50 protein-coding genes and 1 pseudogene (1 of these 51 cut by a window edge) are annotated in these 56533 nt (G+C 73.2%); 27 read left to right on the forward strand and 24 right to left on the reverse strand.

The features are described from left to right. The first annotated feature begins 173 nt into the window (after positions 1–173). Together Q0994_RS23985 and Q0994_RS23990 are read left to right on the forward strand one after the other, a co-directional pair. Positions 174–983, forward strand: a complete 810-nt coding sequence (locus Q0994_RS23985; RefSeq protein ID WP_299538195.1) for a TetR family transcriptional regulator — start codon at positions 174–176, stop codon at positions 981–983. A 113-nt stretch (positions 984–1096) separates the two neighbouring features. Then, positions 1097–1489 carry a Zn-ribbon domain-containing OB-fold protein gene (locus Q0994_RS23990; RefSeq protein WP_299538196.1) on the forward strand — a complete coding sequence of 131 codons (393 nt, stop codon included), beginning with the start codon at positions 1097–1099 and terminating at the stop codon, positions 1487–1489. Positions 1490–1538: 49 nt separating this feature from the next. Here Q0994_RS23990 and Q0994_RS23995 read toward each other — a convergent pair whose 3' ends face one another. Next, entirely contained in the window at positions 1539–2234 is a 696-nt protein-coding gene (locus tag Q0994_RS23995) for a type 1 glutamine amidotransferase domain-containing protein (protein WP_299538197.1), read from the reverse strand. A gap of 541 nt (positions 2235–2775) precedes the next feature. Here Q0994_RS23995 and Q0994_RS24000 point away from each other — a divergent pair. Together Q0994_RS24000 and Q0994_RS24005 are read left to right on the forward strand one after the other, a co-directional pair. Continuing rightward, on the forward strand, positions 2776–3549 hold the full coding sequence (locus tag Q0994_RS24000) for a GNAT family N-acetyltransferase (protein ID WP_299538198.1): 774 nt from the start codon (positions 2776–2778) through the stop codon (positions 3547–3549). 137 nt (positions 3550–3686) lie between these two features. Beyond that, entirely contained in the window at positions 3687–4583 is an 897-nt protein-coding gene (locus Q0994_RS24005) for an inositol monophosphatase family protein (protein ID WP_299538199.1), read from the forward strand. Between the two features lie 170 nt (positions 4584–4753). Here the strand turns inward: Q0994_RS24005 and Q0994_RS24010 are convergent, their stop codons facing one another. Next, positions 4754–5566, reverse strand: a complete 813-nt coding sequence (locus Q0994_RS24010; protein ID WP_299538201.1) for a nucleotidyltransferase domain-containing protein — start codon at positions 5564–5566, stop codon at positions 4754–4756. A gap of 85 nt (positions 5567–5651) precedes the next feature. On the opposite strand from Q0994_RS24010, the gene Q0994_RS24015 reads away from it, so the two are divergent. The 3 genes from Q0994_RS24015 to Q0994_RS24025 all read left to right on the forward strand — a co-directional run bounded on the left by Q0994_RS24015 (position 5652) and on the right by Q0994_RS24025 (position 9445). Then, on the forward strand, positions 5652–7070 hold the full coding sequence (locus Q0994_RS24015) for an NAD(P)/FAD-dependent oxidoreductase (RefSeq protein ID WP_299538203.1): 1419 nt from the start codon (positions 5652–5654) through the stop codon (positions 7068–7070). Positions 7071–7362: 292 nt separating this feature from the next. Further along, entirely contained in the window at positions 7363–8835 is a 1473-nt protein-coding gene (locus tag Q0994_RS24020; RefSeq protein ID WP_299538204.1) for an AlkA N-terminal domain-containing protein, read from the forward strand. 28 nt (positions 8836–8863) lie between these two features. Continuing rightward, positions 8864–9445 (forward strand): methylated-DNA--[protein]-cysteine S-methyltransferase, encoded by a 582-nt coding sequence (locus Q0994_RS24025; protein WP_299538206.1) that lies wholly within the window; start codon positions 8864–8866, stop codon positions 9443–9445. A gap of 384 nt (positions 9446–9829) precedes the next feature. Here the strand turns inward: Q0994_RS24025 and Q0994_RS24030 are convergent, their stop codons facing one another. After that, a complete protein-coding gene (locus Q0994_RS24030) occupies positions 9830–10414 on the reverse strand; it encodes a TMEM165/GDT1 family protein (RefSeq protein WP_299538208.1) in 585 nt (194 codons plus the stop codon). Positions 10415–10756: 342 nt separating this feature from the next. Here Q0994_RS24030 and Q0994_RS24035 point away from each other — a divergent pair, with 342 nt between their 5' ends. Next, positions 10757–11161: a (2Fe-2S) ferredoxin domain-containing protein gene (locus Q0994_RS24035; protein WP_299538210.1), complete on the forward strand. Its 405-nt coding sequence runs from the start codon at positions 10757–10759 to the stop codon at positions 11159–11161. A 24-nt stretch (positions 11162–11185) separates the two neighbouring features. Here the strand turns inward: Q0994_RS24035 and Q0994_RS24040 are convergent, their stop codons facing one another. From Q0994_RS24040 to Q0994_RS24055, 4 genes and pseudogenes are all read right to left on the reverse strand, one after another. After that, positions 11186–11914 (reverse strand): Sir2 family NAD-dependent protein deacetylase, encoded by a 729-nt coding sequence (locus Q0994_RS24040; RefSeq protein ID WP_299538211.1) that lies wholly within the window; start codon positions 11912–11914, stop codon positions 11186–11188. A gap of 85 nt (positions 11915–11999) precedes the next feature. Beyond that, positions 12000–12497: an NUDIX hydrolase gene (locus tag Q0994_RS24045; protein WP_299538213.1), complete on the reverse strand. Its 498-nt coding sequence runs from the start codon at positions 12495–12497 to the stop codon at positions 12000–12002. A 118-nt stretch (positions 12498–12615) separates the two neighbouring features. Continuing rightward, positions 12616–12745, reverse strand: a pseudogene (locus Q0994_RS24050) (IS481 family transposase); the annotation flags it as partial. Further along, positions 12726–13613 (reverse strand): NAD(P)H-binding protein, encoded by an 888-nt coding sequence (locus Q0994_RS24055; RefSeq protein ID WP_299538214.1) that lies wholly within the window; start codon positions 13611–13613, stop codon positions 12726–12728. The gene Q0994_RS24055 and the pseudogene Q0994_RS24050, both read right to left, overlap by 20 nt. A gap of 124 nt (positions 13614–13737) precedes the next feature. On the opposite strand from Q0994_RS24055, the gene Q0994_RS24060 reads away from it, so the two are divergent. Both Q0994_RS24060 and Q0994_RS24065 read left to right on the forward strand, forming a co-directional pair. Further along, positions 13738–14640 (forward strand): LysR family transcriptional regulator, encoded by a 903-nt coding sequence (locus tag Q0994_RS24060; RefSeq protein ID WP_299538215.1) that lies wholly within the window; start codon positions 13738–13740, stop codon positions 14638–14640. Positions 14641–14892: 252 nt separating this feature from the next. After that, positions 14893–16029, forward strand: coding sequence for a glycerate kinase (locus tag Q0994_RS24065; RefSeq protein ID WP_299538216.1), 1137 nt, complete (start codon positions 14893–14895; stop codon positions 16027–16029). 186 nt (positions 16030–16215) lie between these two features. Here the strand turns inward: Q0994_RS24065 and Q0994_RS24070 are convergent, their stop codons facing one another. Next, entirely contained in the window at positions 16216–16644 is a 429-nt protein-coding gene (locus Q0994_RS24070) for a contact-dependent growth inhibition system immunity protein (RefSeq protein WP_299538217.1), read from the reverse strand. Positions 16645–16749: 105 nt separating this feature from the next. Then, the gene (locus tag Q0994_RS24075) at positions 16750–17613 is read right to left on the reverse strand and encodes a helix-turn-helix domain-containing protein (RefSeq protein WP_299538218.1); all 864 of its coding nucleotides are present in this window, start codon (positions 17611–17613) and stop codon (positions 16750–16752) included. Between the two features lie 432 nt (positions 17614–18045). On the opposite strand from Q0994_RS24075, the gene Q0994_RS24080 reads away from it, so the two are divergent. From Q0994_RS24080 to Q0994_RS24110, 7 genes are all read left to right on the forward strand, one after another. Beyond that, a complete protein-coding gene (locus tag Q0994_RS24080; RefSeq protein WP_299538220.1) occupies positions 18046–18843 on the forward strand; it encodes an ABC transporter ATP-binding protein in 798 nt (265 codons plus the stop codon). Then, positions 18831–19646 (forward strand): ABC transporter ATP-binding protein, encoded by an 816-nt coding sequence (locus Q0994_RS24085; protein ID WP_299538222.1) that lies wholly within the window; start codon positions 18831–18833, stop codon positions 19644–19646. Before Q0994_RS24080 ends, Q0994_RS24085 begins: the two co-directional genes overlap by 13 nt. Then, on the forward strand, positions 19643–20533 hold the full coding sequence (locus Q0994_RS24090; protein ID WP_299538223.1) for a branched-chain amino acid ABC transporter permease: 891 nt from the start codon (positions 19643–19645) through the stop codon (positions 20531–20533). Before Q0994_RS24085 ends, Q0994_RS24090 begins: the two co-directional genes overlap by 4 nt. Beyond that, a complete protein-coding gene (locus tag Q0994_RS24095; RefSeq protein WP_299538224.1) occupies positions 20526–21653 on the forward strand; it encodes a branched-chain amino acid ABC transporter permease in 1128 nt (375 codons plus the stop codon). Before Q0994_RS24090 ends, Q0994_RS24095 begins: the two co-directional genes overlap by 8 nt. Continuing rightward, on the forward strand, positions 21650–22900 hold the full coding sequence (locus tag Q0994_RS24100) for an ABC transporter substrate-binding protein (RefSeq protein ID WP_299538225.1): 1251 nt from the start codon (positions 21650–21652) through the stop codon (positions 22898–22900). The genes Q0994_RS24095 and Q0994_RS24100 overlap by 4 nt, the downstream gene beginning before the upstream one ends. A gap of 110 nt (positions 22901–23010) precedes the next feature. Beyond that, entirely contained in the window at positions 23011–23880 is an 870-nt protein-coding gene (locus Q0994_RS24105) for an LLM class flavin-dependent oxidoreductase (RefSeq protein WP_299538226.1), read from the forward strand. 87 nt (positions 23881–23967) lie between these two features. Next, positions 23968–24234 (forward strand): UBP-type zinc finger domain-containing protein, encoded by a 267-nt coding sequence (locus Q0994_RS24110; RefSeq protein WP_299538227.1) that lies wholly within the window; start codon positions 23968–23970, stop codon positions 24232–24234. A 159-nt stretch (positions 24235–24393) separates the two neighbouring features. Here Q0994_RS24110 and pssA read toward each other — a convergent pair whose 3' ends face one another. The 8 genes from pssA to Q0994_RS24150 form a co-directional block, all read right to left on the reverse strand. Further along, positions 24394–25254: a CDP-diacylglycerol--serine O-phosphatidyltransferase gene (pssA, locus tag Q0994_RS24115; RefSeq protein WP_299538228.1), complete on the reverse strand. Its 861-nt coding sequence runs from the start codon at positions 25252–25254 to the stop codon at positions 24394–24396. Next, positions 25241–25888 carry a phosphatidylserine decarboxylase gene (locus Q0994_RS24120; RefSeq protein ID WP_299538230.1) on the reverse strand — a complete coding sequence of 216 codons (648 nt, stop codon included), beginning with the start codon at positions 25886–25888 and terminating at the stop codon, positions 25241–25243. The genes pssA and Q0994_RS24120 overlap by 14 nt, the downstream gene beginning before the upstream one ends. A 180-nt stretch (positions 25889–26068) precedes the next feature. Next, positions 26069–27274, reverse strand: coding sequence for an acyl-CoA dehydrogenase family protein (locus tag Q0994_RS24125; RefSeq protein ID WP_299538232.1), 1206 nt, complete (start codon positions 27272–27274; stop codon positions 26069–26071). Between the two features lie 25 nt (positions 27275–27299). Next, on the reverse strand, positions 27300–27803 hold the full coding sequence (locus tag Q0994_RS24130) for a MaoC family dehydratase (protein WP_299538233.1): 504 nt from the start codon (positions 27801–27803) through the stop codon (positions 27300–27302). A gap of 2 nt (positions 27804–27805) precedes the next feature. Then, positions 27806–28777, reverse strand: a complete 972-nt coding sequence (locus Q0994_RS24135; RefSeq protein WP_299538234.1) for a CoA ester lyase — start codon at positions 28775–28777, stop codon at positions 27806–27808. Continuing rightward, positions 28774–30786 carry a protein meaA gene (locus Q0994_RS24140; RefSeq protein WP_299538235.1) on the reverse strand — a complete coding sequence of 671 codons (2013 nt, stop codon included), beginning with the start codon at positions 30784–30786 and terminating at the stop codon, positions 28774–28776. The genes Q0994_RS24135 and Q0994_RS24140 overlap by 4 nt, the downstream gene beginning before the upstream one ends. A gap of 9 nt (positions 30787–30795) precedes the next feature. After that, complete coding sequence (ccrA, locus tag Q0994_RS24145; RefSeq protein WP_299538236.1) at positions 30796–32169, reverse strand: crotonyl-CoA carboxylase/reductase; 1374 nt, start codon at positions 32167–32169, stop codon at positions 30796–30798. Between the two features lie 391 nt (positions 32170–32560). Further along, on the reverse strand, positions 32561–33355 hold the full coding sequence (locus Q0994_RS24150; RefSeq protein WP_299538238.1) for a GNAT family N-acetyltransferase: 795 nt from the start codon (positions 33353–33355) through the stop codon (positions 32561–32563). 133 nt (positions 33356–33488) lie between these two features. Between Q0994_RS24150 and Q0994_RS24155 the strand changes: the two genes are divergently transcribed. Continuing rightward, entirely contained in the window at positions 33489–34283 is a 795-nt protein-coding gene (locus Q0994_RS24155) for a restriction endonuclease (protein WP_299538240.1), read from the forward strand. A gap of 25 nt (positions 34284–34308) precedes the next feature. On the opposite strand, the gene Q0994_RS24160 is transcribed toward Q0994_RS24155, so the two are convergent. Together Q0994_RS24160 and Q0994_RS24165 are read right to left on the reverse strand one after the other, a co-directional pair. Beyond that, complete coding sequence (locus Q0994_RS24160; RefSeq protein WP_299538242.1) at positions 34309–35127, reverse strand: TetR family transcriptional regulator; 819 nt, start codon at positions 35125–35127, stop codon at positions 34309–34311. Positions 35128–35218: 91 nt separating this feature from the next. After that, positions 35219–37006 (reverse strand): 3-hydroxyacyl-CoA dehydrogenase family protein, encoded by a 1788-nt coding sequence (locus tag Q0994_RS24165; protein WP_299538244.1) that lies wholly within the window; start codon positions 37004–37006, stop codon positions 35219–35221. Positions 37007–37522: 516 nt separating this feature from the next. Here Q0994_RS24165 and Q0994_RS24170 point away from each other — a divergent pair. Beyond that, positions 37523–38164, forward strand: a complete 642-nt coding sequence (locus Q0994_RS24170; RefSeq protein ID WP_299538245.1) for a HEAT repeat domain-containing protein — start codon at positions 37523–37525, stop codon at positions 38162–38164. A 181-nt stretch (positions 38165–38345) separates the two neighbouring features. Here the strand turns inward: Q0994_RS24170 and Q0994_RS24175 are convergent, their stop codons facing one another. Continuing rightward, complete coding sequence (locus Q0994_RS24175; RefSeq protein ID WP_299538247.1) at positions 38346–40028, reverse strand: alpha/beta hydrolase; 1683 nt, start codon at positions 40026–40028, stop codon at positions 38346–38348. Between the two features lie 514 nt (positions 40029–40542). Here Q0994_RS24175 and Q0994_RS24180 point away from each other — a divergent pair. Together Q0994_RS24180 and Q0994_RS24185 are read left to right on the forward strand one after the other, a co-directional pair. Then, positions 40543–41649 carry an endonuclease NucS domain-containing protein gene (locus Q0994_RS24180; protein ID WP_299538249.1) on the forward strand — a complete coding sequence of 369 codons (1107 nt, stop codon included), beginning with the start codon at positions 40543–40545 and terminating at the stop codon, positions 41647–41649. 137 nt (positions 41650–41786) lie between these two features. Next, positions 41787–42449 carry an adenylate kinase gene (locus Q0994_RS24185; protein ID WP_299538251.1) on the forward strand — a complete coding sequence of 221 codons (663 nt, stop codon included), beginning with the start codon at positions 41787–41789 and terminating at the stop codon, positions 42447–42449. A gap of 60 nt (positions 42450–42509) precedes the next feature. Here Q0994_RS24185 and Q0994_RS24190 read toward each other — a convergent pair whose 3' ends face one another. Beyond that, positions 42510–43550, reverse strand: coding sequence for an Rv2578c family radical SAM protein (locus tag Q0994_RS24190; protein WP_299538253.1), 1041 nt, complete (start codon positions 43548–43550; stop codon positions 42510–42512). Between the two features lie 411 nt (positions 43551–43961). Between Q0994_RS24190 and Q0994_RS24195 the strand changes: the two genes are divergently transcribed. Together Q0994_RS24195 and Q0994_RS24200 are read left to right on the forward strand one after the other, a co-directional pair. After that, positions 43962–44405, forward strand: a complete 444-nt coding sequence (locus Q0994_RS24195; RefSeq protein ID WP_299538255.1) for an SRPBCC family protein — start codon at positions 43962–43964, stop codon at positions 44403–44405. A gap of 549 nt (positions 44406–44954) precedes the next feature. Further along, on the forward strand, positions 44955–47447 hold the full coding sequence (locus Q0994_RS24200) for an MFS transporter (protein ID WP_299538257.1): 2493 nt from the start codon (positions 44955–44957) through the stop codon (positions 47445–47447). A gap of 94 nt (positions 47448–47541) precedes the next feature. Here Q0994_RS24200 and Q0994_RS24205 read toward each other — a convergent pair whose 3' ends face one another. Together Q0994_RS24205 and Q0994_RS24210 are read right to left on the reverse strand one after the other, a co-directional pair. Next, a complete protein-coding gene (locus Q0994_RS24205) occupies positions 47542–49113 on the reverse strand; it encodes an ABC transporter substrate-binding protein (protein ID WP_299538423.1) in 1572 nt (523 codons plus the stop codon). Between the two features lie 679 nt (positions 49114–49792). Next, positions 49793–50689 (reverse strand): LysR family transcriptional regulator, encoded by an 897-nt coding sequence (locus Q0994_RS24210; protein ID WP_299538259.1) that lies wholly within the window; start codon positions 50687–50689, stop codon positions 49793–49795. 135 nt (positions 50690–50824) lie between these two features. On the opposite strand from Q0994_RS24210, the gene Q0994_RS24215 reads away from it, so the two are divergent. Continuing rightward, positions 50825–51823, forward strand: a complete 999-nt coding sequence (locus Q0994_RS24215) for an aldo/keto reductase (protein WP_299538261.1) — start codon at positions 50825–50827, stop codon at positions 51821–51823. Positions 51824–51879: 56 nt separating this feature from the next. Here the strand turns inward: Q0994_RS24215 and Q0994_RS24220 are convergent, their stop codons facing one another. Further along, the gene (locus Q0994_RS24220) at positions 51880–52962 is read right to left on the reverse strand and encodes a magnesium and cobalt transport protein CorA (RefSeq protein ID WP_299538263.1); all 1083 of its coding nucleotides are present in this window, start codon (positions 52960–52962) and stop codon (positions 51880–51882) included. A gap of 203 nt (positions 52963–53165) precedes the next feature. Between Q0994_RS24220 and Q0994_RS24225 the strand changes: the two genes are divergently transcribed. The 3 genes from Q0994_RS24225 to Q0994_RS24235 form a co-directional block, all read left to right on the forward strand. Then, positions 53166–54434 (forward strand): NAD(P)/FAD-dependent oxidoreductase, encoded by a 1269-nt coding sequence (locus tag Q0994_RS24225; RefSeq protein ID WP_299538265.1) that lies wholly within the window; start codon positions 53166–53168, stop codon positions 54432–54434. A 213-nt stretch (positions 54435–54647) separates the two neighbouring features. After that, positions 54648–55481: a M55 family metallopeptidase gene (locus tag Q0994_RS24230; RefSeq protein ID WP_299538267.1), complete on the forward strand. Its 834-nt coding sequence runs from the start codon at positions 54648–54650 to the stop codon at positions 55479–55481. Continuing rightward, positions 55474–56533, forward strand: partial view of a M20/M25/M40 family metallo-hydrolase gene (locus Q0994_RS24235; protein WP_299538269.1) — the 5' portion only. 353 nt of this gene lie beyond the right edge of the window; 1060 of the gene's 1413 nt are visible here — the first part of the coding sequence; it begins with the start codon at positions 55474–55476; the stop codon falls past the right edge of the window. Before Q0994_RS24230 ends, Q0994_RS24235 begins: the two co-directional genes overlap by 8 nt.

Consider the following 56533-nt stretch of genomic DNA (forward strand, 5'->3'; position numbering starts at 1 on the left):
GAAACGCCGCTCACCGGTCGCGTCGGGCACAAACTTCACAGGGACAACGATCCTCAAGCTCACGCCGGCTCTCCTACCTGGGGGTCTTTGGTAACGCCGAGATTATGGCACTCAGTACCCTCTGTAAAGGTACGTGGTGTCATATGAGGGCTCGCGGTGCTACCTTGCGCGGCATGACGGATGAGCGCAGGCCGGCGAAGAAGGTCCCCATGAGAGAGGTGCTCGCCTCCGCGGCGTTCGAACTCTTCGTGGAGAAGGGCTTCGAGCGGACCACGGTGGACGACATCGTGGCCCGTGCGGGGGTCGGGCGGCGTTCGTTCTTCCGCTACTTCCCCTCGAAGGAGGACGTGGTCTTCCCCGACCACGAGAGCTGCCTGGCCGAGACCACCGCCTTCCTGGAGGCCGCGGACGGCCGTGATCCGGTCGCTGACGTCTGCGCGGCCGCCCGGATCGTGCTCGGGATGTACGCGGCCAAGCCCGAGTTCTCCGTGCGGCGCTACCTGCTGACCCGGGAGGTGCCCGGCCTGCGGACCTACGAACTCTCCTTCGTCCGGCGGTACGAGAAGACCTACGGCGATCATCTCAGGCGCTCCTACCGGGAGTTGCCGGACGGCGCGTTGCGGGCCGAGGTGATCGCCGCCTCCGTGGTGGCCGCGCACAACAACGGGCTGCGGCTGTGGCTGCGCTCGGGCGGCAAGGGCGACGCCGAGTCCGCCGTCGAGCAAGGGCTGGCCCTCGTGCGGGAGATGTGGAGCGCACCGCCCCCGGGCTCTGCGTCCCCGGGTGCCGCGTCCCCGGCTGCCCCGTCCTCGGGCGCTACGGCCCCGGGTGCCGCGGTCCCGTCCTCGCCGGGCGCACCCTGCGCGTACTGCGGGGAGGGCGGAGAGGGTGTCGACCGGGACGTGATCGTCATGGTCGCGCAGCGCGGGACGCCGATGTGGCGCGTCGTGCAGCAGATAGAAGCCGCCGTCGGCGAAAGCTGAGCAAATAACCGGCACTCAGTGTCTTTACCGTTCGACACTCAGTGCCATACGGTAGTTCTGCGCCGATGAGCGAGGTGTGGCGCAACTGAGCCGAGCGCCAAGGGGGTCGCGACATGTTCCAGACGGCAAGTAACACCGCAACCGCACAGCACGGGACCGACGACGAGCGCGGTCTGCTCTACCAGCGCTGCCGCTGGTGCGGCACCGCGTCCTTCCGGCGCCTGCTCTGTCCGGTGTGCGCGTCGAGCGACTTCACCCCCGAGCGCAGCACGGGCGACGGAGTGGTCGTGCGCACCTCGGTCGTGCACCGCTACACCCAGGACGCCCGCAACGAGTCGCTGGTGCGGTTCCCCGAGGGCTTCGTCTTCCGCTGCCGCGTCGTGGGCGCCGCCCCGCACCTGGTGGAGGCCGGGGCGCGGGTCCGTCCCGTGCCGGCGGACGAGGCGGACACCGGGGACGTGGTCCTCGAACTCTGCGAGCCGCCCGCCCGCCGCGACTGGTACTGAGCCGGGCGGGCGGGAGCGATCACGGGGCCGGCCTCGGGCGACGGGCCGGTCAGGAGAGCCGCTTGAGCATCTCCTGCGCCAACGGGGCCGAGGACGCCGGATTCTGACCGGTGATCAGGTTGCGGTCGGTGACCACGTACGGGGCCCACGGGTCGGTCTCCCGGAAGTCCGTGCCGATCTCCACCAGGCGGTCCTGGAGCAGCCACTTGGCCTTGTCCGCGAGCCCGGCCTGTGTCTCCTCCGCGTTGGTGAAGCCGGTCAGCCGGTAGCCGGCGAAGGCGGGAGTGCCGTCCGGCCGCACGGCGGCCAGCAGGGCCGCCGGCGCGTGGCAGACGACGCCGAGGGGCTTGCCCGAGTCCAGCGCCTCCACCAGCAGGGCGCCCGAGACCGGATCGACCGCCAGGTCCTCCATGGGGCCGTGTCCGCCGGGGTAGAACACCGCGTCGAAGTCCTCCAGCTCCACGTCCTCCAGCCGCACCGGCTCCCGCAGCTCCGTCATCGCCTCCAGCGTCGCGGCCACCCGGTCCGCCCCCTCCTGGCCGCCGTTCGCCCCGGGCGCCAGGCTGCCCCGGTCCACCGTCGGCTCGACGCCGCCGGGGGTCGCCACCACGACCTGGTGACCCGCTCCCTTGAACGCCTCGTACGGGGCGGCGGCCTCCTCCGCCCAGAAACCGGTCGGGTGCTTGGTGCCGTCTGCCAGCGTCCAGAAGTCGGCGCCGGTCATCACGAACAGAATCTTTGCCATGTCGCACATCTCCTGAGCAGGCGGTCACTGACCCATCGACCGTAGGACGGATCACCCGTCCAGCGCCAATGCGCGCCCCGTCGTACGGGGACGCCGGGCGCGTGCCGGTACGGCAGTACGCCCCACCGGACGCGGCACCCCGCCCCACAGACCCCGCTCCCGCACACGCACACGCCGCCGGGGAAAACGCCTTGCCCGTCGCGCTTCCGCCGTGCCACAGTGGCCCGCGCCTCCGCCCCCGGAGCGCGCACACCGTCCCAGGCAGAGGAACGAAGTCCATGGTTGCGGCGCCCCTCAGCGGCCGCCGTCGGTCCTGAGCCTCCCGCTTCCCCGAAGCGGCAGGCCCGGTGCGTCCCGCCCGTCGTCGCGCGGCGGGACCGGCAGTGAACCGTCCGTCACCGTACGGCGGCCCCACGACGCGGTGCTCACCCGCACCGCCGCCCTCCCCCCGCGCGGGGGGAGCGGTCCGACATGCCCGCGTGCCCACCCGCCGGTCCGGCGGGGGTACGTCCATCCGTCTTCCCGTGAGGTCACCACCACCGTGGACACCATCGTCCAGCGTTTCGCCGTCACCCATCTCCGCCGCCGGCCCGAAGCCGTCGAGACCGGAGGCTTCGTCGCCGGGTTCGACCCCGCCACCACCAGCCCCCACCTGAACTACGCCACCCCGCTGCCCGGCGCCGAGCCGACCCCGGCCGACGTGCGGGCCCTGATCGACGCGTTCCGGTCCCGGGGCCTGCTGCCCCGGCTCGAATTCGCCCCCGCGGCGGCGCCCGGCGCCGAACGGGCCCTGCGGGACGCCGGTTTCACCACCGAGGCCGAGCACACCTACCTCCTGTGCACCCCGGCCGCCCTGGTCGTGCCGCCCGGCCCGGAGGCCGGTGGCCCGGCGGTCGAAGCACCGTACGGCGACGAGGACTTCCGCGCGATCGACGCCGCGCTCGGTGAGGCGTTCGGCGGGGTGTTCGCCCCGTCGCCCGAAGGGGCCGCGCGGCTGCGGCGGACCGAGGACGGCGGCGGTGCGGTGCGCTTCGTCCGTGCCCCGGACGGCTCCTGCGCCGGGGGCGCGTCCTGCTCCGCCCCCGCCGTCGGCACCTGCGAGCTCGCCGGGGTCGGCACCCGCCCCGCCTTCCGCGGCCGGGGTATCGCGGCAGCCGTCACCGCCGCACTGACCGGAGCCATGTTCGATCGGGGAGCGGAATCCGTCTGGCTGGAGTACGGCGGCGACGGCTCCCGCCGCGTCTACGAGCGGGTGGGCTTCCGTACCGGGGGAACCCGGCTGTACCTCTCCCTGGCACCCGCACCCACCGGCTGACGGAACCGGGCGGGCGGCGGGGGCGGGCGGCGCGGGGGCGGGCCGCGCCCCTCCGTTCGCCCAGAGTTCCGCCGCCCGCACCCGCCGGTTCTCCGGGCCCCCGCCACCGGCCCGGGGCGCCGTGCAAAAGTGGACGCATGATCGATGACTTCCTCGCCGCCCTCGTGCGGGACGCCGGCCCCGCCCACCGCACCGCCTCCCCGCAGGCGTCCGCACCGGAGACGGACGGCCCGCTCGCGCGGGTCGGGGCGGCGGTCCGCGCCGCGGCGGCCGCCGAGATCATGCCCCGGTTCCGTCAGCTCGCCGACAGCGACATCGTGCAGAAGAACGGCCCGCACGACCTGGTCACCACCGCCGACCGGCTCGCCGAGGAGCATCTCACCGCCGCCCTGACGAAGCTGCTGCCCGGTTCCGTCGTCGTCGGCGAGGAGGCGGTGCACGCCGATCCGTCGGTGTACGAGGCGCTGACCGGCGACGCGCCCGTGTGGATCGTGGACCCCGTCGACGGGACCCGCCAGTTCGTGCGCGGCGAGACCGGTTTCTGCACCCTGGTGGCGCTGGCCCACCGGGGCGAGTTGCTCGCCTCGTGGACGTACGCCGCCGCCCTCGACGTCATGGCGGTCGCCGTACGCGGCTGCGGCGCCACCGTCGACGGAGCGCCGATACGGTCCGGCTCGCCCGCCCCCGGCGCGGTGCTGCGCGTCGCCATGTCCCACCCCGACTACACCGACGAGGCCCAGAAGCGGGCGCTGCTCGGTCTGCGAACCGAGGGGATCGACGCCCGCCCGTGCGGATCGGCCGGACTCGAATACCTCGCCGTGGCCCGGGGCCACCTCGACGCCCTCGCCTTCAACTGGGAGTACGCCTGGGACCACGCGGCGGGGCTGCTGCTGGTCGCCGAGGCGGGCGGCACCCACGCCACGCTGTCCGGCGCCCCGTTCCGCCTGGCCGGCGGCAACGACCTGCCGTTCGTGATCGGCCGGGACACGGCGACCGTCGAGACCGTCCTCACCGCCCTGCGCACCGGAGCCTGAGACCACGCGGCGCGTCGGCGCCCGAGGCCGTGCCGCGCACAGGTGCCTGAGGCCCCGCCGCGCACCGTCGCCCGAGACCCCGCCGCGCGCCCGTGCCCGAGGCCGTGCCGCGCGCCCGCGCCCGAAACGCCCCGCGCGCCCACGCCCTGGATCACGGAACGTCCGGGGGCTCAGCGGCCCAACGCCGCCCGCACCTCGCGCACCAGGTCGCCCGCCGCGCGTACCGACGCCGTGTCCAGACCGCGCAGGCACGCCCCCGCCCGCTCCGCGAACCCCGGGGGAGCGTCCGGCAGGGCCGCGGCGGCGGCCAGGGCGCCCTTCTCGTTGAGGCACCAGACCCGGTGGTGGGCGTGCAGCGCCTGCGCCAGCACGCCGAACGCCCGGGACAGGCACAGAGACACGTGGAGGGTGTCGCCGCGGGGCGCCGACTTCTCGGCCGACGCGACCGAGAACTCCGCCTCCCACGAGGCGTCCACCAGCGCACGGCGCAACGCCTCGGGATAGTGCAGGGTTTCCGCCCGCAGCGCCGCCAACTCCCCTTCGGGGTCCGCCAGTACCCGACCGAGCGCCACTTCGCCCGGATAGCACGGCGACCAGAATCCGAGGGGGTGGCCCGGCTGGACGCCCACCTCGTACCGCCCCCGCCGGCAGTCCGCCCACACCGCCCGCACCCGGTCCAGGTCGCGCAGGATCAGGTCCACCGCGACACCGTCGATCCGCAGCCACGCACCGCCGTCGACCCACGGTCCCCAGCCGCCCGGACCCGTCACCTCGGCCGGTGAACCCTGCGCCCGTGCCGCCACGGCGGCGAGCGCTCCGAGGTCGAGCGGGCGCCGGTAGTAGACGCCCAGGTCCCAGTCCGACTCGGGGCGGTGGGCGCCGCGTGCGCGGCTGCCGCCCAGGGCGACGGCGCGGACCCCGGGGACGGAGGCCAAGCGCGCCGAGAGGTCCGCGATGTCGGGCTCGGAGGGGGGCCGGGTCATGCGGCGGAGACTACCCGCCGGTCCGCCGCCGGCGCGGACGAATATCCTGTGCCCCTTGCCGGTCGCCCGACGAAGGAGTCCCAGGATGCCGTCGATGCTCGATGCCGTCGTGGTGGGGGCGGGCCCCAACGGACTGACCGCCGCCGCCGAACTGGCCCGCCGGGGCTGCGCCGTGGAGGTGTTCGAGGCCGCCGACACCGTCGGCGGCGGGGCTCGCACGCAGGAGCTGACGCTGCCCGGCTTCCGCCACGACCCGTGCTCGGCCGTGCATCCGCTGGGCATCGGTTCCCCGGCGTTCGCCGACATGCCGCTCGCCCGGCACGGCCTGCAATGGCTCCAGCCCGAACTCGCCCTCGCCCACCCGTTCCCCGACGGCACCGCCGCCGTGCTGAACCGGGGCGTGGGGGAGACCGCGATGTCCCTCGGACCGCGCGACGCCGGTGCGTACCGCAGGCTGGTCGCCCCCTACGTGGGCCACTGGGAGACCCTCGCGCAGGACTTCCTGCGCACGCCCTGGCTCGGCCTGCCCCGCGACCCGTACCGCTGGGTCCGGTTCGGACTCGACGCCCTGCAACCCGCCACCCTCCTGTCCCGCCGCTTCCGGGACGAGAAGGCACGGGCCCTGATGGCGGGCCTCGCCGCCCACGCCATCGCCCCCACCAGCGGCATCGCCACCGGCGGCATCGCCCTGCTCTTCGCGCTCGCCGCGCACGCCAAGGGCTGGCCGGTGCCGCGCGGCGGCTCGCAGGCCATCGCCGACGCCCTCGCCTCGTACCTGCGCGAGCAGGGCGGCACGATCCGTACCGGCGTCGAGGTCAAGCGCCTGGACGAACTGCCGCCCGCCCGCGCGTACGTCTTCGACACCTCGCCGACCGCCCTCGCCCGCATCGCCGGACTCGGCGACGCCTACCGGGGCTACCGCTACGGCGCCGCCGCGTTCAAGATCGACTACGCGCTCTCCGGACCGGTGCCCTGGACCTCGCCGGAGGCGCGCCGCGCAGGGACCGTGCACGTCGGGCCGACGGCACCGGAGATCGACGCCGCGCTGCGCGCCGCCGTCGAGGGCCGTGACCCCGACGTCCCCTTCCTCATCACCGCCCAGCCCAGCCTGATCGACCCGTCCCGCGCCCCGGAGGGCCGTCACGTCTTCTGGGTGTACGGGCACGTGCCGGCGGGCTGGGAGGGCGACGCCACCGAGGTCATCGAGCGCCAGCTCGAACGGTTCGCCCCCGGCTTCCGCGACCTGGTGCTGGCCCGCGCCGTCTCCGGCCCGCCGCAGCTCGCCGCGCACAACGCCAACTACGTCGGCGGCGACATCGCCTGCGGCGCGTTCGCCGGGCTCCAGACCGTCGTCCGCCCGGCCCTGGCCCGCGTCCCGTACGCCACCGCGCACCCCGCGGTCTTCCTCTGCTCGTCCGCCACCCCGCCCGGCCCCGGCGTCCACGGCATGCCGGGCCACCACGCCGCCCGCGCCGTCTGGCGCCGCCTGCGCGCGGAGGCGTGACCGGGCACGGGGCGCAGGGGGCGGTGTGCCGGGCGCGGGGTGCCGAGTGGCTCCGAGAGGCGGAGCAGGGACCGCGGTGCGCGCCGGAGCATGAGCGGGCGTGCCGGGAGAGCTACGCACCGGCGCGCTCCGGAGGGCTACGCACCGGCGCGCTCCGGAGGGCTACGCACCGGCGCGCTCCGGAGCACGCGGGGGACCGTTGAGGTGCGGGGCGCGCCGGGGGCCCCGGTCCGCCGACCCCCATGTCGGATTCTCGCCAGCTTCCACTTCCGCGGTGACCGATGCTTGGAGCATGCACACCGACACCGAGCGCTGCGTGCGGGCCGTCCAGTCGAAGGACGCCCGCTTCGACGGCTGGTTCTTCACGGCGGTACTGACCACCCGCATCTACTGCCGCCCGAGCTGTCCCGTGGTGCCGCCCAAGGTGCGGAACATGACGTTCTACCCCAGCGCCGCAGCCTGCCAGCAGGCCGGTTTCCGGGCGTGCAAGCGCTGCCGGCCGGACACCAGCCCCGGCTCGCCCGAGTGGAACGCCCGCGCCGACTCCGTCGCCCGCGCCATGCGGCTGATCCAGGACGGCGTCGTCGACCGCGAGGGAGTCCCCGGACTCGCGGCCCGGCTCGGCTACTCCGCCCGGCAGGTCGAACGCCAGCTCCTCGCCGAGGTCGGCGCGGGACCCCTGGCGCTGGCCCGCGCCCAGCGCGCCCAGACCGCCCGGGTGCTGATCGAGACGACCGCCCTGCCCCTGGCGGAGGTGGCCTTCGCGGCCGGCTTCGCCTCCGTCCGGACCTTCAACGACACCGTCCGCGAGGTCTTCGCCCTCGCCCCCGGCGAGCTGCGCGCCCGCGCGGGCCGCGGACCGCAGGCGCCCGCCGCCCCGGGCGTGATCACACTGCGACTGCCGTACCGGGCGCCGCTCAACCCCAGCAACCTCTTCGGCCATCTCGCCGCTACCGCCGTCCCCGGCGTGGAGGAGTGGCGGGACGGCGCGTACCGGCGCACCCTCACCCTGCCGCACGGCCACGGCATCGTGGCGCTCTCCCCGCGCGACGACCACATCGCCTGCCGGCTCCAGCTCACCGACCCGCGCGACCTCACCCTCGCCATCAGCCGCTGCCGCCGCCTGCTCGACCTGGACGCCGACCCGGTCGCGGTCGACGCCCAGCTCCGCTCGGACCCGCTGCTCGCCCCCCTGGTGGACGAGGGACCCGGCCGCCGCGTCCCCCGCACGGTCGACGGCGCCGAGTTCGCCGTGCGCGCGGTGCTCGGCCAGCAGGTCTCCACGGCCGCCGCCCGTACCCACGCCGCCCGGTTGGTCACCGCGCACGGGGTCCCCGTCGAGGACCCCGAGGGCGGTCTGACCCACCTTTTCCCGACCGCCGAGGCACTGGCCGGTCTCGACCCCGACGCGCTCGCGCTCCCGCGCAGCCGCCGGACCACCCTGACCACGCTCGTCGGGGCGCTCGCGGACGGCTCGCTGCGGCTCGACGCCGACTCCGACTGGGAGCGGTCCCGTGCGGAACTCTCCGCGCTCCCCGGCTTCGGCCCGTGGACCGTCGAGGTGATCGCGATGCGGGCGCTCGGCGACCCGGACGCCTTCTGCGCCACCGACCTCGGCATCCGCCGCGCCGCCGAGCGGCTCGGTCTGCCCGCCACCCCGGCCGCGCTCATCACGCGGGCGAGCCGCTGGCGCCCCTGGCGCGCCTACGCGGTCCAGTACCTGTGGACCGTCGACGGCCACCCCATCAACCAGCTTCCCGCCTGACCCGCCCGAACCGGAGGAACGACCGGACATGACCAGCACCCGCGTCACCGCCCCGCGCACCGACGTCGCACCCACCGTCGCCCCGCCCAGCACCGCCCCGCGCACCGACGTGGCGCACACCGTCGTCGACAGCCCCTACGGTCCGCTGACCCTCGTGGCGACCGGCGGAGTGCTCAGCGCCGTCTACATGGCCGAGCACCGCCACCGCCCGCCGCAGGAGACCTTCGGCGATCCGGACGAGCGCCCGTTCGCCGAGGCGGTCCGCCAGCTGAACGCCTACTTCGCGGGCGAGCTCCGGGAGTTCGACCTGCCGCTGCACATGGCCGGCACACCCTTCCAGCGACTGGTCTGGGAGGAGCTGCGGCGCATCCCCTACGGCACCACCCGCTCCTACGGCGAACTCGCCGACCGCCTGGGCCGCCCCGGCGCGTCCCGCGCGGTGGGGCTCGCCAACGGCCGCAACCCGATCTCGATCATCGTCCCCTGCCACCGCGTCATCGGAGCCTCCGGCAGTCTCACCGGCTACGCGGGCGGACTCGAACGCAAGCAGCGCCTGCTGGCGTTCGAGAGCGGCGGCACGGTGCCGGTCGCGCCGGCGGCGCTGTTCTGACGCCGTGCCGCCGTACGGCGGGACCGCCGTGCCGCCGGTTCGTGCCCGCCGTCCCGGTGCGTACGGCGCGGGCGCAGGTCAGTCCGCGTCGGGCGACTGTCCGCCGCTCGGGGCGGTGCGTCGTCCGCGTCGGGCCGATGGTCCGCCCGGACGTAGCTCCCGGGGAGCAGCTCGCGGACCGGGACGGACCGGAGGCGTTCCCCGGAGCCGGCGGCGCGTGATCCGGGTCGGGGCGGCCGGCGAGCCGTAGCCGTGCCGCCGGCCGTGCCCCGGGGGCTCGCGTCCCGGACCGGCCCGTCGAAGGGAACGGCGGCGCGCACGGCGGCAGACCGTACGCCCACCGCCCCGCCCGCCGCCGCCCGCCGGGTCGAGGCACTGCGCCGCTCACCCCGTGAAGATCTCCACCAGCGTCCAGAGCGCCAGGCCGAGCATGCAGATCCCGCCGATCCGCTGCACCGTCTTCAGCGGCACCCGCTTCGCGATGAACCGCCCGGCGAGCAGCGCCAGCGCCGAGACCGACATCAGGGCGGCGGCGGAGCCGATGGCCGTCGACCAGGCGCCGTTGCTCGCGGCGAGGTTGGCGGTGGTGATCTGGGTGAGGTCGCCCCACTCGCTGATGAAGACCGCCATGAACGCGGTCGCGTACACCGGCCAGAACCCGGTGACGGTCTTGACCTCGTCCTCTTCCTCCTCGTCGTCACCGCCCGAGCGCAGCAGCATGAACGCGCCGAACGCGAACAGTGCGGCGGAGACCAGCTTCACGATCCAGTCGGGCAGCAGGCCGAGCAGCCCGCCCGCGCCGACCGCGATCGCGACATGGACGATGAACGCCGAAGAGGTGCCGAACCAGACGTACAGCGGTTTCATCCGCGTGCCCATCGCCAGGGACGCGAACATCGTCTTGTCCGGCAGTTCGGCGAGGAAGATGAGCCCGAAGGCGGTGAGGATCGCCAGGGGGTCGAGGTGCATTCCGGGTGGCTTTCTGTTGGGAGCCGGGCCCCGGGCCTTCGCGAAGCGCCGCACGGGCTGTTCCGGAGGACCACTCGGCCCGGCATGACCGTGTACGCCCGCAGGACACGGGCGCGTCATACCTGACCGAAGGTCTCGCCCGCCCGGGACCAATGATCCACGGGCCCGGCCACCGGGAACCGCGAGGTTCCAGTGTGTCGACGACCGGTTTGCGGGGCTACTCCCCTTCGCGCCCCCTACGGTACCCCACCGCCCCCGGCGCTCGTGCGGGTGTTCGGGGTGCCGGTGCGGTCGGTAGAGTCGCCCGGTGATCGCCGACCCCACCACCGCAAGCGCCCCCGCATGAGCCGCCGCCCCCGCAAGCCCGGAACCGGGCCCGGCACCCCCCGGCCCACCGTCAGCGTCTGCCGGGGGTGCTGCTGCGGCACCCCGAAGATCCCCGGCGTCGACCACGCGGGGCAGCTCACCCGGCTCCGGGCGGCGGTGGACGGGCGGGCCACCGTACGGGCCGTCGAGTGCCTGGACGCCTGCGACCAGGGCAACGTCTTCGTGGTGCAGCCCTCCGCCGAGGGACGCCGGGCGGGCGGACGGCCGGTCTGGTTCGGCCTGGTCAACGACCCCGACGCGGTCTCCGACATCGCCCGCTGGGCGGCCGAGGGCGGTCCGGGGATCGCGGACCGGCCGGACATCCTCGACCTGTACGTCTTCCGTCCCTCGCGCCGCCTCCAGGCCGAACTGGAGGACTGACCGGCCGCGGCGGCGGCCCCCGCGCTACGCCCCCGCGCCCGCCAGCTCCTTCAGCAGCGTCGGCAGCGCCGTGCCGATCGGCTCGCGCACGACCTCGTCGGCCAGCGCGTCGTACGGCGTCGGCTCCGCGTTCACCACCAGGAGCCGGGCGCCGTGCTCCACGGCGAGCCCGGCCAGCGAGGCGGCCGGTTCCACCTGGAGCGTCGTGCCGACCGCGACGAACACCTGGCACGCCTTGGCGACACCCACCGCCAGGGCCAGCACCTCGGGGTCCAGTCGCTCGCCGAACATCACCGTCGCGGCCTTCAGCACCCCGCCGCAGACCGTGCACGCCGGGTCGTCCTCGCCCGCCCCGACCCGGCGCAGCGCGTCGGCCATCGTCCCCCGTGCGTGGCAGCGGGTGCAGGTCGTGCCGTGGGCCGTGCCGTGCAGCTCGACCACCTTGCGGGCGGAGAGCCCGGCCGCCTGGTGGAGGCCGTCGACGTTCTGGGTGAGCACCCGCACCGGGGTCCCGGACCGCTCCAGTTCGGCCACCGCCCGGTGGGCGGCGTTCGGTTGCGCGCGCAGGGCGGCGGTGTCACGGCGCATCCGCCAGGACCGGCGGCGGATCTCCGGGTCCCGCATGTAGTGCTCGTACGTGACGAGCTTCTGCGCCTCCGGGTCCTGCCGCCACAGGCCGCGCGGACCCCGGTAGTCGGGGATGCCGGAGTCCGTGGAGACGCCGGCGCCACTGAGGATCGCGACGAGTGCCATGCGCCGAGGCTACGGAGTGGCAGCCGTCCGCCGCGACCGGATTCCGCTGCGACCGGATTCCGGCGGGGCGGCCGGCGCACGGGCCTCAGCCCCCCACCGGCGCGCCGTCCTCCAGCTCGGCGGTGCCCGCACCGGTGTCCAGTACCTCCAGGGCCGTCTTCACCCGCGAACCCAGCGCACCGGGCAGATGGCTGCCGAGGTCCGCGCGGTCGACGAGCTTCCACGACAGCAGCTCCTCCTCCTGGAGGCGGATCGCGGCGAACTGATCATCCGTCAGCACCCCGCCGTCGTACAGGTACGCGACGATCGGCGGCCGGCCCGGCCCGCGCACCCAGTCCACCACGAGCAGCCGGCCGGGGCCCAGGTCGAGGCCGATCTCCTCCGCCGTCTCACGACGGGCCCCCTGGCGCGGCCCCTCGCCGGTGTCCGATTCGACGGTGCCGCCGGGCAGCGCCCACCCGTCGCGGTAGTTGGGCTCGACCAGCAGGACGCGGCCCCGGTCGTCACGGAAGAGGCAGGCGGCGCCCGCGAGGACGCGGGGGAGGCCCGCGATGTACGCGGTGTATTCGTCGGTCGAGGTCACCGCAGCAGCCTAGATGTAACGACCCGCAGGGTTGTTGACGCGACTGACAGATGGTCGGCGATGCGGTGCAGCGTGGCACCGGTGGTGGTCGTAGGTACGGAGCAACTCCACCAGGACCTCGGTGGCCTCCGCCGTCGGGGATGTTGCCGAGCTTCTTGATGTCGACGTGTACCAGTTTCGCCGGGACACTCGTGCTCGAAACGGCGCATGACCTGACCGGTGTGCTGGTCAGGACTGGACGGCCGGCTTCAGGACGTTCTGGCACCACCGGCGGAAGTCGGTGGCAGTGGCCGAGGCCGGGTCGCGGGGTTCGGCGTCGTAGATGCCGTTGTTCTGCGCGTTGATCATGTCGGCCATGTCCTGGGCCAGCGAAGGGCTAGCGCCGCGCTGCACCATCTGGGCCTGGAACTCCGCGAGAGGCACCTGCTGGTAGCGCACCGTGCGGCCCAGGGTCTCGGAGATGATCTCGGCCATGGCGTCGGGGGTCAGACCGTCGGGGCTGACCAGAGGTACGCGGGCCTGACCGTTCCACGTGGTGTCCAGCAGAAGGCCTGCCGCGACGGCGGCCACGTCCTGGGTGGCGACGGTCAGCAACGGCCGGTCCGCGATGTTCGCCATGGAGAACACCCCTTGATCCGAGATCGGCTGGGTCTGGTGGAGGACGTTCTCCATGAAGAACGGCAGCGCCAGCGCCCGGTACTGGACGCCGGTGCTCTCGATCAGCTCGTCCATGCCGAGCGCGGCCGACAGAAGTCCCGCCACGCCGTCGTAGCCGTGCTTGTGCCCCAGGGAGGTGACGTGCACCATCCGCACGCCCCGGCTCGCGGCTTCCCGGGCTGCGGCCCGGGTGAAGTCCAGGTAGTAGCTCCCGGCGGGGCCGGCGTCCCGGAAGGCGGCCGGGGGCACGAGCCAGAACAGGCTGTCAGCGCCCTGCAGTGCCTTCGCGATCGTGTCCGCGTCGGCGTGTGAGCCCTCCACCACCTCCACCTGCGCGCGCACGTGCTCCGGGAGGCGGGAGGAATCGCGGGCGATCACCCGCACCGGCTCGCCGCTGGACAGAACCCGGTCCAGGACCTGTCGGCCGATGTCACCGGTCGGCGTAGTGATAACGATCATGAGTGCCTCCATGTGTGCGGTCGGCAGCCACTCCCAGTGGGGGTGCCGGCGGTCGCTTTCGAGTGAACCTCCCGCAACGGTGCGGGTGAAGGACCACCTTGGTTGCTATTGATACCCTGGCGGTATGAATGATCTGGAGGTGCGGCAGCTTCGCTACTTCGTCGCGGTCGCGGAGGAACTGCACTTCGGGCGAGCCGCCGGCCGGCTGGGCATGGCGCAGCCCCCGCTGTCCCGCACGATCCGCGACCTCGAACGACAGCTCGGCGTGACGCTGTTTGAGCGGACCACGCGGCAGGTGAGACTCACCAGCGCCGGAGAGGTCCTGCTGCGCGACGCCAGAACTGCCCTGGAGGCGGTCACCGCCGCCGCCCACCGGGCGCAGCACGCGGGCAGCGCCTCGCCCCGGCTGCGGATCGCCCTCAAGGCCGACATCGACGGCGGCCTGCTGCCGCGGATCCTGAACGCCTACGGCACCGACCCCACAGCTTTGCCCCACGAACTGGTCCTCGGAGGGCTCGGCGACCAACCCCAGGCGCTGCGCGACGGCCTCGCCGACGTGGCACTTGTGCTCCGCCCCGTGGACGACCGAGGGCTGGACAGCGAACCGCTGCTGACCGAGCCGGTCCTGGTCGCGGTGGCCGCCACCGACCCGCTGGCCGCCCGTACCCAACTGTGCCTGGCCGACCTGGCCGGCCGGAACCTCCCCGACGGCGCGCCGGCCGACGACGGCCGAACCGCGCCGTCCCCGTCCCGGGCAACAGGACAAGCCTCCAACTTGTCGGAGATCTTCAGCCTCGTCGAGACGGGCAGCACCGTCTTCTTCGCGCCCGCCTCAGTCGCCCGACGCAACCCGCGCCCCGGGGTTGCCTACCGGCCGGTCAGTGACCTGCCGAACTGCACACTCGCCGTTGCCTGGCCCCAGGAAGCCCGCTCCCCCGCCGTCGCCGCCTTCGTACGCGCCGCTTGTGCCACCGCGGCCACGTATGAGGCACAAGCGGACACCCGCATGCAGAGCACGACCGCCTGAGCGCCGACACCGTCGACGCGAACACCGGGGCGGGTGGGCCCACAACAGTAAGTCGGATCGTAGGCCTGCGACAGGCAATCGAGTCGCCTCCCGTTGTCAACAACACTTGTGGTCAACACACCCAGACCTGCGGTGTTCGGCGCGGTCCGCCCTTCGGGACCCATGGGCAGCGGGCAGGTCGTACGGATAGGGTCGGGGCGGCGCGACTGCCTGTTCGAAAGCAAGGGATACAAGGTGGCGGACGGAGCAGAGATGGAGACCGCGCGCGTGCTGGTGGCGGCGGACAAGTTCAAGGGCTCGTTGACGGCCGTACAGGTCGCCGAGCGGGTGACGGCCGGGCTCCGGCGGGTCGTCCCCACGGCCGTGGTGGAGGCCCTGCCGGTCGCCGACGGCGGCGACGGCACGGTGGCCGCCGCGGTGGCGGCCGGGTTCGAGCGGCGCACCGCGCGGGTCACCGGCCCGCTCGGCACACCGGTGACCGCCGCGTACGCGGTGCGCGGGACGACCGCGGTGGTGGAGATGGCGGAGGCCTCCGGCCTCCAGCACCTGCCGGCCGGCGAGTTCGCCCCGCTCACCGCGACGACGTACGGCTCGGGCGAACTGCTGACCGCCGCACTCGACGCGGGGGCCCGCACCGTGGTCTTCGGGGTCGGCGGCAGTGCCACGACCGACGGCGGCGCGGGCATGCTGGCCGCGCTCGGGGCCCGCTTCCTGGACGCCGACGGCAAGCCCGTCGGCCCCGGCGGCGGGGGACTGGCGGAGCTGGCCGAGGCCGACCTGTCCGGTCTCGACCCGCGCGTCGCCGGGGTGGACCTGATCCTCGCGAGCGACGTGGACAACCCGCTGACCGGGCCGAAGGGCGCCCCCGAGGTGTACGGGCGGCAGAAGGGGGCGACCGAGGACGACATCGCGGTCCTCGACGCGGCCCTGACCCGCTACGCGTCGTTCCTCGGCGCCGGACAGGCCGCGCTGCCCGGCGCGGGCGCGGCGGGCGGCATCGGTTACGGGGCCCTGGTCGGTCTCGGCGCCCGGTTCCGGCCCGGCATCGAGGTCATGCTCGACGTCCTCGGCTTCGCCCCGGCCCTCGCCCGCGCCTCCCTCGTCATCACCGGCGAGGGCTCGCTGGACGCGCAGACCCTGCACGGCAAGGCCCCGGCGGGCGTCGCCGCGGCGGCCCGCGAAGCCGGGGTGCCGACGGTCGCGGTCTGCGGCCGACTGGCCCTCACGCAGCAGGACCTGGACGGTGCGGGCATCCGCCGCGCGTACGCCCTCACGGCCCTGGAGCCGGACCCGGCGGTCTGCATGGCGGAGGCAGGCCCCCTGCTGGAACGCGTCGCGGAGTCGATCGCCCGCGACTTCCTCACCGGGGACGCGGCGCAGACCGGCTGACAACCCCGCCTCCGGAACGGACGGCCGCCGGATCCACCACGGTCCGGCGGCCGTCCGCGTGTCCGGAGGCGGTGCCCGGGCGCGCCCGCCTTCGGACCGAGCCCGGTGGGGCGCACCCGATCGGGACGTCCCAGTGCGTTCGGTACGGGTACGCGCGTCCGCCGGAACGCGCCTGCGGGCAGGCCCTCAGGCGGACGCCCCCGCCGCCAGGAATCCGTCGAGCGTCTCCCGGCTCCCGCGCGGCAGTCCGGCGTCCGCGACCCGCTGGTCCGGCAGGCGGGCGATCGCCTCGCGCAGGCCGGCGGCGAGCTCCGGCACCGCCTCCCAGGCAGATGCGGGGAGCCGTGTTGTGGCGAGCAGCAGGTCCCCCGCGTAGAAGGTGGCGTCGAGCAGGGGGTCCTCGACCAGCAGCCGTACCGCGAGCGGCAGGACGAACGGCAGGGCCACGGCCTGGCTGACGAGCATCCGCAGGTCCCCGGGGCCCAACTCCCGCAGCGGGACCTGCCGCAGCGCGTGCACCCGGCGCACCAGTGTCGTCGCGCCGTCGCCCGGCGGGTCCCAGCGGGGCGTGTCCAGTTCGTCCAGCGAGCGGTCGGGATGCAGCAGACGGTCCATGGAGCCATGATCCCCGCCGACCCGCCGACCCGCCGACCCGCCGACCCGCCGACCCGCCGACCCGCCGACCCGCCGACCCGCCGACCCGCCGACCCGGCCCCCTCCTCACGCCCCCGGTTCCGCCCCCTCGGGCACCTCCTCGGCGCCCGCCCCCGGCACCAGCCGCAACGCGTCCAGGGCCAGGGTCAGCTCCATCAGTTCGCGCGGCCGGGACAGGGCCCGTGAGGTGAGGCGTTCCAGGCGGCGCAGGCGGTTGAGCACCGTGTTGCGGTGGCAGTAGAGCTGCGCCGCCGCGAGCCCCGCGGAACCCCCGCAGTCGATCCAGGCCTCCAACGTCATCAGCAGCAGGGTCCGTTCGGCCGGGGACAGTGCCAGGACCGGGCCGAACACCTCCTCGACGAGCCGTGCCGACAGCTCCGGCTGGCAGACCATCAGGGCCGCCGGCAGCCGTTCGTCCAGCCGGGCTATCTCGGCCGTGCCGGGGGCGCAGGTCAGCAGCGCAACCTCCGCCAGCCGGCGTGCCGGGGCGAGCCCGGACAGGCCCTCCGCGACCGGCCCGACCCCGCCGGGCCCCGTGCCGCCGGCCCGCAGCAGTGCGGTCAGCTCGTCCAGCGAGCGGTCTCCCAGCGCCACCACCCCGGTCTCCCGGTCGACCTCGGCCCGCCAGAAGAACCGCAGCCCGTCCGGCGCACCGGCCCCCGGCAGCGGACCCCCGGCATCCGACCCGGCATCCGACCCGGCACCGGCCCGGTCGCCGACCCCGCCGACTCCGTCCCCGCCGGGCCCCCTCCGCTCCGGACCGGCGCCGCTGCCGCCGGACTCCTCGCCCGCCGTCAGCACCACCACCGCGTACCGCCCGTGCTCGGGCAGGTCCAGGGCCGTCGCGGCGCGCCGTGCCAGGCCGGGTACGTCGCTGCCCGTCAGCAGGGCGTCGAGCAGGGCCCGGGACCGTTCGTCACCCCACCCCATCGGGCGCCCCCGTTCCGCCGGCCGGTCGGCCGGACGTCGCTGGTGAGGATGCCACCGGCGGCAAGGGCCACGACCGCCGCGGCCGCGCCTCTGTGCCGGTGCACAACGGGCCCGATGCCTCGCTGGTCGCCCGCATCGAGTCGACCGCCCGCCGTGGACGGGCCCCCCGCCCCGGTGTTGGTCTGTGGCACCACGACGTACCGCACCACCCCGCGCCGCGGCAGACCCGCGGCGTCCGCGGCGGCCGGCACGGAGTGCGTCACCATCCCGTCGCGCCGCCTCATCCGCGGTGGCGCACGGAGTTCCGGCGCCGGGCCGTTCCCCGGAGCGGCGCACCGGAGCACGACGACCTCGCACAGACACGAACAGCACAGACACGCACAGCACGTACACGCACAGCACGCATACGAACAGTCGGAAGGAGGAGGACGCATGGCAACGCTGGAGATCCGCGCACTGTCCGTGGGCTACGGCCCGGTACGGGCCCTGCGCGACGTCTCGGTCGACGTGCCGGCCGGGGCGATCACCGCCGTACTCGGCGGCAACGGCGCGGGCAAGACCACTCTGCTGCGGGCCGTGTCGCGGACCCTCGGCTTCCACCGCGGGACGGCCACCGGATCGGTCCACTTCGACGGGCAGCCCCTCGACGGGCTGCGGCCCGCCCAGGTGGTCGCCGCCGGAGTGGTGCAAGTCCCCGAAGGGCGGCAGGTGTTCGCCCGGATGACGGTGGCCGACAATCTGCGGGCCGGCGCACTCGGGGCACGCGGCGGGCGCCGCGGCACGGGTGCGGCGCTGAACCGGGTCCACGAACTCTTCCCGGTGCTCGCCGAGCGCGCGCACCAGCGGGCCGGGCTCCTGTCCGGCGGCGAGCAGCAGATGCTGGCCATGGGGCGGGCCCTAATGGCCGGCCCCCGGCTGCTGCTGCTCGACGAGCCGTCGCTCGGGCTCGCACCGCTGATGGCGGCCAGGATCGCCGAGACGATCCAGGAGATCAACGCGGCCGGCACCTCCGTGATGCTGGTCGAGCAGAACGCCGCCATCGCCCTGCGCCTCGCGTCCACGGCCTACGTGCTCGACGTGGGCGAGGTCGCCCTCGGCGGCCCCGCCGACGAACTGGCCGCCACCGACGAGGTGCGCCGCCGCTACCTCGGTGTGGTCGACGAGACCGCGGCCGAGGACGCCGACGCCGCGGCCGGCTCCTCCCGCACCCTGAGCAGGTGGTCCGCGTGACGACCGCGCCCGCCACCGCCGAGGCGCCCGTGGACACCCCGCAGGCGCTCGCCGTACGGGACGTGACGGTCCGCTTCGCCGGGCTCACCGCCCTCGACGCGATCTCGTTCACCGTCGAACCGGGCAGCGTGCACGCCGTCATCGGTCCCAACGGCGCCGGCAAGTCCACCACCTTCAACGTGCTCTCCGGCGTCTACCGCGCCGCGTCGGGCAGCGTCCGTCTCGGCGCCACCGAGCTGACCGGGCTGCCGCCGCACAAGATCGCCGCCCTGGGAGTGGCCCGCACCTTCCAGAATCTGGCGCTGCCCCCGCACGCCACGGTGGCCGAGAGCCTGCTGCTCGGCCGCCACCGGCTGATGCGCACCGGATTCGTCGGCGCCGGACTCCGGCTGCCGTCGGCCGTGCGCGAGGAGCGCAGGCACCTCGAACGGGTACGGGAGATCGCCTCGTTCATCGGTCTGGAGCACGAACTGCACCGGCCGGCCGGCACCCTCCCGTACGGCGCGCAGAAGCTCGTGGAGCTCGGCCGGGCCCTGTGCATGGAGCCGCAGGTGCTGCTGCTGGACGAGCCGGTCGCCGGCATGACCGCCGACGAACGGCGCCGCACGGCGGCCGTCGTCGCGGGCGTCCGGGACAGCCTCGGCATCTCGATCGTGCTCGTCGAGCACGACATGGGCGTGGTCATGCGGCTCGCGGACGCGGTGACCGTACTCGACTTCGGACGCAGGATCGCGGGCGGCACCCCCGCAGAGGTCCAGAACGACCCGGCCGTCGTCCGGGCCTACTTGGGGGAACAGGAATGACCACCTTCATCGAACTCCTCCTCGGCGGACTGTCCATCGGCTCGGTGTACGCGCTGATCGCCCTCGGCTTCGTCGTCATCTTCAAGGCGACCGAGGTGGTCAACTTCGCCCACGCCTCGCTGCTGCTCGCCGGCGGGTACGTCACCGCCGTGCTCCACGACGACATCGGCTTCTGGCCGGCGCTCGGCGTGGGCATCGCGGGGGCCGCGGTCGTCGGGTCGGCCGTCGAGTTCCTGGTGATGCGCCGCTACCGGGGCAGCGACCAGAGCGTCCTCGCCATCGTCACCATCGGCGTCGACATCCTGCTGACCACCGAGATCACCCGCCGGATGGGCACCGACGTGCTGGCGCTCGGCGACCCGTGGGGCAACGACGTCGTCACCATCGGCGGCGTCACCCTCGCCGAGACCCGCATCGCCGCGTTCCTCGCCGCGGGCCTCCTCATCACCGCGTTCCTGCTCGCGTTCCGCTTCACCTCGTGGGGCGTGTCGATGCGGGCCGCCGCCGAGAACCCGCAGACGGCGGCGCTGATGGGGATCAAGCTCGGCCGGGTGTCGCTGTCGGCGTGGGCGGTCGCCGGTGCGCTGGCCGCGGTGGCCGCGCTCTTCCTGACCGTCTTCCCCACGCCCGGACTCGAACGGGCCACCTCGCTCGCCGCGCTCAAGGCGTTCCCCGCGGCGATCCTCGGCGGCCTCGACTCGACCACGGGCGCCCTCGCCGGCGGACTCATCGTCGGCGTCACCGAGTCCCTCGCCACCGGATACCAGAGTGACCTCTCCTTCCTCGGCCGGGGCATCGGCGACCTGGCGCCCTACCTGGTGATGGTCGTGGTCCTCCTCATCCGGCCCGCCGGACTCTTCGGCACGAAGGAGCTGGCCCGTGTCTGAGACCACCACCGAAGCGGCGGCCGCCCCGCTGCCCACGGCCGCCGCACCGCCGGCGCCCGGCACGTTCGGCGAACGGCTGCGCCGCCCGCGCAGCTGGCTCTGGCTCGCCGGCTCCGTCCTGCTGATGGTCCTGCCGTTCTACCTGGACCGCTTCTGGCTCCAGGCCGGCCTGTTCGCGATGGCCGCCGCGATCGGCGCGATCGGCCTCAACCTGCTGACCGGGTCCACCGGCCAGCTCTCCATGGGGCACGCCTTCTTCCTCGCCGTCGGCGCGTACGGCTACTGCGTCCTGGCGGGGGAGTCCAGCACCGAGAACGGGCACACCCTCAGCGGTCTCGGGCTCCCGTCCTGGCTCGCGGCGGTCCTCGCCGTGCTGCTGGCGGGGGCGGCGGGCGGGCTGTTCAGCCCCATCGCCAGCCGGCTGCGGGGCGCCTACCTCGGCATCGCGACCCTCGCGCTGATCTTCATCGGCCAGCACCTGCTGTTCAACGCGAGCTCGCTCACCGGCGGCTTCAACGGCCGCTCGGTGCCGCCGCTCTCGCTGTTCGGGATCACCTTCGACGACACCGAACTCGTCGTCGCCGCGGTGCCGTTCCACTCCTCGGAGAAGCTCTGGTACCTGGCGCTCGCCGCCCTGCTGGCCAGCGCCCTGTTCGCCCGCGGGGTGCTGCGGTCCCGGCCGGGGCGGGCACTGAACGCCATCCGGGACCACCGGATCGCGGCCGGCGTCATGGGCGTCCCGGTGGCCCGCTACCGGGCGGGCGTCTTCGTCCTGTCCTCGATGTACGCGGGCCTGGCCGGCGTCCTGCTGGCCCTCGTGTTCCAGCGGACCGTGCCGGAGTACTTCGGCATGGTCCTGTCCCTCGAATACCTCGCCATGATCGTCATCGGCGGGCTCGGCTCCGTCGCGGGAGCGGTCGTCGGCGCCGCCTTCGTCTCCCTGCTCCCGCAGGTGCTCACGCATTACAGCGACTCCCTCCCGCTCGTCTCCGCCCCCGGTACGGGCGGACTCGCACCGGGTGAGGCGTCCCGCTATCTGTACGGCGCCGCGGTCGTCGCGGTGGTCCTGTTCCTGCCCGGCGGCCTTACGCGTCCGAAGAATCCAGGGGAGAAGAAATGAACAAGCGTGTGCTCGGAGCCGTAGTGACGGTTCTCGCCCTCACCCTCGTGGGGTGCAGCGGCAAAGCGTCCGAGGACAAGGGGGACGCGACGGACAAGAGCGGTCTGAAGACCGGTCAGGGCGTCACGGACTCCACCATCACCCTCGGCTCGCTCACCGACATGACCGGTGTGTACGCCTCGCTCGGCAAGAGCGTCACCCAGGCCCAGCAGCTGTGGGTCAAGGAGACCAACGCGGCCGGCGGCATCTGCGACCGGAAGATCGAGCTGACGGTCCGCGACCACGGCTACGACCCGCAGAAGGCCGTCGCCGCCTACACCGAGCTGGCCCCGGAGGTGCTCGGGTTCACCCAGTTCATCGGTTCCCCGTTCGTCGCGGCGGTCGAGCAGCGCATCGACGGCCAGGACAAGGGGATCGTGCTGCCCCAGGCGTGGTCGGCGAGCCTGCTGGGCTCCCCGTACATCCGGGTCATCGGCGCCACCTACGACGTGGAGACGATCAACCTGGTCGACTACCTCCTGACCGAGAAGCGGATCGCCAAGGGCGACAAGATCGGTCAGGTGTACTTCGAGGGCGACTACGGCGAGAACGCCCTGGCCGGCGCGAAGTACGCGGCCGAGCAGGCGGGCCTGACCCTCGTCGAGCAGAAGATCAAGCCGACCGACAACGACATGACCGCCCAGGTCGCCGCCCTGAAGCAGGCCGGCGTCAAGGCGATCATCATCAGCGCCGGTCCCCGCCAGGCGGCCTCGCTGGTCGGGGTCGCCGCCGCCACCGGGTTCAACGTCCCGGTCGTCGGCAACAACTCCGCCTACGCCCCGCAGCTCCTGGCCACCCAGGCCGGCCCCGCGCTGCTGAAGGACTACTACATCGCCGCCTCCACCCTGCCCATCGGCGACGCCGGCCCCGGCCCGTCGAAGCTGGCGAAGGCGTACGCGGCGCAGTACCCGAAGGACGGCCTCGACAACGGCGTCATCGCGGGCTACAACGCGGCCTCGGTCTTCGGCGAGGCGCTGAAGAAGGCGTGCGAGTCCAAGGACCTCACCCGTGAGGGGGTCGACAAGGCGCTGCTGACCATCACGGACTTCGGCAGCGACTTCGGCATCTCGCACGACTTCTCCGACCCGAAGGCGCCCTCCACCAAGCAGAGCGTCATCATGAAGCCCGACGCGAAGGCGCCCGGTGGCCTCAAGGTGGTCCGCCCGGCGACGATCGCCCCGGCGGCCGAGTCGTACACCGTGAAGTAGCTCCGGCGCACGGCGAGGGGGCGGGCCCGCCGGGCCCGCCCCCTTCCCGTACCCCGACCGTTCCCCGACGGACGGTTGATCACCGGGCCGCCGCCGGGTAGGACTGCCCCATGACCACACTCGGAGCCGTCTTCCGCCCCCAACTCCCGCCCGAGCGCCTGCGCGGCCTGGCCCTGGCGGCCGAGGACGCCGGCCTGGAGGAGCTCTGGCTCTGGGAGGACTGCTTCCTGGAGAGCGGCATCGCCACCGCCTCCGCCGCCCTCGCCTGGACCCGCGAGCTGCGGGTCGGCGTCGGACTGCTGCCCGTACCGCTGCGCAACGTCGCGCTGACCGCGATGGAGGCGGCCACCCTGCACCGCCTCTTCCCCGGCCGCGCCCTGCTCGGCGTCGGACACGGCGTACAGGACTGGATGGGCCAGGTCGGCGCCCGCGCCGAGTCCCCGGTGACGCTGCTGCGCGAGTACCTCCAGGCGCTGCGGGCCCTGCTGCGCGGCGAGACCGTCACCACCGACGGCCGCTACGTCCGCCTCGACCGGGTCGCCCTCGACTGGCCGCCCACCGCCCCGGCCCCCGTCTACGCGGGCGCCGTCGGTCCGCGGTCGGTGCGGCTCACCGGCGAAGCAGCGGACGGCACGGTCCTCGACGCGGGGGTGTCCGCGGACGGGGTGCGCCGGGCCCGTGAGCTGATCGAGGAGGGCCGCGCCGCCGCCGGCCGCACCGGCCCGCACCCCGTCGTCGTGTACGTCCACGCGGCGACCGGACCCGGCGCCGACGCCCGGCTCGCCGCCGAGCTGAAGCGTTCGGGGGCCGCCGGACGGGCCCTGGGCGCGGCGGGCGGGGCGGAGAGGGTCGCCGCCGAGGTGCGGCGGCTGGCGGAGGCCGGGGCGGACACCGTGGTCCTCCAGCCGACCGCCGACGAACCCGACCCCGAGGGCTTCGTACGCTTCGTCGCCGAGCGGGTGCGCCCCCTGGTGCCCTGAGCCCGTCCCCGGCATCCGCGCGGGGGCGTACCTCTGTACCGGGCCGTACGCCCTGCCGGACGCAGGCCCTGGTCGTACGATCGGCGTATGGCTCCCTGCCCCCACCTGAACGAAGCGGACGCCGAAACCGTCCCGCTGCCGCCCGTCGACGCCTGCGGCGAGTGCGTCGCGCTGGGGCGCACCGACTGGGTGCATCTGCGGCTCTGCCTCGGCTGCGGCAAGGTGGCCTGCTGCGACAGCTCGCCGATGCAGCACGCCACCGCCCACTTCACGGAGACCGGCCACCCCGTCATGCGCTCCTTCGAGCAGGGCGAGGACTGGCGCTGGTGCTTCGTGCACAGTCTGCTCGGCTGACGCCCGCCCGCCGGACCGTCGCTCCCGCCGCCCGGAAGGCACCGTTCCGGGCGCGTGCGGCCGGCCCGGCCGAAGACCCGCCGGGCCCCGCCCGCGCCCCGCCACGCACGGAGGGCCCGGACGCTTTGTGCGTCCGGGCCCTCCTTGTGTCACGTACCGCTACGGCAACTGCGCCGCACGCGCCTCACGCCGGTTGCCGCGGAAGGTGTTCACCCGCCGGGCGGTCGCGAAGAGCGGGATCACCGCGCCGAGCACGACCTGGAGCGCGCAGCCGGTCTGCAGCAGGAGCTGGCCGCCCGGGGCGTCGAACGCCCAGGCGACGAGCAGCCCCATCGCGGCCACGATCCAGCTCAGCATCGCCACCGCGAGGACGCCCCGCGGCTTGGGGTACTCGACCCGGCTGACCATGAGCCACGCCACGCCGACGATGGCCAGCAGCGTGGGCACGAAGGGCAGCTCCAGCAGCACGATCGAGACGACCGTCAGCGCTCCGAAGGGGCTCGGCATGCCCTGGAACATGCCGTCCTTCAGCGTCACGCACGAGAACCGGGCGAGTCTGAGCACCACCGCCAGCAGCACCACGATCGCCGCCAGCGCGGAGACCCGCTGGTGGGCGTCGTCCGCGACCATCCCGTAGACGAGGACGAAGTACGCCGGCGCCAGGCCGAAGCTGATCAGGTCGGAGAGGTTGTCCAGCTCCGCGCCCATCGGCGACGACCGCAGCTTGCGCGCGACCAGTCCGTCGAAAAGGTCGAAGACCGCGGCCATCAGCATGAGGATGACCGCGGTGGCCGCCGAGTGACGGGCCATGCCCGACTCGTCGCTCCCCGTGAGGTGCGGGATGAGGATGCCCGTGGTGGTGAAGTACACCGCCATGAACCCGCAGGTCGCGTTGCCGAGGGTCAGCGTGTCCGCTATCGACAGACGCATCGAGAGCGGCATGTCCTGCGTGCCGTCCTCGTCGTTCTCCTCGGCTTCCGGGACCCATCCCGCCTTGGTATCGCGATCAATCACGGTCAATTCGAGTCACCCCCGCGGTAGTGGCCTGACCGACCTCGACCGCGACATCGATCCCCTCCGGGAGGTAGATGTCGACGCGGGAACCGAAGCGGATCAGGCCCAGACGCTCGCCCTGCTCGAGTTTCGTGCCCTGCGGGACGTAGGGCACGATGCGACGGGCGACGGCCCCGGCGATCTGCACCATCTCGATGTCGCCGAGCTCGGTGTCGAAGTGCCAGACGACGCGCTCGTTGTTCTCGCTCTCCTTGTTGAACGCCGGCACGAAACCGCCGGGGACGTGCTCGACCGACGTCACGGTGCCGGCCAGCGGCGCGCGGTTGACGTGGACGTTCAGCGGGCTCATGAAGATCGCGACGCGGGTGCGCCCGTCCTTCCACGGCATGATGCTCTGCACCACGCCGTCGGCCGGAGAGATGATCCGGCCCCGGGTGATCTCGCGCTCGGGGTCGCGGAAGAACCACAGCATGCCCGCCGCGAGCGCGGTGGTGGGCACGGCCACGGCGGCCCAGCGTCCGGACTTGCGGGCCCGGGCGAGGCTGATGGCCGCGGTGGCGACGGTCGGCAGGAGCCACGGCGATGCTCCGCGGGCGATGCGGACCGCGCCGCGGGATGCGGAGTTGGGGCTGTCGGGCATGGATGACCTTCGTAGCGGATGATGCCGCGCTGGCAACGGGGGACGGCGGCTTTCCGGCGATGCTATCGGGTGGTGACGGCAACTGGGCAAGCCAGCAGCCGAGTCGGACAGCTGAAAGGCACCGGACGAGGCTGACCAGGTGTGATCTTCTTCGCGGCCAAAACGCCTCGAAAAGGACAATCAGCCCTGCACGCGGTACTCCTCCAGCAGCCGTCGGCCGATGATCATTTTCTGGATCTCGGCGGTACCTTCACCGATCAGCAGCATCGGCGCCTCGCGGTACAGGCGCTCGATCTCGTACTCCTTGGAGAAGCCGTAACCGCCGTGGATACGGAAGGCGTCCTCGACGACTTCCTTGCAGTACTCGGAGGCGAGGTACTTCGCCATCCCTGCCTCCAGGTCGTTCCGTTCCCCGGAGTCCTTTTTGCGGGCCGCGTTTACCATCATCGCATGGGCCGCTTCGACCTTGGTGGCCATTTCGGCCAGTTTGAACTGGATCGCCTGGTGCTGGGCGATCGGCTTGCCGAAGGTGTGCCGCTGCTGCGCGTAGGAGACGCCCAGCTCGAAGGCGCGTTGCGCCACGCCACAGCCGCGCGCGGCCACGTTCACGCGCCCGACCTCGACGCCGTCCATCATCTGGTAAAAACCGCGCCCGGTGGTGCCGCCGAGGACCCGATTGGCCGGAATGCGTAGTCCGTCCATGATCAGCTCGGTGGTGTCGACCCCCTTGTAGCCCATCTTGTCGATCTTGCCGGGGATGGTGAGGCCCGGACGCACCTCGCCGAAGCCGGCCTCCTTCTCCACGAGGAAGGTCGTCATCGACTTGTGCGGCGCGGTCCCCTCGGGGTGTCCTTCGTCACTCCGGCACAGGACCGCCACCAGGGTGGAGGTGCCGCCGTTGGTCAGCCACATCTTCTGGCCGTTCAGGACGTACTCGTCGCCGTCCCTCACACCCTTCGACGTGATGGCCGACACGTCCGAGCCGAGCCCCGGCTCCGACATCGAGAACGCGCCCCGCACCTCGCCCAGCGCCATCCGCGGCAGGAAGGCGTCCTTCTGCTCCTGCGTGCCGTGCTGCTTGAGCATGTACGCCACGATGAAGTGCGTGTTGATGATCCCCGACACGCTCATCCAGCCGCGCGCGATCTCCTCCACGCACAGCGCGTAGGTGAGCAGCGACTCGCCCAGGCCCCCGTACTCCTCGGGGATCATGAGCCCGAACAGGCCCAGTTCCTTGAGCCCTTCGACGATCTCCGTCGGATACTCGTCGCGGTGCTCCAACCCGGTCGCGACCGGGATGATCTCCTTGTCGACGAAGTCCCGCACGGTGGACAGGATTTCCTGCTGGACGTCGTTCAGACCTGCGGTCCGGGCGAGTCGCGTCATGGCTGCTTCTCCTGGGCTTGTGGCGTCAGTTGGCGGGCGTCGGGCGGCCGGGCTGCTCGCCGCCGCGTTCCTTCACGTACGTCTCGGTGGGGACCATCACCTTGCGGCGGAAGACGCAGACGACGGTGCCGTCCTGCTTGTAGCCCCTGGTCTCGACGTGGACGATCCCGCGGTCGCTCTTGGACTTGGAGGGCGTCTTGCCGAGGACGGTGGTCTCGCCGTAGAGGGTGTCGCCGTGGAAGGTCGGCGCGACGTGCCGCAGCGACTCGACCTCCAGGTTGGCGATCGCCTTGCCGGAGACGTCCGCCACCGACATGCCGAGCAGCAGCGAGTAGACGTAGTTGCCGACGACGACGTTCTTGCCGAAGTCGGTCGTACCGCCGGCGTAGTTGGCGTCCATGTGCAGCGGGTGGTGGTTCATCGTGAGCAGGCAGAACAGGTGGTCGTCGTACTCGGTGACCGTCTTGCCGGGCCAGTGCTTGTAGACCGCGCCGACCTCGAACTCCTCGTAGGTGCGTCCGAACTGCATGGTCAGGCCTCCGGGGCTTCGAACTTGGAGGTGCGCCGCATGCCGGCGGCGCGTCCCTTGCCGGCGATGACCAGGGCCATCTTGCGGCTGGCCTCGTCGATCATCTCGTCGCCGAGCATCGCGGAGCCCTTCTTGCCGCCCTCCTCGGAGGTGCACCACTCGTACGCGTCGAGGATCAGCTCGGCGTGGTCGTAGTCCTCCTGCGAGGGCGAGAACACCTCGTTGGCGGCGTCGACCTGTCCGGGGTGCAGCACCCACTTGCCGTCGAAGCCGAGGGCGGCGGCGCGGCCGGCCACCTCGCGGTAGGCGTCCACGTCGCGGATCTGCAGGAAGGGGCCGTCGATGGCCTGCAGGTCGTGGGTGCGGGCCGCCATCAGGATGCGCATCAGGATGTAGTGGTAGGCGTCCGCGCCGTAACCGGGCGGCTGCTGGCCGACCACCAGGGTCTTCATGTTGATGGACGCCATGAAGTCGGCCGGGCCGAAGATCAGCGTCTCCAGCCGGGGCGAGGCGGCGGCGATGGCGTCGATGTTCACCAGGCCCTTGGCGTTCTCGATCTGCGCCTCGATGCCGATCCGGCCGACCTCCAGGCCCACCGTCTTCTCGATCTGGGTCAGCAGCAGGTCCAGGGCGACGACCTGCTCGGCGTCCTGCACCTTTGGCAGCATGATGCAGTCGAGGTTCTGCCCGGCGCCCTCGACGACCGTGATCACGTCCCGGTAGGTCCAGTGCGTGGTCCAGTCGTTGACCCGCACCACGCGGGTCTTGCCCGTCCAGTCACCGGTGTTCAGCGCCTCCACGATGGTGTGCCGGGCGCCCTCCTTGGCGAGCGGCGCGCAGGCGTCCTCCAGGTCGAGGAAGACCTGGTCCGCGGGGAGGCCCTGGGCCTTCTCCAGGAAGCGCGGGTTCGAGCCGGGGACGGCCAGACAGGAGCGGCGCGGGCGCAGCCGGTTCACGGGCGTGGGCGTGGTCATGCGGGGACCTCCAGAGGTTCGAGCTTGTTGGCTTTCCGGATCTCGTCGACGATACGGCCGATGATCTCGGTGATGCCGAAGTCCTTCGGGGTGAAGACGGCGGCGACGCCCGCCGAGACGAGGGCCGCGGCGTCGGCGGGCGGGATGATCCCGCCCGCGATCAGCGGGATGTCGGACGCGCCCGCCTCGCGCAGCCGGTGCAGTACGTCCGGCACCAGCGCGGCGTGCGAGCCGGAGAGGATGGACAGGCCGACGCAGTGCACGTCCTCGGCGAGGGCCGCCGACACGATCTGCTCCGGCGTCAGCCTGATCCCCTGGTACACCACTTCGAAGCCGGCGTCGCGGGCCCGTACGGCGATCTGCTCGGCGCCGTTGGAGTGCCCGTCGAGCCCCGGCTTGCCGACCAGCAGCCGCAGCCGGCCGACGCCCAGGTCGTCCGCGGTCCTGGCGGCCTTCTCGCGCACCGCGGCCAGCGGGCTGCCGGCCTCGGCGGCGACGGCCACCGGGGCGGACGAGACGCCGGTCGGCGCCCGGTACTCGCCGAACACGTCCCGCAGCGCCCAGGACCACTCGCCGGTGGTGACGCCCGCGCGGGCGCACTCCACGGTGGCCTCCATGAGGTTGCCGGTGCCCGCCGCGGTCTTCTTCAGCGCGGCCAGCGCCCGGCCGGCCCGGTCCTCGTCGCGGTGGTCGCGCCACTCGTGCAGGGCCGCGACCACCCGTGCCTCGTTGGCCGGGTCGACCGTCATGATCGCGCCGTCCAGGTCCGCGGTGAGCGGGCTCGGCTCGGTCGACTCGTAGACGTTGACGCCGACGATCTTCTCCTCGCCGTTCTCGATCCGGGCCCGGCGGGCGGCGTGCGAGGAGACCAGCTCCGACTTGAGGTAGCCGGACTCGACGGCGGCCATCGCGCCGCCCATCTGCTGGATCCGGTCGATCTCCGCCAGCGACTCCTCGACCAGGGCGTCCACCTTGGCCTCGACGACGTGCGACCCGGCGAAGATGTCCTCGTACTCCAGCAGGTCGCTCTCGTGCGCCAGCACCTGCTGGATGCGCAGCGACCACTGCTGGTCCCAGGGGCGGGGCAGGCCCAGGGCCTCGTTCCAGGCGGGCAGCTGCACCGCGCGGGCGCGGGCGTCCTTGGAGAGGGTGACGGCCAGCATCTCCAGGACGATGCGCTGGACGTTGTTCTCCGGCTGCGCCTCGGTCAGGCCCAGCGAGTTGACCTGGACGCCGTAGCGGAACCGCCGCTGCCGGGGGTCGGCGATCCCGTACCGCTCGCGGGTGATCCGGTCCCAGATGCGGCCGAAGGCGCGCATCTTGCACATCTCCTCGATGAAGCGGACGCCCGCGTTCACGAAGAACGAGATGCGGGCGACGACCGCGCCGAAGGCGTCCTCGGGGACCTGTCCCGAGTCGCGCACCGCGTCGAGGACGGCGATCGCCGTCGACATGGCGTACGCGATCTCCTGCACCGGTGTGGCCCCGGCCTCCTGCAGGTGGTAGCTGCAGATGTTGATCGGGTTCCACTTGGGGATGCGGTTGACCGTGTACGTGATCATGTCGGTGGTCAGCCGCAGCGAGGGCACCGGCGGGAAGACGTGCGTCCCGCGCGAGAGGTACTCCTTGACGATGTCGTTCTGCGTCGTCCCCTGGAGTTTGCCGGGGTCGGCGCCCTGTTCCTCGGCGACCACCTGGTAGAGCGCCAGCAGCCACATGGCGGTGGCGTTGATGGTCATCGAGGTGTTCATCTGCTCCAGCGGGATGTCCTGGAACAGCCGGCGCATGTCACCGAGGTGAGAGACCGGGACCCCGACCCGGCCCACCTCGCCGCGGGCGAGGACGTGGTCGGGGTCGTAGCCGGTCTGGGTGGGCAGGTCGAAGGCGACCGACAGTCCGGTCTGGCCCTTGGCGAGGTTGCGCCGGTACAGCTCGTTGGACGCCTCGGCCGTGGAATGGCCGGCGTACGTCCGCATGAGCCACGGGCGGTCCTTGCGGCGTTCCGTCATCGGGTGTCCTCAGACGTTCCGGTCGGAGCGGGCGGGCTGCTCGGCGGGTGTGTCGCGGAACAGGTTGATCGCGTCCAGGTGCTTGGCGCGCAGCTCCTCGTCGCGCACCCCGAGGCCCTCGCGGGGGGCCAGCGCCAGCACGCCGACCTTGCCCTGGTGGAGGTTGCGGTGCACGTCGTAGGCGGCCTGCCCGGTGTCCTCCAGGGAGTAGACCTTGGAGAGCGTCGGGTGGATCTTGCCCTTGGCCACCAGCCGGTTCGCCTCCCACGCCTCGCGGTAGTTGGCGAAGTGCGAGCCGACGATCCGCTTGAGCGACATCCACAGGTAGCGGTTGTCGTACTCGTGGGTGTAGCCGGAGGTCGAGGCGCAGGTGACGATGGTGCCGCCCTTGCGGGTCACGTAGACCGAGGCGCCGAAGGTCTCGCGGCCGGGGTGCTCGAAGACGATGTCGACGTCCTCGCCGCCGGTCAGCTCGCGGATGCGCTTGCCGAACCGCTTCCACTCGCGCGGGTCCTGGGTGTTCTCGTCCTTCCAGAACCGGTAGCCCTCGGCGTTGCGGTCGATGATCGCCTCGGCGCCCATCTTCCGGCAGATCTCCGCCTTCTGGTCGCTGGAGACGACGCAGATCGGGTTGGCGCCGCCGGCCAGCGCGAACTGGGTGGCGTACGAGCCGAGTCCGCCGCTGGCGCCCCAGATCAGCACGTTGTCGCCCTGCTTCATGCCGGCGCCGTTGCGGGAGACGAGCTGGCGGTAGGCGGTGGAGTTGACCAGGCCGGGCGCCGCCGCCTCCTCCCAGCTCAGGTGGCCAGGCTTGGGCATGAGCTGGTTGGACTTGACGAGCGCGATCTCGGCGAGCCCGCCGAAGTTGGTCTCGAAGCCCCAGATGCGCTGCTCGGGGTCGAGCATCGTGTCGTTGTGGCCGTCCGAGGACTCCAGCTCGACGGAGAGGCAGTGCGCGACGACCTCGTCGCCGGGCTTCCAGGCGTTGACGCCTGGGCCGGTGCGCAGCACGACGCCGGCCAGGTCGGAGCCGATGACGTGGTACGGCAGGTCGTGACGCCGGGTCAGCTCGCTGAGCCGCCCGTACCGCTCCAGGAAGCCGAAGGTGGAGACCGGCTCGAAGATGGAGGTCCAGACGGAGTTGTAGTTCACCGAGCTGGCCATCACGGCGACCAGGGCCTCGCCCGGACCGAGTTCGGGCACCGGGACCTCGTCCAGGTGCATCGACTCGCGCGGGTCCTTGTCGCGGGTGGCGCGCCCGGCGAACATCTCCGCCTCGTCCTTGTGCACGGTGATCGCGCGGTAGGACTCGGGCAGGGGCAGCGCCGCGAAATCTGCGGCGGTGCTGTCCTGCGATTGGATCGCGTCCAGGATTTCCTTCACGGTGATGCCTCCGGCGGGTGGTGTCTCCCCTGCTCGGACGGGACGGGAGCAGAGGACGCGTGTGAGGGAACGCTTCGGTGGACCCTGCGGGCAGGGTGCGGTGCTGACTGGAGGTGTGCCGTCGGTTCGGCGGTGGTGCGGGTGGCGCTGCTCGGTGGAGCGAAGGTGCCTGTGACGCAGGCAGTCCGGGCGCGCACGCACGTGGCTTGCGGGGACAGCCGGCGTACGAGAGATGCCAGTACGCCGGCCGCCCGGACTGGTTTCAACGTATGGCACTGCGTGACACCTGACAAGGCACCGAGTGCCAACAATTTCTCTCAGTTGTCATCCTGGCGGCACGCATGAGCAACACGATGGGTGGTGCGTACCGCTTCGTCCGGTAGGTGAGGCGTCACGGCGTGATGCGGTACACGTACGGCGTCGTCGTCGTGAGCGCCGTGAAGCCGAGCCGGAGCAGGATCGGCGCCGAGTCCGCCGTGGCGTCCACCTGGAGGTACCGGTATCCGCGCGCCGCAGCGATCGCGGCCCGGTGGGCCACCAGCGCCCGGTAGACGCCCCGCCCACGCCACCGCGGCGCGGTCCCGCCGCCCCACAGCCCGGCGAAACCGGTGCCCGGCAGCAGCTCCATCCGCGCCGCGGACACCGGCTCCCCGTCCGCCAGCGCCACCACCCCCACGAACTCCTCGGGCGCCTCGTCGAGCCGCGCCAGCATCCGGTGCAGCAGCCTCCCCGGGTCCTCGCCGAACGCGGCCCGGTGCGCGGCGGCCATCAGCCGCACCCCGGCGGCGTCCCGCACCTCGCGCACCTCGATCCCCGCGGGCGCCGCCACCGCCGTCGACAGCCGCTCCACCGGCGCCACCAGCACGGTCTCGGACGGCTCCGGCACGAACCCGGCCTCCCGCAGCCGGTCCGCCAGAGCGGCCGGCCGGTCGTGACCGTAGAGCTTCCACTCGAACAGGTCGTGGCCGAGCGCGGTGTAGTGCGCCACCTGGGCCGCCACCGCCGCTTCGGCGCCCGGTGCGTCCAGTGCCGGGTCCGACCAGACGACGCCGTTCCAGTCGTCGGCCGTCCCGGTCTGCCGCACCACCGGCCCGGCGCGCTCCACCCGGACCCCGGGGCCGTCGGGCCGGGCGTGTTCGCGCAGCACGCGGTCGAACAGGGCGAGGAGTTCCGTGGAAGAGGGCATGCGGGCACCCCAGCACGCCGGCCCCGCTCCCACCAGTGGTTTTCCGCCGTGCCGGGCATCGGCCGGGTGTTCCGGGGCAGACGCCCCTCAGTAGTTGATCTTGCTGGGACACACACCGGGGAGGGGCATCGCCATGCCGGGACGCATACGCGGGCACGGACGGCGCGGGGAGTTCAGCCTCCGCCGCACGACGGTCGGCTTCGCACTGGTCGCCCTGCTGCTCTGGGGCGGCGGACTGATGCTGCGGACCGCCTGGGAGGGCGCGGGCCGCCACCCGTACGCCGTCGTCGGCGCGGTGCTGATCGCGGCCGGGACGGCCACGGCACTGCTGCGCCGCAGGCGCCGCCGGGTCACCGCCGCCCGGCTCGCCGCCGCGGTCACCGAGGCCGCCGAGGAACTGGTCGACGACGCGCTCGCCGAACTGGACGCGGAACGCGCCGCGACGGCCGCGACCGTCCCCGACCCGGCCCCGCTCCCCGCCCCGGTCGACTGGGGGGCCATGGACCCGTACGCCTTCGAGGAGGCCGTCGCCGAACTGTGCCGGCGCGACGGCTGCGCGGACGCCGAAGTGGTCGGCGGCGCGGGCGACCTGGGCGCCGACGTGCTCGCCACCGCCCCCGACGGCCGCCGCGTCGTCGTCCAGTGCAAGCGCTACGGCCCCGACAACAAGGTCGGTTCGCAGGAACTCCAGCGCTTCGGCGGCACCTGCTACGCGGTGCACGGCGCCGACGCCGCGATCGTCGTCTCCACCGGCGACTACACCGCGCCCGCCCTGGAGTACGCGCAGGCGTGCGGCATCGTCTGCGTCGGCCTGGACGACCTCACCCGCTGGGGCGAGGGAGCGGCCCCGCCGCCCTGGGAGCAGCCGTCGGGCGACCCGCTCGGCGACCCGGCGGACGGCCCGGCCGCCGACCGGGTGGCGACCTGACCGGCAAAGGGGCCCGCGGCGGTCGTCAGCGGACCTTGAGCGCCTGCTGGATGGTCCGCATGACCTCGTCCAGCGGGGCGTCGGTACGGGCCACCGCGACCAGCACCTCGCCGTCCCCCGTCACCGAGGCGGCGGGGCCCTTGGACGCGTCCGTCCCGGCGACGCGCCCCGCGCCGATGCCGGTGCCGAAGGTGTCCCGCACGATCGCGAACGCGTGGTCGAGCTGCGTCATCACGTCACCGCGGCCGTCGGCCCGCAGCCAGCGCCGCAGCACGTGGTTGTGCGCGGTGACCACGGCGGACGCCGCCACCTCCGCCAGCAGCGGGTCGTCATTGCCGACCTCGTGGTCCCGCTCGTCGAAGTGGCCCAGCAGATAGCGCGTGAACAGTCGCTCGTAACGGGCCACCGAGGCGATCTCGGCCTCCCGGAGCGTCGGCACCTCACGGGTCAGCTTGTAACGCGCCACCGAGACCGCCGGCTTGGCCGCGTACATCTTCATGACTTCCTTGATGCCGCGGCACACCGTGTCCAGCGGGTGCTCGTGCGCCGGGGCCGCGTTGAGCACCTCCTCCGCCCTGACCAGGGTGTCGTCGTGGTCCGGGAAGATCGCCTCCTCCTTGGAGCGGAAGTGGCGGAAGAACGTCCTGCGGGCCACGCCCGCGGCCCCCGCGATCTCGTCGACCGTGGTCGCCTCGTACCCCTTGGCGGCGAACAGCTCCATGGCCGCGGCGGCCAGCTCCCGGCGGATCTTGAGCCGTTGCGCGGCGGCGCGACCGCTCGCCGTACTCTCCGGGGCATCGGACGCTGCGGGGGTGGCACGGGGTGCCTTGGCGGGCTGGGGCATGGTGTGAACGTACTGCATCGGCGCCGGTGGACGCGCCTGAGGGGGCGGGCCGCCCGCCGGCTCCAGCAGCCCGCCCCAGGCACCCGACGGGTCAGCGTCGGGCATATTCGCGGAAGCCGCGCCCCGTCTTGCGGCCCAGGCAGCCGGCCGCGACCAGGTGCTCCAGCAACGGCGCCGGGGCCAGCCCCGGATCGCGGAACTCCGCGTGCAGCACCTTCTCGATCGCCAGCGACACGTCCAGCCCCACCACGTCCAGCAGCTCGAACGGGCCCATCGGATAACCGCCGCCCAGCTTCATCGCGGCGTCGATGTCGTCCAGCGAGGCGTAGTGCTCCTCCACCATCTTGATCGCGTTGTTGAGGTACGGGAACAGCAGCGCGTTGACGATGAACCCGGCCCGGTCCCCGCAGTCCACCGGGTGCTTGCGGATTCTCGCGCACACCTCGCGGACGGTGGCGTGCACGTCGTCCGCCGTCAGCACCGTCCGGACCACCTCGACCAGCTTCATGGCGGGCGCCGGGTTGAAGAAGTGCATCCCGACCACGTCCTGCGGACGCGAGGTGGCCCGCGCCACCGCCACCACCGGCAGCGAGGAGGTGGTGGTCGCCAGCACCGCGCCCGGCTTGCAGACCTTGTCGAGCGTCCCGAACAACTGCTGCTTGACCAGCAGGTCCTCGGCGACCGCCTCCACCGCGAGATCCACCTCGGCGAACGCGTCGAGCGAACCGGCCGCGGTGACCCGCGCCAGCGCCCCGTCCCGCGCCTCCCCGGTCATGCGTCCCTTGGCGACCGAACGGTCCAGCGACTTCGCGATCCGCGCCTTCGCGGCGTCCGCCTTCTCCTGGCTGCGCGCGGCCAGCACCACGTCGATGCCCGCCTTGGCGAACACCTCCGCGATGCCGGAGGCCATCGTCCCGGAACCCGCCACCCCGACCGATCCCACCGGCCGCCCGGCGACCGCGCCCGCGCCCCCGCCGTCCACCGGCGTCAGCGCGTCCGGCACCACGTGGGAGCTGCCCGGCGCGGCGTAGGTGTAGAACCCCCGCCCGGTCTTGCGGCCGGTCAGCCCGGCCTCGCTGAGCTGCTTGAGGACGGGGGCGGGCGCGTGCAGCCGGTCGTGCGAGGCCGCGTACATGGCCTCCAGGACCGTACGGGCCGTGTCCACGCCGATCAGGTCGAGCAGCGCCAGCGGGCCCATGGGCAGGCCGCAGCCCAGCCGCATCGCCGCGTCGATGTCCTCGCGGGACGCGTAGTTCGCCTCGTACATCGCGGCGGCCTGGTTGAGGTAGCCGAACAGCAGTCCGTCGGCGACGAACCCCGGACGGTCACCGACGGCGACCGGCTCCTTGCCCAGCTCGCGCGCCAGCCGGGTCACCGCCTCGACGGCCGGCGGCGCGGTGAGCACCGAGGACACCACCTCGACCAGCTTCATGGCCGGCGCCGGATTGAAGAAGTGCAGGCCCAGCACCCGCTCCGGGTGCTGCGACTCGGCAGCCAGCCGGGTCACCGACAGCGCGTTGGTGCCCGTCGCCACGATCGCGGTGGGCGCGACGACCGCGTCCAGCTCGCGCACGACCTGCTGCTTGACCTCGTACGACTCCGGCACGACCTCGATGACGAGCTCGGCCTCGGAGGCCGCGCGCACGTCGGTGAAGGTCCGGAAGCGGGACAGGATGTCGCCGCGCTCCTTCTCGGTGAGCCGGCCGCGCTCCACGCCGCGGGCGGTGGACGCTTCGAGGGCGGCGACGGCCTGCCGCCCCGCCGCTTCGTCGATGTCGATGCCGATGACCTCGCGGCCGGCCCGGGCCAGGACCTCGGCGATGCCGGTTCCCATGGTGCCGAGGCCGACGACGGCGATGGTGGTGAGCGGGGTGTCCATCACGGGACTCCAGGGTGAGTGACGACTGTGAAAGAGCACGACTGTGCACGAGCACGACTACGGCAAGAGCACGACTGCCGGAGCGCGGCTGCGAGAGCGCCGACCGTGAACGGGCACGGCCGTGGATCGGGCCGCGACCGCACGGGGTACGACGCGTTCCCGGCGCGAACGTGCGCGGGGGACACGGGCGTTGCGTGTGTCGTGGTGCACGGGGGCCGGGCCGCGCGGTGAGCGCGCTCCGGCCTGGAACGTGACGGACCCTGTCCCGGATCGCGTCTCACGATGCTGCCGAACCGACGAGCACTCCGGATGGCTGCGTCACCAGGCCACCGAAGCCTGCGGGGAGTTGCCCCGCTCACATGAGAGTAACCGGCCAGTAACGAGCGCGCCAGCCCTGCCCCGTTGTGCCGTGGACCACAGGGGCCCGGCCCGCCGCGGCCGTGTCCCCGCCGCCGCCCCTCACCGAAGGCCCGGAAGCAGCCCGCACGTTCCGTGTGCGCGCATACGCTGAGCGTCATGAGTGCAGCCCCGACTGAAGAACGACCTCCCGGACCGCAGGACCGGACGACACCGGTGGAGGACGAGGAACTGCGGTCGCTCGTCGACCGGTTGCGGGCCGAGGCGGCCGCCGCCGGCCAGGCCGAGGCGTACGAGATCTTCGCCGCCTCGCACGACCCGGACGTACTGGCCCGCGGACTCACCGAGCCGGGCCGCCCGCTCTGGGCGCGGGAGAGCGCCGCATTCCGCCTCGGCCGCGCGGGCGACCCGCGCGCCTTCGAGGCCCTGGTGCTGCTGCTGAACCACCGCGACCCGGAACGCCGCGTCTCGGCGGCCCACGCCCTGGAACGGCTGGGCGACCCCCGCACCCCGCGCGCCGCCGCCGCCCTCGCCACCAACACCCTGCGCACCGCCTACGCCGTCCACCCGGTGCGGTTGCTCACCGCGCTCCGGGCCCCCGAGTCCGCGCCCGCCCTGATCCGCACCCTGGAAGGGCTGCTCGGCCCCGACGGGCCGCACTGGCGCGTGGCACTCGCCTGCGTCGATGGGCTCGGCACGCTCGGCGACCCGTCCGCCCGGCCGGTCCTCACCGCCGCGCTCGCCCACCCGAGGCTGGGAGGGGCGGCGGCGAGGGCGCTCAGCCTGCTGCCCGCACGGTGAGCTGCGCCGACCCGGATCGCCGCGATCCGGTCGCAGTCCTCGACGGCCACGTCCCGCAGCCGCGCCGCGGGGGCCGGGACGGAGTTCCTCGCCGGTCAGTCATGCCGGACATCCTGACGCACCGGGGAGGAGCGCCAGGAGGCGCGGGCGGGGACGGGAAACGCCGCTCTCCGGGTGCGGCTCAGCCCCGGAACCCCAGCAGGCCGTGCAGCGCGGCTCCGCGCGCGGTGGAGTCCGAGCCGCGCAGCGCCTTGTGCGCGGTGCGCGGCCGCGGCTCCGGCTGGGCGGCGCAGACCGCGTCGGGACGGCCCGCCGAACCGCCGCGCGGCACCGTGCCGCGCGCCAGGTAGTCGGCGAGGTGCCGGTCCAGGCAGGCGCTGCCGCTGAGGGTGATGCCGTGGTTGCCGCCGCCCTCCTCCACGACCAGCGCGGACCCCTTCAGCTTGCGGTGCAGCGAGACCGCGCCCTCGTAGGGCGTGGCGGCGTCGTCGGTCGCCTGGAACAACAGGGCGGGCGGAATACGGTCGTTGGTGACCCGGACCGGGGTGCGCGGCTCCACCGGCCAGGTCGCGCACGGCGCGTTGTACCACGTGTTGTTCCACGTCATGAACGGTGCCTTGCGGTGCACCGCCCAGGCGTCGTTGCGCCAGGTGTTCCACCGGCGCGGCCACTCGGCGTCCCGGCACTGGACCGCCGCGTACACCGCGTACCCGTTGGCGCCGTCCGCGTCGACCGCGCCCAGGCTGTCGTAGGCGGCCGTCAGCACCGTGTCGTCGCCGTCGTGCACGAACGCCGCGAACGCCTCGGCGAGGGCGGGCCAGTAGCCGTCGTAGTACCCGCCGGGCATGAAGGTGTCCTCCAGCTCGGCGGCCCCCACCCGTCCGTCCGCCGGGTGCGCGGCCAACGCGGCACGCATCGCGTACCAGGACCGCTCGACGGCCGCCGGGTCGCCGCCGAGACCGTACGCGGCGTCGTGCCGGGCGACCCACGCCGCGAACGCCTTGTGCCGGGCGTCGAAGGCCTGGTCCTGGGCGAGGTTGTCCTCGTACCAGACGCCGGTCGGATCGACGACGGAGTCCAGCACCAGCCGCCGCACCCGGTCCGGATGCAGCTTCGCGTAGACCGCGCCGAGGTACGTCCCGTAGGAGTAGCCGAAGTAGTTGACGCGCTCCGCGCCGAGCGCCCGCCGGATCACGTCCAGGTCCTCGGCTGCGCTCGGCGTGTCCAGGTACGGCAACAGGTCGCCGTACTTCGCCCCGCAGGCGCCGGCGAAGGCTGCCGCCCGGTCCCGGTTGGCGAGTTCGACGGCGTACGAGGTGGGCACGGAGTCCGGACGCGGCGGCGCGAAGTGGTCGGGCACGCAGTCCAGCCGGGGCGTGGACCGGCCGACGCCGCGAGGGTCGAAGCCGATGACGTCGTACTGCGCGGCCACCTCGGCCGGCAGCGCGGAGGCGACGAACCCGGCCATCCCGAGACCGCTGCCGCCCGGCCCGCCGGGGTTGACCAGCAGCGGACCCTGATACGTCTTCGAGGTGTGCGGGACGCGGGTCAGGGCGAGGGTGATCCGCCGCCCGGCCGGGTCGGCGTGGTCCAGCGGGGTGGAGACGGTGGCGCACTGGAGCGTCGGCCGGGCCTTGGTGGCGCAGGACGTCCAGGCGACGGCGGAGGGAGCCTTCGCGCCGGACCGCCCGGCGGCCGGCGCGGGGGCCGCGGCCACCAACCCGGCGACGGCGGCGCTGACGGAGACGGCGGCCAGGGTCGCGGTACGGCGGGTGAGGACGGCGCGACCGGCGCGACCGGGGGCGCCGTCGGTCGGTCGGGGCGTCCTGGACGAAGCGGCGAAGTGCGGGGCGAGGCGCGGCATGGGGCCTTCCGGGGCGTGGGACGGCGGGGCGACGGCAGGGGGACGGCGTGGCGGACGGACCGCGGTGGCGCGGCCCCCGGCCGCATGCTCTCCGGCTTCCCGCCCGGAAACGCGCCTTCCGCCCGAATTCGCCCGGTCGGGTCACCTGGACGGCGGAGGGGACGGGGCGGATGGGGCTGACGGGGGTGGGGGCGGGCAGAGAGGCTCGGAGTTCCCGCAGGGTGCCGCGGCCGTGCGGGGATCGTGCCCGGGCGATCATCGCGATCGGTGGGGCAGCCCCGTGGCGGACGGCGGATCGTGCCCGCCCTCCCCGGTCGCCGGCGAAAGGGGCCCTACTCGCGCTCGGCGGGCCGTGAGAGGCTGCAAGCCACGCCCGTGTCGAGGGTGGGCGCGGCCGGGACGCATGAGTCGCCCGCGAAGCGCCTGCGGACGTTGACGGCAGGGGCCCGCCGGCGCACCGCGCCCGCGGGAAGAGCCGTCCGGCGGGGGCCGGGCGCGGGGGAGGAGCGCGGAAATGCCGTTGGAGTTCGGGCTGTGGCGGGTGGACGACGACAGGCCGAAGCGGGTCGCGACGCGACCGATGGCACTGGAGTCCCGGCTGGAGGACCTCATCGAGGCCGATCCGGACATCCTGGGCAAACGCCTTCTTCTGATCGGCCGACAAGTACCCACCGACCACGGCAAGTTCATCGACCTGCTCGGCATCGATGCCGAGGGTGGCCTGCACGTCCTGGAACTGAAGCGGAGCCGCACGCCGCGGGAGGTCGTCGCCCAACTGCTCGACTACGGTTCCTGGGTCCAGGGCCTCGGTAACGAGGATGTACGGGAGAAGTACGCCGCGTACGCCCGTGCGCGCGGGCTCGCCGAGGAACTGGACGAGGCTTTCGCCCTGCGTTTCGGGGGCGGCCCGCCCGACGTCCTCAACAGCACCCATACCCTCACCGTCGTCGCGAGCGAGGTCGACGCGGCGACCGAACGCATCGTCACCTACCTCGCCTCGGGCTACCAGGTTCCGCTGAACGTCCTCTTCTTCCGCCACTTCGAGGAGGACGGACGTTCCTACCTCGCCCGCACCTGGCTGATCGACGACGTCGAGGCGGTGGCGCCCGCGGGGCCGCAGGGACGTGGGAAGCAGGAACCGTGGAACGGCAAGGACTGGTACGTCTCCTTCGGCGCGGAGCCGGGCGGCCGTGCCTGGGACGACGCCCGCCGGTACGGCTTCGTATCGGCCGGCGGGGGCGACTGGTTCTCCCGGACGCTGCGCTCCCTTCCCGTGGGCGCAAGGGTGTTCACCCACATCCCGAAAACCGGGTACGTGGGCGTCGGCACGGTTGCCGGCGAGGCGCTTCCCTTCCAGGACGCCGTCCTGAACGTCGACGGCGAGAGCCGTCGGACGACCGACCTCCCCCTGAAGGGCGACTACCGGTCCGGCACGGGTGCGCCGGACGCCGAAGACCGGGAGGACCGTCGTGAATGGGTCGTGCCGGTGGAGTGGGAAGCGGCTGTACCGGAGGGGAAGGCTCTGTGGCGGACCGGCTTCTTCGCCAACCAGAACTCCGCGTGCAAGCTCCGTGCCCGCTTCACGATCGACGAAGTCTCCCGCCACTTCGGCATCGGGTGACGACCCTGGCGACCGGGTTCCGCGCGATGTCACGGCACGGCGCGCAACCGCACGGTCCGCGTCCGGACCCCCTCGACGGCTCCGTGCTTTCTCCCGGGCGCGTTGCCCGCGACCGCCCGACGAAGGGACACCCATCGATGCGCGTTCTCCTGATCGGGCCGCCCGGAGCCGGCAAAGGCACGCAGGCGGTGCGTCTGGCCGGGGAACTGTCGGTCCCGCACATCTCCACCGGCGACTTGTTCCGCGATCACATCGGACGGGGCGCCGGGCTCGGACGGGTGGCCCGGCGCTCCGTCCGGGCCGGTCTGCTGGTGCCGGACGAGGTCACCAACGGGATGGTCGAGGAGCGGCTGGCCCGCCCGGACGTCGCGCGCGGATTCCTGCTGGACGGATTCCCCCGCAACGGAGCCCAGCGCCAGGCGCTGGACGGCATGCTGGCCGCCTCCGGGACGCGTCTGGACGCGGTGCTCGACCTGGAGATCCCGGAGGCGGACGTGGTCGGCCGGATCGCGGGACGGCGGCTGTGCCGCCGGGACCGGGCGCACATCTTCCACGTCGAGCACGCCCCGCCCGCCGTGGCGGGAGTCTGCGACGTCTGCGGCGGCGCGTTGTACCAGCGCGACGACGACCGCGAGGAGACCGTCCGTGACCGGCTGAAGGTCCACCGCGACGAGACGGCCCCGGTCGTCGGCCACTACCGGGCGCTGGGCCTGGTCACGTCGATCCCGGCCCTCGGCGGGGTCGACGAGGTGCTGGACCGCGCGCTGGCCGCCCTCGGCCGGGGCGGGGCGAAGCCCTGATCCCACCGCCGGGGCCGCAGGGCGGCCGACCCGCACACCCTCCCCGCCCGCAGCGTCCGCTCACAGCAAGGTGAGTTGGGTGGGGCCGGGTTCCGGTTCCGGTGCGGTCTCCGGGGTGGCGGGGGCGATCTTGCGGGCGGTGCGGCGCGCGGGCGGGCCGATGCCGAACTCGGCCGCGAGTTCGTGCACCTGGCGGGTGATCCGGCGCTGGTACCAGGTCGGCGCGTACGCCCCGCCCGCGTACATCCGCTCGTACCGGGGGACGAGGTGCGGGTGGTGGCGGCCGAGCCACTCCATGAACCACTCGCGGGCGCCCGGCCGCAGGTGGAGGGCGAGCGGGGTCACCGAGGTGGCCCCGGACTCCGCGACGGCCCGGACGGTGGCGCGCAACTCCTCGGGGCCGTCCCCGAGGAACGGGATGACGGGAGCCATCAGCACCGCGCAGTCGATGCCCGCGGCGGTCAGCGTGCGGATGGCGTCCAGCCGGCGCGCGGGGGAGGGGGTGCCCGGTTCGACCGTGCGCCACAGCGACTGGTCGGTGAAGCCGACGGACAGGGACACCCCGACGTCGGTCACCTCGGCCGCCTGCCGCAACAGGTCCAGGTCGCGGAGGATCAGCGTGCCCTTGGTCAGGATCGAGAACGGGTTGGCGTGGTCCCGCAGGGCGGCGATGATCCCCGGCATGAGGCGGTAGCGGCCCTCCGCGCGCTGGTAACAGTCGACGTTGGTGCCCATCGCGATGTGTGCGCCGTGCCACGAGCCCGACGCGAGGTGCCGCTCCAGCAGCTCCACGGCGTTGGTCTTGACGACGATCTGCGAGTCGAAGCCGAGGCCGGTGTCGAGGTCGAGATAGCTGTGCGTCTTGCGGGCGAAGCAGTACACACAGGCGTGCGAACAGCCTCGGTACGGGTTGAGCGTCCACTCGAACGGCATCCGGGACGCGCCCGGCACCCGGTTCACGATCGAACGGGCCCGGACCTCGTGGAAGGTGATCCCCCGGAATTCGGGAGTGTCGAAGGTGCGCGTGGTCACCGCGTCCGCGGCGAAGAGCGCGCTGTCGCCGGCCGGCGAACCCTTCTCGGCCAGATTGTCCCAGCGCATGGAGCCTCCTCGGTTGCACTGCGCCCCAGAATAGAACAACTGTTCCCATGATCGTGCGAATGGTGCGTACGCGGCCACGGGCGCGGGGGAGCGAACCGCGCGAAGTGCCGTGCGCAGCCCGCGAAAGCGCGCACGAAGACGCCCGTGAAGACACCCGCGACATCGTGTGCGGCGGGAGGGCGCCGCGGGGGTCGCGCGGCCCCGGTCTGCGGGTCCGCGGCAGTCCGGAACCGGCCAACCTCGCGTCCGGGCAGGACCCGCAGGACCCGACTCTGCGGCGAAGGGAGGGTGGACGGCGCACATCAACGGCCGGAAGGGCGCGTATACCGGCAGGCCCCGATTTTGAGCGGCCGTGTCCGGGATGGTTGGCTCACACCGCCCCCTCATCGAACGAGTGCTGGAGGAACAGCCATGGCGCAGGTCGAGGCCACGACAGAGCGGATCATCGCGGCGGACGCGGAGACGGTGTTCGACGCGCTGGCCGACTACAAGGACGTCCGGGGCAAGGTGCTGCCCGGCCACTTCAGCGAGTACGAGGTCCGGGAGGGCGGGGACGGCGAGGGCACTCTCGTGCACTGGAAGCTCCAGGCCACCAGCAAGCGGGTGCGCGACTGCCTGCTGGAGGTCACCGAGCCGAGCGACGGCCAGCTCGTCGAACGCGACCGCAACTCCTCGATGGTCACCACCTGGATCGTGACCCCGGCCGGCGAGGGCAAGTCCAAGGCCGTGGTCACCACCGTCTGGGACGGCGCCGGCGGCATCGGCGGCTTCTTCGAGCGGACCTTCGCGCCCAAGGGCCTCGGGCGGATCTACGACGAGCTGCTGCAGAACCTGGCCACCGAGGTCGAGAAGTAGGCCGACGGAGCGGCGCGGGCGGTAACCGCCGACAACCGGCGACAACCGCCGGCGAAGCAGCCCGCCGGAAGCGTGACCCGGCGGGCCGGTCGCCGTTGTGCGGCGTGGGCCCCTCGGGGGCGGTGGCGTGCGGTCCCGGCCGAGCCTGACGGGGCGTCACCGCCCAGTTGCCTTACCCGTCGGCCGCCGCCGCTGTCGCCCCCGTCCTGCCTCCACCGCCTCCACCGCCTCCGCAATCGCCCCCGCCGCCCTCGCCCTCGCCTGGAACCGAACCCACCCCTCGCCCCCTGAACCCCGCCCCGCCCCGCCCCGCCCCGCGTGCCTCGTGCCGCCGGGCGACAGGCGGGGTGATCGTCGAGCCGTCAGCTCCGCACCGCGACCGCCTCACCGGAACGAGTGGTTTTCCCGGACGACCGGTGGCGAGCCGCAGGCGCTCCGACCGGCGCATACGCCTCCGAGTGCGCGGTGCGCGCCCCCTCATGGTGTTTGCCCCGCCTCACTCGCAGGTGCGAGAAATGGGCGGCGCAGGTGCGACGAGGGGAGCGCGAGGTGGTGGGTGGGATCACTCTGGTGAAGGACGGACCCGAGGACCCGGACGCGGAGTACCAGCCGGGGGCCGTCCCGGCCCTCCTCCCCGACGACACGCCGACCGAGCCGCTGCCCGTCGTCCCGGGCGACGGCGGACCCGGCAAACCGCCGGCCGGGACGCCGGCGACCGGCGACGAGGCGATCAGCCCGGCGCGGGTCCGGATGGTCTTCTTCGGGCTGATGCTCACGCTGCTGCTGGCGGCCCTCGACCAGATGATCGTGGCCACCGCGCTGCCGAAGATCGTCGGTGAGCTGCACGGCCTGGAGAAGATGTCCTGGGCGGTGACCGCCTATCTGCTGGCCTCCACCATCGTCCTGCCCGTCTACGGCAAGCTCGGCGACCTCTTCGGCCGCAAGGGCGTCTTCCAGTTCGCCATCGTGGTGTTCGTCATCGGCTCCGCGCTGGCCGGCTGGTCCCGGACGATGGACGAGCTGATCGCCTTCCGGGCCGTGCAGGGCGTCGGCGGCGGCGGCCTCATGATCGGCGTGCAGGCGATCATCGCGGACATCGTGCCGCCCCGGCAGCGCGGCCGCTTCATGGGGCTGATCGGCGCGGTGTTCGGGCTCGCGTCCGTCGCCGGACCGCTGCTCGGCGGCTTCTTCACCGACCACGCGTCCTGGCGCTGGTGCTTCTACATCAACGTGCCGTTCGGCATCGTGACGATGGCGGTCATCGCCCTGGTGCTGAAGCTGCCGCGCCCCACCGCCCGGCCCCGGCTCGACGTGCTCGGCGCCGTACTGCTCGCGTCCGCCTCCACCTGCCTGGTGCTGCTGACCAGTTGGGGCGGCACGGAGTACGCCTGGGGCTCGCGCACGATCGTCGGGCTCGGTGTCGGCGCGGTCGTGACGACGCTGCTCTTCCTGCTCGTCGAGCACCGCGCGCAGGAGCCCATCATCCCGCTGCGGCTGTTCCGCGACTCCGTCTTCAACGTGACCGGCCTGGTGGGCGCGGTGATCGGGGTCGCGCTCTTCGGGGCCGCCAGCTACCTGCCCACGTACCTCCAGATGGTCGACGGCGCCACCGCCACCGAGTCCGGGCTGCTGATGCTCCCGATGATGGGCGGCATCGTCGGCGCGTCCGTCGTCTCCGGGCAGATGATCTCCAAGTCCGGCCGCTACCGGGCCCATCCGATCGTCGGCGGCGCGGTCTCCGCCGTCGGCATGTGGCTGCTCTCCCGGCTGGACAGCGACACCTCCCGGCTGGAGTACAGCCTCGGCCAGGCGGTGCTCGGCGTCGGCATCGGCCTCGTCATGCCGGTCCTGGTGCTGGCGGTGCAGAACTCGGTGCGTCCCTCCGACCTCGGCACCGCCACCAGCGCCAACAACTACTTCCGGCAGATCGGCGGCAGCGTCGGGGCCGCCATCTTCGGCACGCTCTTCGCCGGACGCCTCGCGGACGCCCTGGAGGTGCGGCTCCCCACCGGCGCGGGACTGCCCGACCCCGCGTCGCTCACCCCGGACCTGGTCCGCTCGCTGGAGCCCGCGCTGCGCGACGCCTACATCCAGGCGTACGTGGACGCGATGCCGCGGATCTTCCTGTACCTGGTGCCGGTCCTCCTCGCCGGCCTCGTCCTCGCCTTCTTCCTCAAGGAGAAACCGCTGGTGTCCCACCACAGCCCCGAGACCGCCGCCGAGCCCTCGCCCATCCCCGTCGCCCGGGTCGCCGCCGCGCCCGCGCAGCCCGTCCCCGCCACCGGCGGCGTCCCCGTCCGCGGATACGTCCAGCACCCCGACGCCACCAAGGTGGCGCGGGCCGCGCTCACCCTCATCGACGTGCAGGGCCGGCAGGTCGGACGCGGCGCCAGCGGCGACGACGGCGGGTACGCGCTGAGCGCGCCCGGCTCCGGTTCGTACGTGCTGATCGCCGCGGCCGGCGGGCACCAGCCCCAGGCCGTGAGCGTCACCGTCGGCGAACGTCCCGTCGAACTCGACGTGGTGCTCGGCGGCGCGGGCCGGCTCGCCGGCACCGTCCTGACCGCCGAGGGCGTGCCGGTCCGCGAGGCGGCCGTCACCCTCACCGACGTACGCGGCGAGGTCGTCGCCTCCACCCGTACGGGGCGTGAGGGCGGGTACGTCATCGGGGAACTGGTGGCCGGCGAGTACACCCTCGCGGCCAGCGCCCCCGCCTTCCGGCCCGCCGCCCTGCCGGTGAGCGTGCAGGCGGCCCGGGAGACCCGGCAGGACATCGAGCTCGCGGGCGGCGCGGTGCTGCGCGGCGTGGTGCGGGCCCCCGGCGGCCGGCCGGTCGAGGACGCCCGGGTCACCCTGCTGGACGCGGCCGGCAACGTGGTCGACACCCTGCGGACCGGTCCCGAGGGGACGTTCCGGTTCGTCGACCTGTCGTCCGGCGAGTACACCGTGATCGCGGCCGGCTACCCGCCGGTCGCCACGGTCCTCCAGGTCGCCGGCGGGGGCCGCACCGAGCGCGACCTCCAGCTCGGCCACGAGGACTGAGGACGCGCGCCCCCGCCGACGGGCCCGGCCCTCCCGTCCCGTCGCGGGCGGGCCCGTCCGGGTGGGACGGCGGGGTGCGCTTCCGCTCCACGCCTCAGTAGGCGGTGCTGAGTTCCCAGAACCGGAAGACGGTCGAGGTGTCCAGGCAGTTCTGCAGGCCCCGGACGTTCTCGTGGGCGACCGCGTACTGCTTTCCCTGCCAGAGCGGCAGAATGGGCAGTTGCTGGGCCACGATGTCCTGCAGTTTCATGTACTGCTGGCGCGTGCTGGCGCGATCCGTCATGGACGAGGTCCGCGGGATGATCCGGTCGACTATCTCCGCGTTGTCGTAATTGTTCGACAGGACGTTGCCCTCGCCGAAGAAGGGCTGGGTGAAGTTGTCCGGGTCGGGGTAGTCCGGCACCCAGCCCTTGACGTAGACGCCGTACGTGCCTTCGGCGATGCCCTTCTCGTACTCGTCGAAGGGGACGGACTTCATGCGGGCGTCGAAGAGCCCGCTGTCGTTCAGCTGATCGGCGATGGCGCGCAGTTCGTCGTCGGTGGCGGGCCCGTACCGGCTCGGGGTGGACCAGAGGGTCAGTTTCACCTTGTCCGTCACGCCGGCCTCCCGCAGCACCGCCTTCGCCCGTTCCGGCTTCGGGCTGTCCCCGTAGGTGTCGAAGAAGGAGGTGCCGTGGCCGGTGATGCCGACCGGGATGACCGAGTAGAGCGGCGCCGCCGTGGACTGGTAGACCTCGCTGACCAGGGAGTAGCGGTCGACGAGGTAGGCGATGGCCTTCCGGACGGCGAGGTTGCCGACGACCGGGTCGTCGACGTTGAAGACCATGTGCTGGACTTCGGCGCTGTTGCCCTGGATCACCTCGATGCCCCCCTTCTCGGTGGTGGACGAGGTGTCCAGGGCCGCTATCGCCTTGGCGCTGAGGCCGCGGTAGGCGATGTCGACGTCGCCCTTCTCCAGCGCCGACTGGAGGGCCTGCTGGTCACCCCGGAAGAGCTCCAGGGTCACGCCGGAGTTCTTCACCTCGGCGGTTCCGCGATAGCCCGGGTAGACCGAGAAGACGGCTTTCCCCTTGTCGATGGAGTTCAGCTCGTAGGGGCCCGAACCGATCGCCTTGCCGCCTTCGAGCAGGCTGTCCTCGGGGTACACCTGGCGGTCCACTATGGAACCGCCGCCTGAGGCGATCTTGCTGGGGAACGTCGCGTCGGGCACCTTGAGGCGGAAGACGACGGTCTTGTCGTCCGGGGTGCTGATCGACGCGATCGTGGAGAGCAGCGGCGCGGGGCCCGCCGGGTCGTTGATCCGGATCGTCCGGTCGAAGGAGTACTTGACGTCCGCCGACGTCAGGCTGTTGCCGTTGCTGAACTCCAGCCCGTCGCGCAAGGTGCAGGTGTACGTCTTGCTGCCGTCGGAGAACCTGCACTCCTCGGCAGCCTCGGGCACGGGGGTGGACGCTCCGGGCGGAAAGCTCAGCAGGGACTGGAAGACGTTGTTGAACAGCAGCCAGGACCCCGGGTCGTATCCCGAGGCGGGATCCGTGGCGAGGATGTCGTCGGACATCCCGACGACCATCCTGCCCTCGGAGCCCTGGGGGCTGCAGGCCGTCGATAACATCGCTGCCAGTACCCCGGCGATCAGGGGGGCCGGCCGCCTCGTACGCACCTTCACAGAACGTTCCTCATGCTCTCGGCCGGCCGTGTGGGGGGTGTCCCCGAAGAACCGGATCAGGTCGGAAACGACGGCGAACACCGCGACCGGCGGACTGCCCGGACCCGGTGTCCGCCAGAAACTCCTCCATAATGACTGACCATCAAATGCAGGTTGGTGGACTGCAGTTGGCGGGTCGATATCCATCTCGTGATGATGTCGGCAATCTACTTGTCCACCGCGATCCGCGCGGTCACATCGCGCGAAAAGATCTCCGTCCGGCAGTGCGCGAACCCAGCGGACTCAACGCTGTGACCTGGTCTGTCCGCATACCTCGGCGATTTGCCCCTTCAAGTCGGACGCGTCGTACCTCGGTACAACCTGTCGGTCTATACGAACAGATGGAGGGCCCCGCGATAAACGCCTGACAGCCCTGTGGGAGCGCAATCGAGTTGCCCGAAGATTCCGGGTGGGACGGGAATGTCCTCGTCCGGGACGGCAGTCGATTTCTGCTTTCCGAGGCCGGCGTCGTCCGGCGCCACGACCGGAACCGGCCCCGTGGCCGGCGCCCTCAGGGGCCGATGTGGCTGCGGACGTCCCCCGACCGGGCGACGGGTCCGCGGCGATGCTGCGGGCAAGGCTTTCCGGGGCCATGAGCGGGGCCAGGAGCGGGGCCAGGAGTGGGCGCCCGACGAGTTGGCTAGGCCGAACGCTCCCGCATCAGCGACATCAGCGCCTTCGCCCCCGGGCTCATCGACCGGGCCGGGGGCAGCACCACCACGCTCTCGTAGACCACCGGGCGGACGTCCGGCGGGCCGGTGAGCTCATGGGTGGTGAGGCCGGCGGCCTCCGGCTTGCGGGAGAAGTGCCTCGGTACCACCGCGATGCCCAGCCCTTCGTGCACCAGCTCCAGCAGGCTGTGCACGTCGTTCACCTCGAAGGCCACCGTGCGCACCGCTCCGGCCGCCGAGAACGCCGCGTCCGCCGCCCGCCGGGGGCCCCAGTCCGGGTGGAAGTCGATGAAGCGTTCGCCGGCCAGCCGCTCCCACGTCAGCCGCGGCGCGGCGCCGAACCGGTGGCCGGGCCCGCACAGCACCACCATCTCCTCGGTGGCCAGCGGCCTCAGCTCCCCGTGCCACTCCGCGGGGCCGACCGTCGCGGCGAACGCCAGATCCAGCCGGCCGCTCGCCACCCCGTCGAGCAGCCGGGTCGTGCCCTCCTGGCGCAGCCGGATCTCCATGTGCGGGTGCGCGTGGTGGAACGCCGCCAGCAGCCGGGCCGGGCCGACGCCCGCCACGCACTGCTCCGCCCCCACCGTCAGGGTCCCGCGCAGCAGCCCCCGTACGGCGTCCACCGCGTCCCGCGCCGCTCGGGACGCGGCCAGCGTGCGGACCGCCTCCACCAGCAGCGCCCGGCCCGCCTCCGTCAGCCGCACCGAACGGGTGGTACGGCTGAACAGCGGGGTCCGCAGCTCCTGTTCCAGCGCCCGTACCGACGCCGACAGGCCCGACTGGGAGACCGCGAGGCGCTCCGCGGCCCGGGTGAAATGCTGCTCCTCGGCGACCGCGACGAAGTGTTCCAACTGGCGCAATTCCATGATTGAACACCTTAGGCGATGAATCCATGCGGAATTTCCCGTTGGACCACTGGATTATTCTCCGCCAGCCTGGAGGGCGGGCGCACCGGACCCGGCGCGCCCGCGCACACCGGCCCTCGACCCGCGGAGCCCCGCATGTACCTTCCGTCCGCCGACCGCTACTCCGCCATGCCCTACCGGCGCACCGGGCGCAGCGGCCTGCTGCTCCCCGCCCTCTCCCTCGGCCTGTGGCACAACTTCGGCGGCGACCGCACGCCCGACGAGCAGGGCCGCATCCTGCGCCGGGCGTTCGACCTCGGCGTCACCCACTTCGACCTGGCCAACAACTACGGCCCGCCGCCCGGCTCCGCCGAGCTGACGCTCGGCCGAGCGCTGAAGACGGACTTCGCCGCGCTGCGGGACGAGCTGGTCATCTCCACCAAGGCCGGCTACCGCATGGGCGAGGGCCCGTACGGCGAGTGGGGCTCGCGCAAGACACTGCTCTCCTCGCTCGACGCCAGCCTGGGCCGGCTCGGCCTCGATCACGTCGACATCTTCTACTCGCACCGGCCCGACCCCGAGACGCCGCTGGAGGAGACCATGGGCGCGCTGGACGCGGCGGTCCGCTCCGGCAAGGCGCTGTACGTCGGCGTCTCCAACTACTCGCCCGAGCAGACCCGTGAGGCGGCCCGCATCCTCAAGGGGCTCGGGACCCCGCTCCTCATCCACCAGCCGCGCTACTCGATGCTCGACCGCTGGGTCGAGGACGGCCTGCTGGACACCCTGGACGAGCTGGGCACCGGCTCCATCGCCTACTCGCCGCTGGCCCAGGGCATGCTCTCCGACCGCTACCTGGACGGCATCCCGGAGGGCTCGCGGGCGGCCGGGTCCAGCCCGTTCCTCAGCGCCGACGCGGTCACCCCCGAGCTGGTGGAGCGGCTGCGCGCGCTGAACGAGGTGGCCGCCGGGCGCGGCCAGTCGCTCGCCCAGCTCGCCCTCGCCTGGGTGCTGCGCGGCGGCCGGGTCACCTCCGCCCTGGTCGGCGCGAGCAGCGTCGGGCAGTTGGAGAACAGTGTGGCGGCGGCCGAGAAGCTGGACTTCGACCAGGCCGAGCTGGACCGGATCGAGGAGCTGCTGAAGGGCATCGGCGGCTGAGACCGGGGGAGGGGACCGGCGGCTGCTCCACCCCGGCCGCCGGTGACCCGGTCCCGTCAGAGCCAGCCGTTGCGCCGGAAGCCGCGGTGGATGACGAAGCACGCGACGGCCATCAGCCCGAGCGCCGCCGGGTAGCCGTACGTCCACCGCAGCTCGGGCATGTGCGCGAAGTTCATCCCGTACACGCCGCAGACCATGGTGGGGACGGCGATGATCGCGGCCCAGGCGGTGATCCTGCGCATGTCCTCGTTCTGGGCCACCGTCACCTGGGCGAGATGGGCCTGGAAGACCGAGTCGAGCAGCGCGTCGTACCCGGCTATCTGTTCCGTCGTGCGGGTCAGGTGCTCGGCGACGTCGGGGAAGTACGGCCGGACGCCGTCGTCCACACATGCGGACCTGCGGGTGGCGAGGACGTGCAGGGGACGGTCGAGCGGAAGCACCGCCCGCTTGAACTCGGTGAGTTCGCGCTTGAGCTGGTAGATCCGGCCCGCGTCCTCACGCTGCGGCCGCCCGGCGAAGACGGAGGTCTCCACCGCCTCCACGTCGAGCTGTATCGCGTCGGCCACCCGCAGGTAGTCGTCGACCACCTGGTCGGCGACCGCGTGCAGCACGGCGGCCGGGCCCCGGGCCAGCCGTACCGGGTCGGCCTCCAGCGCCTCCCGCAGCGGCCCGAGCGAACCGTGGCCGCCGTGCCGGACGGTGATGACGAAGTCCGGGCCGGTGAGGACGACGAGTTCGCCGGTGTCCACCACCTCGCTGGTCTCCGTCAGCCGTTCGTGCTCCACGTACAGGCAGGTCTTGAAGACCGAGAGGAGCACGCCGTCGTACTCCTCCGTCCTGGGCCGCTGCCGGCCGTGTCCCGCAGCCTCCACGGCCAGCGGGTGCAGCCCGAACTCTCCGGCCAGTGAGAGTAGTTCGTCGTTCGAGGGCTCGTGCAGGCCCAGCCAGACGAATCCCCGCCCGGCGGCGCGCACTCCGCGCAGTGCGTCTCCCGCCGACGGGGGGCCGAAGCGGCGGACCCCGTCCACGTACGTCACACAGTTGACGACCGAGCTGCCCAGCGGGGAACGCGCCGGGTGGCTGAGATCGATCTTGCGGTGGATCACCCGGCTCACGGCCCGGCGGATGGTGCGGATCATCGGCACGGCGGTGCCCCCTCCACATGTCGGATGCGCGGGCCAGTGTGTCACCGGACGGCTCGCGACACGCGGGGCCGCCGTGCCGTCGCCCGGCGGCCCGAGTGTCCTCACGGCCAAACGCCCCGCCTTGTGCTGGCATGTCCCGGGGACGCCTTCGGCCCGCGCGGGCGGCCCGTCCGCCCGCCCGACCCGAGGAGACACCCGTGGCGCAGCACCCGACCGACCCGTCCGAGCAGTCCCGGAGCTGCGACGTCCTCGTCGTCGGGGCCGGTCTCGCCGGTCTCGCCTGCGCCGCCGACCTGGGGGCGGCCGGACTCTCGGTGCGGCTGCTCGAAGGGTCCGACGCGGTGGGCGGGCGGATGCGGACCGACCGGCGGGACGGGTTCCTGCTGGACCGCGGCTTCCAGGTGCTCAACACCTCGTACCCGCAGATCAAGCGGCGGGTGGACCTGCGGGCGCTGCGGGCCAGGCCGTTCACGCCCGGCGTCCTGGTACGGACCCCGGGCGGCACCGAGCGGTTCACCGATCCCACCCGTGCGCCGGGGTCGGCCGGGGACCTGCTGCCGGGCCGGCTCGCGTCGGCGCGGGACCTGCTGGCCCTCGGGGTGCTGACGGGCCGGGACCTGCTGGGCCCGGTCGGCGCGCTCAAGCGGCGGCCGGACCGCACCACGCTCACCGAACTGGCCGACGCCGGAATCTCGGAAGAGCTCGTGGAGAAGCTGTTCCGGCCGTTCCTGTCCGGTGTCTTCCTGGAGGACGAGCTGGAGACCTCCTCGCGCTTCTTCCACCTGGTCTGGCGGAGCATGCTGCGCGGCACCTCCTGCCTCCCGGCCGACGGCATCGGCGCCGTACCCGCCCAGCTCGCCGCCGGACTGCCGCCGGGCGTGCTCCGTCTGGACAGCCCGGTGCGGGAGGTCACCGACGACGGGGTGCTCGGCGAGGACGGCACGGAGTGGGCCGCGCCGGCCGTCGTGGTCGCCACCGACGCCTCCGCCGCCGCCCGGCTGCTGCCCGGCCTCGCGGTGCCGCCGACCAGGACGGTGACGACGTACTACCACGCGTCCGGCGTACCGCCGCTGCGCGAAGGGGTGCTGATGGTGGACACCGCGGGCCGCTTCCTCAACACCTGCGTGCTGTCGGAGGTCACCCCCACCTGCGCCCCGGCCGGCCGGGCCCTCGTCTCCACCTCCGTGCTCGGCGCCGACCGGCCCGGACGTGAGGCGGAGCTGCGGACCCACCTCTCCGAGGCGTACGGGGTGGGCACCGACGACTGGGAGCCGGTCGCCGCGTACACCGTCGAGGGCGCGCTGCCCGCGATGCCCGCGCCCTGGCCGCTGAGCCGCACCTCCCGGACGGGGGCCGGGCGTTACGTCTGCGGCGACCACCGGGCCACCGGCTCGGTGCAGGGCGCCCTCGCCTCCGGGACCCGGGCCGCCCGCGAGGTGCTGGCGGACGTCGCCGCCCGGAGGTGAGCGGGGCCGGTCCCGGCCGTCCGTAACGGGCCCGCGCCCGTTGGGACGGGTATGCGCCGATTCCCCCCGAGGCGGCGGAGTGCCGGGCGCGCCGGGATGCTTGTATGGGCCCCGGGAAATCCGGTCCGCCTCCCCGGGGGCGGCGTCGGCGCGGCACGTCCTGAGGCGTGCGGAAGGCGAGGGGCTCGTGGCACGAGGGAACGGCGGAACCGCGTGAAGATCTTGATCAGTGCCGACATGGAGGGCGCCACCGGGGTCACCTGGCCCGCGGACGTCCTGCCGGGAACCCCGCAGTGGGAGCGGTGCCGCGCCCTGTTCACCTCCGACGTGAACGCGGCGGCGCTCGGCTTCCTCGACGGCGGCGCGGACGAGGTCCTGGTCAACGAGGCCCACTGGACCATGCGGAACCTGCTGCTGGAACGGATGGACGACCGGGTCCAGATGCTGACCGGGAAGCACAAGTCGCTCTCCATGGTCGAGGGCATCCAGTACGGGGACGTCGACGGCGTCGCCTTCGTCGGCTACCACACCGGGGCGGGCGCCGAGGGGGTGCTCGCGCACACCTATCTCGCCAACTCCATCACCGGCGTCTGGCTCGACGGCGAGCGGGCGAGTGAAGGACTGCTGAACGCGCACGTCGCCGCCGAGTTCGGGGTGCCCGTCGTCCTCGTCACGGGTGACGATCTGACCTGCGTGGACGCCGAGGGGTACGCGCCCGGCGCCCGGAAGGTCGCCGTCAAGGACCACGTCTCGCGTTACGCGGCGGTCTGCCGCACCCCGGCCCGCACCGCCGCCGACATCCGCGCCGCAGCGTCGCGGGCCACCGCGCTGGCCGTCCGGCACGCTCCGGTCACCGGGAAGTCCTGCACCGTGGAACTGGAGTTCGACGCCGAGCACCTGGCCGCCGCCGCCACCGTCGTCCCCGGCGTGGAGCGGTCCGGCGAGCGGCGCGTCGCGTACACCAGCGCGACGATGTACGAGGGCATCCGCACGTTCAAGGCCGTCACGACCATCGTGTCGGCCGCAGTGGAGGAACAGTATGGCTGAGGCACGCATCCCCGGCGGCGCACCCGACCCGGCGGCCGCGCCCGCCCCGGCCGGCGCGCCCGCCCCGGGTCCCGCCGACGCGACCGGGGGCCTCGACGCGACCGCGCTGGACGAGGCGGTGGCCTTCACCTCGGACCTGATCCGGATCGACACCACCAACCGGGGCGGCGGCGACTGCCGGGAACGCCCCGCCGCCGAGTACGTCGCCGAACGGCTCGCCGCCGCCGGCCTCGAACCGACGCTGCTGGAACGCACCCCCGGCCGTACCAACGTCGTCGCGCGCATCGCCGGCACCGATCCCGCCGCCGACGCCCTGCTCGTCCACGGTCACCTCGACGTGGTGCCGGCCGAGGCCGCCGACTGGACCGTCCACCCGTTCTCCGGCGAGGTCCGCGACGGGGTCGTCTGGGGCCGCGGCGCCATCGACATGAAGAACATGGACGCGATGATCCTCGCCGTGGTCCGCGCCTGGGCGCGGGCCGGCGTCCGGCCGCGCCGCGACATCGTGCTCGCGTTCACCGCCGACGAGGAGGCCAGCGCCGACGACGGATCGGGCTTCCTCGCCGACCGCCACGCCGCTCTCTTCGAGGGCTGCACCGAGGGCGTCAGCGAGTCCGGCGCCTTCACCTTCCACGCGGGCGACGGCCTCTCGCTCTACCCCATCGCGGCGGGCGAACGCGGCACCGGCTGGCTGAAGCTGACCGCCGAGGGCAAGGCGGGCCACGGCTCCAAGGTCAACCCCAGCAACGCCGTCACCCGGCTCGCCGCCGCCGTCTCCCGCATCGGCGCCCACGAGTGGCCGGTGCGGCTCACCCCGACCGTCCGCGCCGCACTCACCGAACTCGCCGCCCTGCACGGCTTCGACGCCGATCTCGACGCCCCCGGCTTCGACGTCGACGAGCTGCTCGCCAAGCTCGGTCCCTCGGCCGCACTGGTCGCGCCCACCGTCCGCAACAGCAGCAACCCGACGATGCTGGAAGCCGGTTACAAGGTCAACGTCATCCCCGGCCACGCCACCGCCTTCATCGACGGCCGGACCGTCCCCGGCGGCG

It is taken from the genome of uncultured Streptomyces sp., assembly GCF_947488945.1.
Classification (GTDB): domain Bacteria; phylum Actinomycetota; class Actinomycetes; order Streptomycetales; family Streptomycetaceae; genus Streptomyces.

What these genes read in the sequence shown, in the direction of transcription:
- Q0994_RS23985 (WP_299538195.1), top strand. Translation starts at nt 174, where the DNA reads ATGACGGATGAGCGCAGGCCGGCGAAGAAGGTCCCCATGAGAGAGGTG.
- Q0994_RS23990 (WP_299538196.1), top strand. Translation starts at nt 1,097, where the DNA reads ATGTTCCAGACGGCAAGTAACACCGCAACCGCACAGCACGGGACCGAC.
- Q0994_RS23995 (WP_299538197.1), bottom strand. Translation starts at nt 2,234, where the DNA reads ATGGCAAAGATTCTGTTCGTGATGACCGGCGCCGACTTCTGGACGCTG.
- Q0994_RS24005 (WP_299538199.1), top strand. Translation starts at nt 3,687, where the DNA reads ATGATCGATGACTTCCTCGCCGCCCTCGTGCGGGACGCCGGCCCCGCC.
- Q0994_RS24010 (WP_299538201.1), bottom strand. Translation starts at nt 5,566, where the DNA reads ATGACCCGGCCCCCCTCCGAGCCCGACATCGCGGACCTCTCGGCGCGC.
- Q0994_RS24015 (WP_299538203.1), top strand. Translation starts at nt 5,652, where the DNA reads ATGCCGTCGATGCTCGATGCCGTCGTGGTGGGGGCGGGCCCCAACGGA.
- Q0994_RS24020 (WP_299538204.1), top strand. Translation starts at nt 7,363, where the DNA reads ATGCACACCGACACCGAGCGCTGCGTGCGGGCCGTCCAGTCGAAGGAC.
- Q0994_RS24025 (WP_299538206.1), top strand. Translation starts at nt 8,864, where the DNA reads ATGACCAGCACCCGCGTCACCGCCCCGCGCACCGACGTCGCACCCACC.
- Q0994_RS24030 (WP_299538208.1), bottom strand. Translation starts at nt 10,414, where the DNA reads ATGCACCTCGACCCCCTGGCGATCCTCACCGCCTTCGGGCTCATCTTC.
- Q0994_RS24035 (WP_299538210.1), top strand. Translation starts at nt 10,757, where the DNA reads ATGAGCCGCCGCCCCCGCAAGCCCGGAACCGGGCCCGGCACCCCCCGG.
- Q0994_RS24040 (WP_299538211.1), bottom strand. Translation starts at nt 11,914, where the DNA reads ATGGCACTCGTCGCGATCCTCAGTGGCGCCGGCGTCTCCACGGACTCC.
- Q0994_RS24055 (WP_299538214.1), bottom strand. Translation starts at nt 13,613, where the DNA reads ATGATCGTTATCACTACGCCGACCGGTGACATCGGCCGACAGGTCCTG.
- Q0994_RS24060 (WP_299538215.1), top strand. Translation starts at nt 13,738, where the DNA reads ATGAATGATCTGGAGGTGCGGCAGCTTCGCTACTTCGTCGCGGTCGCG.
- Q0994_RS24065 (WP_299538216.1), top strand. Translation starts at nt 14,893, where the DNA reads ATGGAGACCGCGCGCGTGCTGGTGGCGGCGGACAAGTTCAAGGGCTCG.
- Q0994_RS24070 (WP_299538217.1), bottom strand. Translation starts at nt 16,644, where the DNA reads ATGGACCGTCTGCTGCATCCCGACCGCTCGCTGGACGAACTGGACACG.
- Q0994_RS24075 (WP_299538218.1), bottom strand. Translation starts at nt 17,613, where the DNA reads ATGGGGTGGGGTGACGAACGGTCCCGGGCCCTGCTCGACGCCCTGCTG.
- Q0994_RS24080 (WP_299538220.1), top strand. Translation starts at nt 18,046, where the DNA reads ATGGCAACGCTGGAGATCCGCGCACTGTCCGTGGGCTACGGCCCGGTA.
- Q0994_RS24090 (WP_299538223.1), top strand. Translation starts at nt 19,643, where the DNA reads ATGACCACCTTCATCGAACTCCTCCTCGGCGGACTGTCCATCGGCTCG.
- Q0994_RS24100 (WP_299538225.1), top strand. Translation starts at nt 21,650, where the DNA reads ATGAACAAGCGTGTGCTCGGAGCCGTAGTGACGGTTCTCGCCCTCACC.
- Q0994_RS24105 (WP_299538226.1), top strand. Translation starts at nt 23,011, where the DNA reads ATGACCACACTCGGAGCCGTCTTCCGCCCCCAACTCCCGCCCGAGCGC.
- Q0994_RS24110 (WP_299538227.1), top strand. Translation starts at nt 23,968, where the DNA reads ATGGCTCCCTGCCCCCACCTGAACGAAGCGGACGCCGAAACCGTCCCG.
- Q0994_RS24120 (WP_299538230.1), bottom strand. Translation starts at nt 25,888, where the DNA reads ATGCCCGACAGCCCCAACTCCGCATCCCGCGGCGCGGTCCGCATCGCC.
- Q0994_RS24125 (WP_299538232.1), bottom strand. Translation starts at nt 27,274, where the DNA reads ATGACGCGACTCGCCCGGACCGCAGGTCTGAACGACGTCCAGCAGGAA.
- Q0994_RS24130 (WP_299538233.1), bottom strand. Translation starts at nt 27,803, where the DNA reads ATGCAGTTCGGACGCACCTACGAGGAGTTCGAGGTCGGCGCGGTCTAC.
- Q0994_RS24135 (WP_299538234.1), bottom strand. Translation starts at nt 28,777, where the DNA reads ATGACCACGCCCACGCCCGTGAACCGGCTGCGCCCGCGCCGCTCCTGT.
- Q0994_RS24140 (WP_299538235.1), bottom strand. Translation starts at nt 30,786, where the DNA reads ATGACGGAACGCCGCAAGGACCGCCCGTGGCTCATGCGGACGTACGCC.
- Q0994_RS24150 (WP_299538238.1), bottom strand. Translation starts at nt 33,355, where the DNA reads ATGCCCTCTTCCACGGAACTCCTCGCCCTGTTCGACCGCGTGCTGCGC.
- Q0994_RS24155 (WP_299538240.1), top strand. Translation starts at nt 33,489, where the DNA reads ATGCCGGGACGCATACGCGGGCACGGACGGCGCGGGGAGTTCAGCCTC.
- Q0994_RS24160 (WP_299538242.1), bottom strand. Translation starts at nt 35,127, where the DNA reads ATGCCCCAGCCCGCCAAGGCACCCCGTGCCACCCCCGCAGCGTCCGAT.
- Q0994_RS24165 (WP_299538244.1), bottom strand. Translation starts at nt 37,006, where the DNA reads ATGGACACCCCGCTCACCACCATCGCCGTCGTCGGCCTCGGCACCATG.
- Q0994_RS24170 (WP_299538245.1), top strand. Translation starts at nt 37,523, where the DNA reads ATGAGTGCAGCCCCGACTGAAGAACGACCTCCCGGACCGCAGGACCGG.
- Q0994_RS24175 (WP_299538247.1), bottom strand. Translation starts at nt 40,028, where the DNA reads ATGCCGCGCCTCGCCCCGCACTTCGCCGCTTCGTCCAGGACGCCCCGA.
- Q0994_RS24180 (WP_299538249.1), top strand. Translation starts at nt 40,543, where the DNA reads ATGCCGTTGGAGTTCGGGCTGTGGCGGGTGGACGACGACAGGCCGAAG.
- Q0994_RS24185 (WP_299538251.1), top strand. Translation starts at nt 41,787, where the DNA reads ATGCGCGTTCTCCTGATCGGGCCGCCCGGAGCCGGCAAAGGCACGCAG.
- Q0994_RS24190 (WP_299538253.1), bottom strand. Translation starts at nt 43,550, where the DNA reads ATGCGCTGGGACAATCTGGCCGAGAAGGGTTCGCCGGCCGGCGACAGC.
- Q0994_RS24195 (WP_299538255.1), top strand. Translation starts at nt 43,962, where the DNA reads ATGGCGCAGGTCGAGGCCACGACAGAGCGGATCATCGCGGCGGACGCG.
- Q0994_RS24210 (WP_299538259.1), bottom strand. Translation starts at nt 50,689, where the DNA reads ATGGAATTGCGCCAGTTGGAACACTTCGTCGCGGTCGCCGAGGAGCAG.
- Q0994_RS24215 (WP_299538261.1), top strand. Translation starts at nt 50,825, where the DNA reads ATGTACCTTCCGTCCGCCGACCGCTACTCCGCCATGCCCTACCGGCGC.
- Q0994_RS24220 (WP_299538263.1), bottom strand. Translation starts at nt 52,962, where the DNA reads ATGATCCGCACCATCCGCCGGGCCGTGAGCCGGGTGATCCACCGCAAG.